The sequence below is a fragment of the Bradyrhizobium cedriense genome (assembly GCF_054602315.1).
In genome coordinates, this window is record NZ_JBTSWB010000006.1 from 1 (window position 1) to 57,671 (window position 57,671).

50 protein-coding genes and 4 pseudogenes (1 of these 54 running past the window's edge) are annotated in these 57,671 nt (G+C 63.0%); 17 read left to right on the forward strand and 37 right to left on the reverse strand.

Annotated features, from left to right (window positions below; translation table 11 throughout):
• The 5 genes from ACYCVF_RS25285 to mdeB form a co-directional block, all read right to left on the reverse strand.
• A partial coding sequence (locus tag ACYCVF_RS25285; protein WP_459605019.1) for a biotin carboxylase N-terminal domain-containing protein occupies positions 1 to 370 on the reverse strand: 370 nt, incomplete at its 3' end.
• An 8-nt stretch (positions 371 to 378) separates the two neighbouring features.
• On the reverse strand, positions 379 to 1,908 hold the full coding sequence (locus tag ACYCVF_RS25290) for an acyl-CoA carboxylase subunit beta (RefSeq protein WP_459605018.1): 1,530 nt from the start codon (positions 1,906 to 1,908) through the stop codon (positions 379 to 381).
• A gap of 17 nt (positions 1,909 to 1,925) precedes the next feature.
• Entirely contained in the window at positions 1,926 to 3,638 is a 1,713-nt protein-coding gene (lpdA, locus tag ACYCVF_RS25295; protein WP_459605017.1) for a dihydrolipoyl dehydrogenase, read from the reverse strand.
• Positions 3,639 to 3,646: 8 nt separating this feature from the next.
• On the reverse strand, positions 3,647 to 4,927 hold the full coding sequence (locus ACYCVF_RS25300; protein ID WP_459605015.1) for a 2-oxo acid dehydrogenase subunit E2: 1,281 nt from the start codon (positions 4,925 to 4,927) through the stop codon (positions 3,647 to 3,649).
• A gap of 17 nt (positions 4,928 to 4,944) precedes the next feature.
• Positions 4,945 to 7,623, reverse strand: coding sequence for an alpha-ketoglutarate dehydrogenase (gene mdeB / locus ACYCVF_RS25305; protein WP_459605014.1), 2,679 nt, complete (start codon positions 7,621 to 7,623; stop codon positions 4,945 to 4,947).
• Between the two features lie 369 nt (positions 7,624 to 7,992).
• Here mdeB and ACYCVF_RS25310 point away from each other — a divergent pair, with 369 nt between their 5' ends.
• On the forward strand, positions 7,993 to 8,853 hold the full coding sequence (locus tag ACYCVF_RS25310; RefSeq protein WP_459605013.1) for an AraC family transcriptional regulator: 861 nt from the start codon (positions 7,993 to 7,995) through the stop codon (positions 8,851 to 8,853).
• A gap of 72 nt (positions 8,854 to 8,925) precedes the next feature.
• Here the strand turns inward: ACYCVF_RS25310 and ACYCVF_RS25315 are convergent, their stop codons facing one another.
• The 12 genes from ACYCVF_RS25315 to ACYCVF_RS25370 form a co-directional block, all read right to left on the reverse strand.
• Positions 8,926 to 10,149: an ABC transporter substrate-binding protein gene (locus ACYCVF_RS25315; RefSeq protein ID WP_459605012.1), complete on the reverse strand. Its 1,224-nt coding sequence runs from the start codon at positions 10,147 to 10,149 to the stop codon at positions 8,926 to 8,928.
• A 76-nt stretch (positions 10,150 to 10,225) separates the two neighbouring features.
• Complete coding sequence (locus ACYCVF_RS25320; protein WP_459606668.1) at positions 10,226 to 12,091, reverse strand: AMP-dependent synthetase/ligase; 1,866 nt, start codon at positions 12,089 to 12,091, stop codon at positions 10,226 to 10,228.
• 1 nt (position 12,092) lies between these two features.
• Complete coding sequence (locus ACYCVF_RS25325) at positions 12,093 to 12,872, reverse strand: enoyl-CoA hydratase/isomerase family protein (protein ID WP_007594449.1); 780 nt, start codon at positions 12,870 to 12,872, stop codon at positions 12,093 to 12,095.
• 16 nt (positions 12,873 to 12,888) lie between these two features.
• A complete protein-coding gene (locus ACYCVF_RS25330) occupies positions 12,889 to 14,022 on the reverse strand; it encodes an LLM class flavin-dependent oxidoreductase (protein WP_459605010.1) in 1,134 nt (377 codons plus the stop codon).
• A 167-nt stretch (positions 14,023 to 14,189) separates the two neighbouring features.
• Positions 14,190 to 14,984 (reverse strand): creatininase family protein, encoded by a 795-nt coding sequence (locus ACYCVF_RS25335; protein ID WP_459605009.1) that lies wholly within the window; start codon positions 14,982 to 14,984, stop codon positions 14,190 to 14,192.
• Complete coding sequence (locus ACYCVF_RS25340; RefSeq protein ID WP_459606669.1) at positions 14,985 to 15,749, reverse strand: enoyl-CoA hydratase/isomerase family protein; 765 nt, start codon at positions 15,747 to 15,749, stop codon at positions 14,985 to 14,987.
• Positions 15,750 to 15,851: 102 nt separating this feature from the next.
• Positions 15,852 to 16,571 (reverse strand): ABC transporter ATP-binding protein, encoded by a 720-nt coding sequence (locus ACYCVF_RS25345; RefSeq protein WP_061881451.1) that lies wholly within the window; start codon positions 16,569 to 16,571, stop codon positions 15,852 to 15,854.
• Positions 16,564 to 17,289 (reverse strand): ABC transporter ATP-binding protein, encoded by a 726-nt coding sequence (locus tag ACYCVF_RS25350; protein WP_448030311.1) that lies wholly within the window; start codon positions 17,287 to 17,289, stop codon positions 16,564 to 16,566. Before ACYCVF_RS25350 ends, ACYCVF_RS25345 begins: the two co-directional genes overlap by 8 nt.
• Positions 17,286 to 18,317, reverse strand: a complete 1,032-nt coding sequence (locus ACYCVF_RS25355) for a branched-chain amino acid ABC transporter permease (RefSeq protein ID WP_459605006.1) — start codon at positions 18,315 to 18,317, stop codon at positions 17,286 to 17,288. Before ACYCVF_RS25355 ends, ACYCVF_RS25350 begins: the two co-directional genes overlap by 4 nt.
• The gene (locus ACYCVF_RS25360) at positions 18,301 to 19,170 is read right to left on the reverse strand and encodes a branched-chain amino acid ABC transporter permease (RefSeq protein WP_459605005.1); all 870 of its coding nucleotides are present in this window, start codon (positions 19,168 to 19,170) and stop codon (positions 18,301 to 18,303) included. The genes ACYCVF_RS25355 and ACYCVF_RS25360 overlap by 17 nt, the downstream gene beginning before the upstream one ends.
• Positions 19,171 to 19,284: 114 nt before the next feature.
• Positions 19,285 to 19,872, reverse strand: coding sequence for a flavin reductase family protein (locus ACYCVF_RS25365; RefSeq protein ID WP_459605004.1), 588 nt, complete (start codon positions 19,870 to 19,872; stop codon positions 19,285 to 19,287).
• Between the two features lie 27 nt (positions 19,873 to 19,899).
• Positions 19,900 to 20,244, reverse strand: a complete 345-nt coding sequence (locus tag ACYCVF_RS25370) for a VOC family protein (RefSeq protein ID WP_459605003.1) — start codon at positions 20,242 to 20,244, stop codon at positions 19,900 to 19,902.
• A gap of 632 nt (positions 20,245 to 20,876) precedes the next feature.
• Here ACYCVF_RS25370 and ACYCVF_RS25375 point away from each other — a divergent pair.
• Both ACYCVF_RS25375 and ribB read left to right on the forward strand, forming a co-directional pair.
• Positions 20,877 to 21,500: an Lrp/AsnC family transcriptional regulator gene (locus tag ACYCVF_RS25375; RefSeq protein WP_246918249.1), complete on the forward strand. Its 624-nt coding sequence runs from the start codon at positions 20,877 to 20,879 to the stop codon at positions 21,498 to 21,500.
• Between the two features lie 142 nt (positions 21,501 to 21,642).
• Positions 21,643 to 22,438 (forward strand): annotated as a pseudogene (gene ribB, locus ACYCVF_RS25380) (3,4-dihydroxy-2-butanone-4-phosphate synthase); the annotation flags it as partial.
• A 31-nt stretch (positions 22,439 to 22,469) separates the two neighbouring features.
• On the opposite strand, the pseudogene ACYCVF_RS25385 reads toward ribB, so the two are convergent.
• The 8 genes and pseudogenes from ACYCVF_RS25385 to ACYCVF_RS25420 all read right to left on the reverse strand — a co-directional run.
• Positions 22,470 to 23,083 (reverse strand): annotated as a pseudogene (locus ACYCVF_RS25385) (IS3 family transposase); the annotation flags it as partial.
• Between the two features lie 96 nt (positions 23,084 to 23,179).
• Positions 23,180 to 24,235 (reverse strand): tagatose 1,6-diphosphate aldolase, encoded by a 1,056-nt coding sequence (locus tag ACYCVF_RS25390; RefSeq protein WP_459606670.1) that lies wholly within the window; start codon positions 24,233 to 24,235, stop codon positions 23,180 to 23,182.
• Complete coding sequence (locus tag ACYCVF_RS25395; protein ID WP_459604974.1) at positions 24,232 to 25,191, reverse strand: sugar kinase; 960 nt, start codon at positions 25,189 to 25,191, stop codon at positions 24,232 to 24,234. Before ACYCVF_RS25395 ends, ACYCVF_RS25390 begins: the two co-directional genes overlap by 4 nt.
• Positions 25,188 to 26,261 (reverse strand): ABC transporter ATP-binding protein, encoded by a 1,074-nt coding sequence (locus ACYCVF_RS25400; RefSeq protein WP_459604972.1) that lies wholly within the window; start codon positions 26,259 to 26,261, stop codon positions 25,188 to 25,190. The genes ACYCVF_RS25395 and ACYCVF_RS25400 overlap by 4 nt, the downstream gene beginning before the upstream one ends.
• Before the next feature lie 6 nt (positions 26,262 to 26,267).
• Entirely contained in the window at positions 26,268 to 27,272 is a 1,005-nt protein-coding gene (locus tag ACYCVF_RS25405) for a zinc-dependent alcohol dehydrogenase family protein (RefSeq protein WP_459604970.1), read from the reverse strand.
• A 7-nt stretch (positions 27,273 to 27,279) separates the two neighbouring features.
• Complete coding sequence (locus ACYCVF_RS25410) at positions 27,280 to 28,107, reverse strand: carbohydrate ABC transporter permease (RefSeq protein ID WP_459604969.1); 828 nt, start codon at positions 28,105 to 28,107, stop codon at positions 27,280 to 27,282.
• A 4-nt stretch (positions 28,108 to 28,111) separates the two neighbouring features.
• A complete protein-coding gene (locus ACYCVF_RS25415) occupies positions 28,112 to 28,999 on the reverse strand; it encodes a carbohydrate ABC transporter permease (RefSeq protein ID WP_459604968.1) in 888 nt (295 codons plus the stop codon).
• A gap of 59 nt (positions 29,000 to 29,058) precedes the next feature.
• Positions 29,059 to 30,360, reverse strand: coding sequence for an ABC transporter substrate-binding protein (locus ACYCVF_RS25420; RefSeq protein WP_459604966.1), 1,302 nt, complete (start codon positions 30,358 to 30,360; stop codon positions 29,059 to 29,061).
• A 188-nt stretch (positions 30,361 to 30,548) separates the two neighbouring features.
• Here ACYCVF_RS25420 and ACYCVF_RS25425 point away from each other — a divergent pair, with 188 nt between their 5' ends.
• The 10 genes from ACYCVF_RS25425 to ACYCVF_RS25470 all read left to right on the forward strand — a co-directional run bounded on the left by ACYCVF_RS25425 (position 30,549) and on the right by ACYCVF_RS25470 (position 42,000).
• A complete protein-coding gene (locus tag ACYCVF_RS25425) occupies positions 30,549 to 31,589 on the forward strand; it encodes a LacI family DNA-binding transcriptional regulator (protein ID WP_459604964.1) in 1,041 nt (346 codons plus the stop codon).
• 9 nt (positions 31,590 to 31,598) lie between these two features.
• The gene (locus ACYCVF_RS25430) at positions 31,599 to 32,333 is read left to right on the forward strand and encodes an SDR family NAD(P)-dependent oxidoreductase (protein ID WP_459604963.1); all 735 of its coding nucleotides are present in this window, start codon (positions 31,599 to 31,601) and stop codon (positions 32,331 to 32,333) included.
• Between the two features lie 224 nt (positions 32,334 to 32,557).
• The gene (locus ACYCVF_RS25435; protein ID WP_459604962.1) at positions 32,558 to 33,952 is read left to right on the forward strand and encodes an ABC transporter substrate-binding protein; all 1,395 of its coding nucleotides are present in this window, start codon (positions 32,558 to 32,560) and stop codon (positions 33,950 to 33,952) included.
• A gap of 3 nt (positions 33,953 to 33,955) precedes the next feature.
• A complete protein-coding gene (locus ACYCVF_RS25440) occupies positions 33,956 to 34,891 on the forward strand; it encodes a carbohydrate ABC transporter permease (protein WP_459604961.1) in 936 nt (311 codons plus the stop codon).
• The gene (locus ACYCVF_RS25445) at positions 34,888 to 35,727 is read left to right on the forward strand and encodes a carbohydrate ABC transporter permease (RefSeq protein ID WP_459604960.1); all 840 of its coding nucleotides are present in this window, start codon (positions 34,888 to 34,890) and stop codon (positions 35,725 to 35,727) included. The genes ACYCVF_RS25440 and ACYCVF_RS25445 overlap by 4 nt, the downstream gene beginning before the upstream one ends.
• Entirely contained in the window at positions 35,724 to 36,776 is a 1,053-nt protein-coding gene (locus ACYCVF_RS25450; RefSeq protein ID WP_459604959.1) for an ABC transporter ATP-binding protein, read from the forward strand. The genes ACYCVF_RS25445 and ACYCVF_RS25450 overlap by 4 nt, the downstream gene beginning before the upstream one ends.
• Before the next feature lie 4 nt (positions 36,777 to 36,780).
• The gene (locus tag ACYCVF_RS25455) at positions 36,781 to 37,554 is read left to right on the forward strand and encodes a GntR family transcriptional regulator (protein WP_459604958.1); all 774 of its coding nucleotides are present in this window, start codon (positions 36,781 to 36,783) and stop codon (positions 37,552 to 37,554) included.
• Between the two features lie 32 nt (positions 37,555 to 37,586).
• Positions 37,587 to 39,230, forward strand: a complete 1,644-nt coding sequence (locus tag ACYCVF_RS25460) for an arylsulfatase (RefSeq protein WP_459604957.1) — start codon at positions 37,587 to 37,589, stop codon at positions 39,228 to 39,230.
• A gap of 3 nt (positions 39,231 to 39,233) precedes the next feature.
• Entirely contained in the window at positions 39,234 to 40,208 is a 975-nt protein-coding gene (locus ACYCVF_RS25465) for a formylglycine-generating enzyme family protein (protein ID WP_459606671.1), read from the forward strand.
• A gap of 1 nt (position 40,209) precedes the next feature.
• Positions 40,210 to 42,000: a chloride channel protein gene (locus ACYCVF_RS25470; protein WP_459604954.1), complete on the forward strand. Its 1,791-nt coding sequence runs from the start codon at positions 40,210 to 40,212 to the stop codon at positions 41,998 to 42,000.
• Positions 42,001 to 42,005: 5 nt separating this feature from the next.
• On the opposite strand, the gene ACYCVF_RS25475 is transcribed toward ACYCVF_RS25470, so the two are convergent.
• Genes ACYCVF_RS25475 through ACYCVF_RS25485 form a run of 3 tightly spaced genes read right to left on the reverse strand, consistent with a single transcriptional unit; the run spans position 42,006 to position 45,479 of the window.
• Complete coding sequence (locus ACYCVF_RS25475) at positions 42,006 to 42,728, reverse strand: GntR family transcriptional regulator (RefSeq protein ID WP_459604953.1); 723 nt, start codon at positions 42,726 to 42,728, stop codon at positions 42,006 to 42,008.
• 28 nt (positions 42,729 to 42,756) lie between these two features.
• A complete protein-coding gene (locus ACYCVF_RS25480; protein ID WP_459604952.1) occupies positions 42,757 to 44,352 on the reverse strand; it encodes a GMC family oxidoreductase in 1,596 nt (531 codons plus the stop codon).
• Entirely contained in the window at positions 44,352 to 45,479 is a 1,128-nt protein-coding gene (locus ACYCVF_RS25485) for a mandelate racemase/muconate lactonizing enzyme family protein (protein WP_459604951.1), read from the reverse strand. Before ACYCVF_RS25485 ends, ACYCVF_RS25480 begins: the two co-directional genes overlap by 1 nt.
• A 106-nt stretch (positions 45,480 to 45,585) precedes the next feature.
• On the opposite strand from ACYCVF_RS25485, the gene ACYCVF_RS25490 reads away from it, so the two are divergent.
• The 4 genes and pseudogenes from ACYCVF_RS25490 to ACYCVF_RS25505 all read left to right on the forward strand — a co-directional run bounded on the left by ACYCVF_RS25490 (position 45,586) and on the right by ACYCVF_RS25505 (position 49,658).
• Complete coding sequence (locus tag ACYCVF_RS25490; protein WP_459604950.1) at positions 45,586 to 46,356, forward strand: ABC transporter permease; 771 nt, start codon at positions 45,586 to 45,588, stop codon at positions 46,354 to 46,356.
• Entirely contained in the window at positions 46,353 to 47,162 is an 810-nt protein-coding gene (locus tag ACYCVF_RS25495; RefSeq protein WP_459604949.1) for an ABC transporter ATP-binding protein, read from the forward strand. The genes ACYCVF_RS25490 and ACYCVF_RS25495 overlap by 4 nt, the downstream gene beginning before the upstream one ends.
• A 22-nt stretch (positions 47,163 to 47,184) precedes the next feature.
• Complete coding sequence (locus ACYCVF_RS25500; protein ID WP_459604948.1) at positions 47,185 to 48,180, forward strand: ABC transporter substrate-binding protein; 996 nt, start codon at positions 47,185 to 47,187, stop codon at positions 48,178 to 48,180.
• 254 nt (positions 48,181 to 48,434) lie between these two features.
• Positions 48,435 to 49,658, forward strand: a pseudogene (locus ACYCVF_RS25505) (transposase).
• A gap of 315 nt (positions 49,659 to 49,973) precedes the next feature.
• On the opposite strand, the pseudogene ACYCVF_RS25510 reads toward ACYCVF_RS25505, so the two are convergent.
• From ACYCVF_RS25510 to ACYCVF_RS25550, 9 genes and pseudogenes are all read right to left on the reverse strand, one after another.
• A pseudogene (locus ACYCVF_RS25510) lies at positions 49,974 to 50,564 on the reverse strand (IS5 family transposase); the annotation flags it as partial.
• Positions 50,565 to 51,213: 649 nt separating this feature from the next.
• On the reverse strand, positions 51,214 to 52,125 hold the full coding sequence (locus ACYCVF_RS25515) for an urease accessory protein UreD (protein ID WP_459600910.1): 912 nt from the start codon (positions 52,123 to 52,125) through the stop codon (positions 51,214 to 51,216).
• Positions 52,122 to 52,772, reverse strand: coding sequence for an urease accessory protein UreG (gene ureG / locus ACYCVF_RS25520; protein ID WP_459600912.1), 651 nt, complete (start codon positions 52,770 to 52,772; stop codon positions 52,122 to 52,124). Before ureG ends, ACYCVF_RS25515 begins: the two co-directional genes overlap by 4 nt.
• Positions 52,769 to 54,475, reverse strand: a complete 1,707-nt coding sequence (gene ureC, locus ACYCVF_RS25525; RefSeq protein ID WP_459600914.1) for an urease subunit alpha — start codon at positions 54,473 to 54,475, stop codon at positions 52,769 to 52,771. Before ureC ends, ureG begins: the two co-directional genes overlap by 4 nt.
• A gap of 2 nt (positions 54,476 to 54,477) precedes the next feature.
• Positions 54,478 to 55,176, reverse strand: coding sequence for an urease subunit beta (gene ureB, locus ACYCVF_RS25530; RefSeq protein ID WP_459600916.1), 699 nt, complete (start codon positions 55,174 to 55,176; stop codon positions 54,478 to 54,480).
• A 16-nt stretch (positions 55,177 to 55,192) separates the two neighbouring features.
• Entirely contained in the window at positions 55,193 to 55,873 is a 681-nt protein-coding gene (locus ACYCVF_RS25535) for an urease accessory protein UreF (protein ID WP_459600918.1), read from the reverse strand.
• Positions 55,863 to 56,315, reverse strand: coding sequence for an urease accessory protein UreE (ureE, locus tag ACYCVF_RS25540; RefSeq protein ID WP_459600920.1), 453 nt, complete (start codon positions 56,313 to 56,315; stop codon positions 55,863 to 55,865). Before ureE ends, ACYCVF_RS25535 begins: the two co-directional genes overlap by 11 nt.
• A 34-nt stretch (positions 56,316 to 56,349) precedes the next feature.
• Positions 56,350 to 56,652, reverse strand: a complete 303-nt coding sequence (locus ACYCVF_RS25545) for a putative quinol monooxygenase (RefSeq protein ID WP_459600922.1) — start codon at positions 56,650 to 56,652, stop codon at positions 56,350 to 56,352.
• On the reverse strand, positions 56,652 to 57,671 hold the 3' portion of the coding sequence (locus ACYCVF_RS25550) for an amidase (RefSeq protein WP_459600924.1). It continues 495 nt past the right edge of the window; the window shows 1,020 of its 1,515 coding nt (coding positions 496-1,515); its start codon lies beyond the right edge, outside the window; it ends in the stop codon at positions 56,652 to 56,654. Before ACYCVF_RS25550 ends, ACYCVF_RS25545 begins: the two co-directional genes overlap by 1 nt.

Genomic DNA, 57,671 nt, shown 5'->3' on the forward strand with positions numbered 1-57,671 from the left:
CGGCCGCCTTCTTCGATTCGATCTTGTCGCCCATCGCCGCGATCGCGCCCGGGTTCGGGCCGATGAAGACGATGCCGGCGGCTTCCAGCGCGCGCGGGAACGCCTCGCGTTCGGACAGGAAGCCGTACCCGGGATGCACCGCCTGTGCGCCGGTCTTGCGGCAGGCTTCGACGATCTTCTCGATCACCAGATAGCTCTCGGCCGCTGCCGGCGGGCCGATCAGCACCGCCTGATCGGCCATTTCGACGTGCAGCGCTTCGCGGTCGGCCTCGGAATAGACGGTCACCGTCTCGATACCCATCATGCGTGCGGTCTTGATGACCCGGCAGGAGATCTCGCCACGGTTGGCGATCAGAATCTTCTTGAACACAGCTCTTCCTACAACGGCATGTTGTCGTGCTTCTTGGCCGGAATCTCCATCTTCTTGTCACCCAGCATGGCCAGCGCCCGCGCGATTCGGAGCCTTGTTGCATGCGGCATGATGACGTCGTCGATGTAGCCGCGCTCGGCGGCGATGAAGGGCGACAGGAAGCGGTCTTCGTATTCCTTGGTGCGGGCCGCGATCTTGTCGGGGTCGCCGATGTCGCTGCGGAAGATGATCTCGACCGCCCCCTTGGCGCCCATGACCGCGATCTGCGCGGTCGGCCACGCATAGTTCATGTCGGCGCCGATCTCCTTGGAGGCCATGACGTCGAAGGCGCCGCCATAGGCCTTCCGGGTGATGATGGTCACCAGCGGCACGGTGCACTGCGAATAGGCGAACAGCAGCTTCGCGCCGTGCTTGATCAGGCCGCCATATTCCTGCGCGGTGCCCGGCAGGAAGCCCGGCACATCGACGAAGGTGACGATCGGGATGTTGAAGGCATCGCAGAAGCGGACGAAGCGCGCCGCTTTGCGCGAGGCATCAGAGTCGAGCACGCCGGCCAGCACCATCGGCTGGTTGGCGACGAAGCCGACGGTGCGGCCCGCGATGCGGCCGAAGCCGGTGACGATGTTCTTGGCGAACGCATCTGCGATCTCGAAGAAATCGCCCTCGTCCACGACCTTGAGGATCAGCTCCTTCATGTCGTAGGGCTTGTTCGGATTGTCGGGGATCAACGTGTCCAGGGACATGTCGACCCGCCCGATGTCGTCGAAGCTCGGCCATTCCGGCACGCCGTCGGTGTTGTTGGATGGCAGGAAGTCGATCAGGCGCCGCATCTGCAGCAGCGTCTCGACGTCGTTCTCGAAGGCGCCGTCGGCGATTGAGGAGCGCGTGGCGTGCACCGAGGCACCGCCCAGCTCTTCGGCGGTGACGACCTCGTTGGTGACGGTCTTCACCACGTCGGGACCGGTGACGAACATGTAGCTGGTGTTCCTCACCATGAAGATGAAGTCGGTCATGGCGGGCGAATAGACGTCGCCGCCGGCACAGGGGCCCATGATGACGGAGATCTGCGGGATCACGCCCGAGGCGAGCACGTTGCGGCGGAACACGTAGGAATAGCCCGCCAGCGCCGCGACGCCCTCCTGGATGCGCGCGCCGCCGGCATCATAGAGGCCGATGATGGGCGCCCGCGCCTTCATCGCCATGTCCTGGAGCTTTGTGATCTTCAGCGCGTGGGTCTCGGACAGCGAGCCGCCGAACACCGTAAAATCCTTGGCGAAGACAAACGTTTTGCGGCCGTTGACGGTACCCCAGCCGGTGACCACGCCGTCTCCCGGAATCTTGGTCTTCTCCATCCCGAATTCGGTCGAGCGGTGCTGGACGAACATGTCCATCTCCTCGAACGAATGCTTGTCGAGCAGCAGGTCGATCCGCTCCCGCGCGGTGAGGCGGCCGCGCGCATGCTGCGCGTCGATGCGCTTCTCGCCGCCGCCGAGTTTGGCACCGGCGCGACGTTGTTCAAGGGCTTCGATAACGGACATCGATTGGGCCAACTGATCTACCGCTTTCTGGCGATTGGAGGCAGGTCGGTGCAACTGCCCTCATGGACTTCGGCAGCCATGCCGATCATCTCGCCGAGGGTCGGATGCGGGTGAATGGTCTTTCCGATATCGATCGCGTCAGCCCCCATTTCGATAGCGAGACAGATTTCCCCGATCATATCGCCGGCATGCGGTCCGACGATCACGCCCCCGACGATGCGACCGGTTTCGGCGTCGAACAGCAGCTTCGTCATGCCATAGGACGCGCCCGACGCGATGGCCCGGCCGGACGCGGCCCATGGGACTTTTGCCGAACGGATCTTCCGTCCGGATTCGGCGACATCACGCTCGGACTTGCCGACCCAGGCGATCTCAGGATCGGTGTAGGCGACATTGGGGACGATCTTCGCGGTAAAGGCCGCCGGCTTCCCGGCAGCTACTTCCGCGGCGACGTGCCCCTCGTGAACGGCCTTGTGCGCCAGCATCGAACCGCCGACGACGTCGCCGATGGCGAAGACGTTGCGCGCCGTCGTTCTCATCTGCTCGTCGACCTGAATGAAGCCGTTCGAATCGATGGCAACGTCGATCCGTTCGAGGCCGAGCTCGCTACTGTTGGGAACACGGCCGGCCGATTGCAACACCAAATCGTACGATCGTGTCCGTACCGATGCGCCTGTGGTACCGACCCTCACGCCGTCCGGCGTGATTTCGGCGGTTGATACGCTGCTTGCGACGTCGATATGCTCGAAGCGATGCGCGTTGCGCGAACGCCAGATCTTCACCGCGTCGGCATCCACGCCCGCCAGGATATCGGGAAGCCTTTCGACAAGATCGATCTTGGTGCCGAGCGAGCTGTAGACGGTCGCCATCTCCAGCCCGATGATCCCCGCTCCGATCACGAGCATGCGGCCCGGAATGCTTCGCAGCGCGAGCGCGCCGGTCGAGGTCACGACCCGCTCGTCCTTGGGAAGCACCGCCAGCTGCACCGCGCGCGAGCCCGTGGCGATGATGCATTGACCAAATTCAATTTGCTGCGAGCCTGCCCCCTCACCGACAATCTCGAGCCGCGTGGCGGAGGCGAATTTCCCGATGCCGCGGATCACCGTGACGCGGCGCGCTGCCGCCATCTGGCTCAGCCCATCCGTCAACTTCTTGACAGTGCCGTGCTTGAAGGCGCGCAGCTCCTGCAGATCGATCTGCGGCGCGGCGAAGCGAATGCCCTTGTCCGCGATCCGTTCGGCTTCCTCCTTGACGGCCGCAACATGAAGCAGCGCCTTCGACGGGATACATCCAACGTTCAGGCAAACTCCGCCCAAGGTGCCGTGGCGTTCGACGATCGCGGTCCTCAGTCCAAGATCTGCGGCCCGAAACGCTGCTGAATAGCCGCCCGGCCCGCCTCCGATCACGACAAGATCGTAGCGCGTATAATCTGCTGCGCGCTGGCCAACATCCTGATCCACTGAGATCGTCTCGCATTGCGCGCCCGCTTCGTCCGACGCCGACGCCGTGCCAATCATGGAGCCTTGAGACACCTTCTCTCCAACACGCAGCGACATGCTCGTGATCACCCCTGCGATCGGCGACGGAATCTCCAGCGTGGCCTTGTCGGATTCCACTGTGATCAACGCCTGCTCTCGCACGACGACGTCGCCCGCCCTGACGTGGACCTCGACGACTTCGACGTCTCGGAAATCCCCGATGTCGGGGACCCGGATTTCCTCTGTCCGCATCTGCGTCCTCACAATGCGAAGCGCCGCAGATCGGTCAGCACCGACGCGACGAATCCCAGGAACCGGGCCCCGGCCACGCCGTCGACGACCCGGTGATCCCACGACAGACTCATCGGAAGGATGAGTCGCGGTTCAAACTCGCGGCCGTTCCAGACTGCCTCGGTGGCGGCACGACCAGCTCCGAGGATTGCCACCTCGGGCGCATTGATGATGGGCGTAAATCCCTGACCGCCGACGCCTCCCAGAGACGACACCGAGAAACAGCCGCCCTGCATGTCGCCCGACGCGAGCTGCCCCGAGAGCGCCTTGTCGGCGAGCGAGCGCATCTCCGCGGCGATCTGCCGAAGGCCCTTCTTATCGCAGTCCCGGATCACCGGCACGACCAGACCTTTCGGCGTGTCGACGGCGAAGCCGATGTGGACGTAGTGCTTGACGATCAACTCATCGCCATCGAGCGACGAATTGAAGCGCGGGTATTTCTGCAGCGCCAAGGCCGCGGCCTTGATCAGCAGCGACACCATGGTGAGCTTCGCCGTGTCCTTCGCGGCCTCGGCATTGGCCAGCTGACGAAAGGCTTCGGCGTCGGTCACATCCGCTTTGTCGAAATTCGTCACATGGGGAATGACGTTCCAGTTGCGCGAGAGGTTCGCGCCGGTCAGCTTCTGGATCCGCGTCAGCGGCAGGCGCTCGACCGCGCCGTACCTCCCGAAATCCACCTTGGGCCAATCGACCGGCGCGTCGGACGCAGGCGCCATCGCCGGTCCCGATCGCACCAGTCCGTTGACGAAGGCCGCCACATCCTCGCGCAGAATCCGGCCCTTGGGGCCGGTGGGCACGACAGAGTCCAGCGCCACGCCGAGCTCACGCGCCAAAGCGCGGACCGACGGCGACGCATGCGCAGCCCCGCTGGGCTGCGGCTGCTGTGCACGTGCTCGCGAGCCATCGACTCGAGCGGCGGGCGCCGGCTGTGACAGCGCCTCCTGCTGCGAGAACCGTCGCTCCACCTGTGGCGCCGACGCAGCCGCCGGCGGAGGCGCGGTGGATTCACCGCGACCTTCGAGGATCATCAGAACCGAACCTTGGGAAACCCGCGCCCCGACGTCGATCATCAGTTTGGCCACCGTGCCTGCGGCCGGGGACGGCACCTCCATCGTCGCCTTGTCGGACTCGATCGACAGCAACGGCATGTCGATCGTGACCTCGTCGCCGACCGACACAATGATTTCGACGACCGGAACATCCTTGTAGTCCCCAATATCTGGCAGAACGACTTCAATTGAACGAGGCATGCGCGCTCCGCCCTCTGTCAGCGAGACCAAGGCGATGCAACGCCGGTCGGCAATTCGTAGCTGGCGATGGCTTCGGCGACCTGCTCACGCGCCACTTCACCCAATTTTGCCAGCGCCGACAGCGCCGCAACGACAATCTGCTTGCGATCTACCTCGAAGAAAGATCTCAGCGCGGCGCGTGTATCGCTGCGCCCGAAGCCGTCGGTGCCCAGCACCGTATAGGGCGCCTCCATGTAAGAACCGATCAGTTGCGGATACGCCCGGACATAATCCGATGCCGCAACGATCGGCACCTTGCCGCCGAGGCATTGTGCGACGTGGCTCTCGACCGGGGGCGACAGCGGCGAGAGCCGATTCGTTCGCTCCACCTCACGCGCCTCCCGCGCCAGCTCGGAAAAGCTCGTTGCCGACCAGACTTCACTGGGCACCTTCCATTCGCTTTGCAGCATCGCCGCGGCGGCGAGCGCCTCCGGAAGAATGGCGCCCGAGCCGACCAGCCTGATCTTCGCCGGCCCGTCAGCGCTCGGCAGAACCCGATAGAGACCCTTGATGATGCCGTCGCGCGCATCGTCGGGTATCGAGGGCTGCGCATAATTCTCGTTCATTGCGGTGAGATAATAGAACTCGTCCTTGCCCTGCTCGAGCATCGACCGCATGCCGTGATCGACGATGACGGCCACCTCGTAGGAGAATGCCGGATCGTAGGCCCGGCAGTTCGGAACGGTTGCCGCCATCAGATGGCTGGACCCGTCCTGATGCTGCAAGCCTTCGCCGCCGAGCGTCGTGCGGCCGGCCGTCGCCCCGATCAGAAAGCCACGCGCGCGCTGGTCCGCCGCCGCCCAGATCAGATCGCCGACTCGCTGAAAGCCGAACATCGAATAGTAGATATAGAACGGCAGCAACGGGAAGTTATGGATGCTGTAGGAGGTCGCCGCTGCGGTCCAGGACGAGATCGCTCCCGCCTCGGTGATCCCTTCCTCCAGCAATTGACCGTCGATCGCTTCCTTGTAGTACAGCATCGAGCCGGCATCTTCCGGCTCGTAGAGCTGCCCCGCCGGCGAGTAGATGCCGACCTGCCTGAACAGGTTCGCCATTCCGAAGGTGCGGGCTTCGTCGGCGACGATCGGAACGATGCGCGGGCCCAGCGTCTTGTCCTTGAGCAAATTGGTGAACAGCCGCACGATCGCCATCGTGGTCGACGTCGCCTTGCCGTCGCCGCGCAACGCGAACTCCGCGTAGGATTGCAGCGGCGGCACCGGCAGCGCCGCCGAAGCGCGTCGCCTCACCGGCATGTAGCCGCCGAGCGCCGCGCGACGGGCGCGCAGATACTGAATTTCCGCGCTGTCTTCCGCAGGCCTGAAGAACTCCAGATTCTCGACCTGCTCGTTGCTGAGCGGCAGAGCGAACCGGTCGCGGAACGCATACAGCGCGTCGACGTCGAGCTTCTTGGCCTGGTGCGACGTCATGCGCGACTCGCCGGCGCCGCCCATGCCGTAGCCCTTCTTGGTCTTCGCCAGAATGACGGTCGGCCGTCCCTTCATGTCCTTAGCGGCAGCAAAGGCCGCGAACAGCTTCTTGAAGTCGTGGCCACCGCGCTTCAGGCCGTCGATATCCGCGTCCGACATGTGCGCAACCAGCGCCCGGACCTCGGGGTCCTCGCTGAAGAAGTTGGTGAGGTTGTAGGCCCCATCCTTGGCGCCGAGCGTCTGATATTTGCCATCGACGGTGTCGGCGAATTTGCGCAGCAACGCATGCTTGCTGTCGCGCGCGAAGATATCGTCCCAGTCGGATCCCCACAGCACCTTGATGACGTTCCAGCCCGCGCCTTGGAAGAGAGATTCGAGTTCCTGAATCACCTGCCCGTTGCCGCGGACCGGCCCATCCAGGCGCTGCAGGTTGCAATTGACGACGAAGGTGAGGTTGTCGAGATTTTCCCGCGCCGCCAGGGCGAGCCCGGCGATCGATTCCGGCTCGTCCATCTCGCCGTCGCCGAACACACCCCAGACGTGGCGACCAGCCGTCTGCACCAGGCCGCGATGCTGCAGATACTTCATGAACCGCGCCTGGTAGATCGCGCTGATCGGGCCGAGGCCCATCGACGCCGACGGCACCTGCCAGAACTCCGGCATCAGCCAGGGATGCGGATAGGACGACAGACCGGGACCGCTCAGTTCCTGGCGATACAGCTTGAGATTTTCGTCCGACAGTCGGCCTTCGAGATACGCTCGTGCATAGACTCCGGGGGACGAATGCGGCTGGAAATACACCAAGTCCCCCTCCGACTCGGAGCTTGACGCGCGAAAGAAATGATTGAATCCGACTTCGAAAATCTCTGCGGCCGAGGCATAGCTGGCGACGTGCCCGCCGAGTTCCCCATAGGCCTTGTTGGCACGGACCACCATCGCGAGCGCGTTCCAGCGAATGATCGCCGTCAGGCGCGTCTCGATCGCGATGTCGCCGGGGTAGGGCTTCTGCTGCTCGAGCGGAAGCGAATTGCGATAGGGCGAAAACGGCGGAGAGTCCGGCAGAACTCCAAGCTCCTTCGCACGCCGATCAAGCGCAGCCAGGATGTATCGCACGCGCTCGGCACCGGCGCTGCGGTGGAGCGATCCAAGCGATGCGAGCCAATCGGCGGTTTCGACCGTGTCCTGATCGGCGTTGACCGCCTTGCGTGGCGGATTGATGTGTGCAGTCATGCGTCGGGCTCCAGAAAGCCCGCACTTGGTAGCATCGGGTGCTATGGCACGTGCTGCTGAATACGGCCGCGTTCCGACGGATTGCCCGACTCCGGAGGGACGCCGAGGCTCGCGTCGCAGCATTCTCTGCTGTTGGTTTAATCAGCAAGTGATCGACCCGTGGGCCGCCTGACAGGTGCTTCCGCTTGGTCACGGCGCAACATGACGCATCACTAAGCGCTCACGCCGCAGGAGCGGGCATCTTGTCGCAGATCAGCGAACTCGACGGCTCGCCGCGACTAGTGACCTGACCCTTCAAAACAGCTAACCTCGGTTAACAGCAGGATCTGCATCAAGGCTTGACTGACTTGACGAATTGGCAGGATTGAAATGCCGCCCGAGACCGAGTTCGATCCGGATTTTGCGCGAATGGATCTGCCCGATCTTCGGATCAACTATGATCCGGTCGATCCGGATCAGTTCGATCGTCCCGTCACTTCATTCTGTCTCGAAACCAGCAAAGACAACGACGACCTGCCGCTGCACTCACACCGCAAAGGCCAATTGGTTGTCGCGTCTCATGGCTCGGTGATGTGCCGGGCGCCTGGCGGCTTGTGGATCGTGCCTCCCCAAGGCGCGGTATGGATCCCGGCCGGCGTGCAGCACAGCAATTGCGTGGCCGATTTCGGCAAACTCTACACCGTGTTCATCGATCCACAGGTCAGCATGCTGCCGCGGACCTGCTGCACGCTGATGATCACGTCGCTGGTGCGCGAATTGATCCACCGCCTCTCGTTGTTCCCACCGCTCTATCCGCTGGAAGGACCGACCAGCCGTCTCGGCCGGGTCTTGCTCGACGAACTCGTGCAGATGCCGACGACGGATGAAATGTATCTGCCGATCTCCCCCGACGCCCGTCTTCAACACCTCGCGACCTCCTTGTTGAATAATCCAGGCGACCGCAGCACGATGGACGAAGTCGCCTCGCGCTACGCAATGAGCGAGAGCACGTTCGCACGCTTCATCGCCAAGGAAACAGGGATGACCTTCGGGCGCTGGCGCCAGCGTCTCCACATTCTGATCGCCATGCAACGCCTCACGGCGGGCAGCTCGGTCCAGGCCGTGTCGCTGGAACTGGGCTACGAAACGCCCAGCGCGTTCATCACGATGTTCAAGAAGACGATGGGACAGAGCCCGCGCCGCTTCCTTGCCGAGCGGTCGCGCCTGATCAATTCGGACAGTTTGCCCTAGCTCGCACGTCCTTGCCTCGGCATTTGACGACCGCGGCCCCACGACGCTTTCGCGGGGCCGCACGGAACGACGTCAGCGTTTGCTGTAAGGCGCAAGCGGATACTCGAGCGACGCTTCCGCGATTGCCTTTGGAGCCACCACTCGCGGCCTGCCTTTCAGACCCTGCAGCATCACCATCGAACAGTGGATGTTCTGGCCGGTCTCGTCGAACTTGGTGTTGTCGCCGTACATCAGGAAGGGCTTCATGTCGGTCGTCTTGAGCGCGCCGTGAATCGCCGGCGACTCCGGCGACGCCGCCCGCGTCACGGCGTCTGCGACGATCTGCACCGCCTCGAACGCGCAGCCCGCATTGGCATCGAACCAGTCGTTCGGGTAGTCCGCCGCGAACATCTTCATGATCTTGTCGGTCTCGGCGCCCTTGGGATTGAGCCACAACGCCGACAGAACCGGACCGTCACCGTACTTTCCGAGCGCGTCGTGATACGCCTTGTCCGACACGCCGTTGGAGTTGGGCGAAAACACCATCTTGGGATCCCAACCCTGCTTGATGCATTCGCGCGCGATCATGATCGCGTCGTTGACGCGCGTGACCGAGATCAAGGAATCGGCACCCGACGCTTTCGCCTTGGCGACCTCCACCGACAGGTCCTTGGCCTTCTCGTCATAGGCAACGTACTGCGCGATCTTGAGCGGCACACCCACTTCCTTCCACGCCTGATCGATGCTGGCCGCCGTCGACTGCCCCATCGTGTTGTTGAGATGGAGAACGACGGCGCTACTCGGCGGATCCTTCAGCGTGCCAAGCGCGGACTTCAGCTCGGCCAGCGATTGCCGCACGATGGTCAGCGACGTGGGGTAATAGCGGAACACCTGGGTGAAGCCCTGCGAAGTCACCTGGGTGGCGCTCGCGATGTGGACCACCATCGGCACCTTGGCGGCCTCGCAGGCCTGCAGCGCCGAAATGGTGGCACCGGAATCCCACGCGCCGATCAGCACGGTGCAGCCCTGCCGGATCAGGCTCTCTGCGGCGATCCGGCCGTTCTCCGGACGGCTTTGCGTATCGGCGTGAACGATCTCGATGTCGAGGCCGAACTTCTCACGCGCAAATTTGGCGCCGAGATCGATGCCGCGCACGCAGGCCTGACCGGGAAACGCCAGAACGCCGCTGCTGGGCATGATCGCTCCGACCTTCACCTTCGTGGTCGCCGCAAACGATGGCCTTGATACCAGCCCTGCCGCAATTCCCAATCCGCTTCCGACAATCGTCCGCCGCGTGATTCCGCTTCGCTTGGTCATCTCGATGTCCTGCTGCTGAAGGAGTGAACTGTATTTTGACTAGTAGCTTCGTAGGTTTGGAGAGCGACCGCCGACGTCAAAGGCCCATCTCGGCCTTGATCAGCCTTTCCTCGGTTTGGTCGTAGAGAGACGCGATCAGTGACTGATAGCGCTCATTGATCTGCTTGCGACGCTTCTTCCGCGTCGGCGTCATCACGCCGTTCTCGAGCGACAGCTCCTCCGGCAGAATGCGGAATGCCTTGATCTGCTCGGCTCGCGCCAGCCTTCCGTTGGCCTTGCCGATCTCCGCCTCGATCAGCCGGTTGACGATCTCGGAGGCTGCCAGGTCGGCGTAACCTGAGATCTTGTCGTCGCGCGACTTCGCCCAGTCCATTGTGGCGGTGGCATCCACTTCGATCAGGGCGGTGAGATATTTTCGCCCCTCGCCGATGACCGCCGCCTCGGAGATGAAGGGGCTGTGCCTCAGCTCGTTTTCGATCTGAGTCGGGCTGATCGATTTGCCGTTCGACGTGTTGATGATCTCCTTCTTCCGGTCGACAAGCTTGAAGGTTCCTTCCGGCGACACTTCGACGATGTCGCCGGTGTAGAGCCAGCCGTCGCGAAGCGCCGCTTTCGTCTCGTCCGGCTTGTTCCAATAGCCCGCGAACAATCCCGGTCCACGGACGATCATCTCGCCGTCCTGGAGCACGGCGGTTTCCCAGGCCGGATCCGGCAGCGGGACCCCGACGTTGCCAGCCTTCGGCCACTCCGCCATCTGCACCAGATTGGCACCGACCAGTTCGGTCTGGCCGTAGCACTCCTTGAGCTGCAAGCCCCACAACTGCCACAGCGACATCAGCTCGGACGGCATCGCCGCCGACGAGGTGAACGCGACCTTCAGCTCGTCGAAACCGACCTCCGCGAGCAGCGGCAGGAACACTTGCTCGCGGCAGGCCGCGAACAGTTTCGAGACGAAGGCATCCTCGTGGCCGCGCTGACGGTCTTCGAGCGCCCTGAGCGCGATCGTCATGGCGAGCGTGTAGTTCTGATCTCCCGCTTCCCCGGCGGGATGCACCTTGCTGAGGATCTGTGTCGCAAAGCGCTGGTAGAACCGCGGCGGCGCCATATAGTAGGTCGGCTTCACCTCTTTGATCGTCTGGGCGAAGTCCGCAGTCGTCTCGCCGAAATATGGAACTGCGTCGGCGATCAGCGGCAACGTGGTCGCCTGCCCGCGCGCCACGGTGTGCGACATCGGCAAATGCACGACCACCCGGTGTTCCTCTTCGCGCATGCTGGGGCCGAACAGGGTGATGCAATGAACGCCGGCGAGAATGGAAAGGTGCGTCAGCATGGCGCCTTTGGGGCTTCCGGTCGTCCCGGACGTATACCCGATGCTGACGACATCGGACGCCTTTGCTGTCGCGCTCTCCTTCTGCAGATAGTCATGCGCATCGACATCGTGTGCTCCAACAAAGTCGGCCAGCGACTTGATCGACGCCGAGGCCTCGCCGGTCCAATCCGGGTCGAGCACGATGATGCCGCGGAGCTGCTCGGCCCGACCGGAGGCGAGCACGATGCGAAGCTGCGGCTCCCCGCCGACGAACGCGAACTTCGCGCCTGAATCCGTGAGGCAGTAAGCCACTTCTTCGGGTGACGAGGTGAAGTAAACGCCCACCATGACGCCGCCGGCGCACATCGTGGCCATGTCGGCGATCAGCCATTCCTCGGACGAATCGCCCATGATCGCGACCCGATCGCCGCGCTCGAGACCAGCACGCCGCAGCGCGCTGGCCAGGTTCACGACACGCTGCGCATAGGCGCCCCACGTCATGGCGGTCCAGGCGCCGTGACGCTTTTGTTGCACGGCGATCTTGTCGGGCCGCTCCGCAAGTCGCGCAGCCAAAAGTTGCGCGACGGTCGTATCGGCCAACTGGGCGCCGGATGTCATCGCAGCGACTTTCATCTCAGCGCTCCGCGAAACGCTTGCGCTTGGCCGCGAAGGCGGCTACCGCCTCGGCCCGCTCGGGCGACTTGAAGGTCAACATCTCCAGCGCCGCAGAGGTGTCGAGCAGCAGGTGGGCGTACTGCTTGATGATCTTGTTGACGCTGTACTTGGTCCACACGATCGATTCCTTCGGCCCGCTTGCCAGCAGTTCGGCGTATTCGATCGCGGCATCGAGAACGTTGCCGTCTGCGACCACCTCGTTGATCATGCCGATAGCAGCCGCCTTCTCGGCGGAGATGAATTCGCCGGTCATCAGATAGTGCTTCGCGCGTACCGGCCCCATCAGCAGCGGCCAGATCACCGCGCCGCCATCGCCCGCGACGACGCCGGCATTGACGTGCGTGTCGGCGAAACGAGCTGTCGAGCTCGCATAGATAACGTCGCAGAACAACGCGAGCGTGGCACCCAGGCCGACCGCGACACCGTTGACGGCCGCGACGATCGGCACTTCGACTTCCAGCATGTTGCGGATGAGGTGGCGACCGCTGCGCGTCGGAGACGGCAGCGTCCCCTTATCCAGCGACTTCTGATCGCCACCAGAGCAAAATCCGCGGCCCGCACCGGTGAGAACGATCGCGTTGACAGAACTGTCGTGATCCAGCTTGACGAAGACGTCTTCGAGCTCCTCGTGCATCTCCCAGTTGATCGCGTTGAGGATCTCCGGGCGGTTCATCGTGACGATCGCGACGCCAGTGGCGCGCTGCTCGACGATCAGGTACTTGTAGCCGTATTGCGACATTGATTTCACCGTTCGATTACTGCTTCTGGGTCCGCATCAGCCGGATCCGCCCGAGGATCTCCTCGGTCGGCCGCACGACGTTATTTCCGTCGTTGAAATGCGGGATGACGTAGCGACCGACCATGTCGATTGCCTCCATGATCTTTTCGTGCGGGACGGAGTCCATGTGCAGCAGCACCTCGTCGATACCCATGGCCTCGAACTTCTCGATCTGACGAATGACCGTATCGGGGCTGCCGCACACCGTCGTAGCCGACTCGTTGACCAGATAGTCCCAGTCGTTGGCGGCGCGCTCCATCGACGGCACGCTCTCCCCCATGTATTTGTAGTCGTCGGCAATCGCCGCGAGACGCGGATAGGCATCGGTCGAGATCTTGGCATAGTGCATTAGCGGGCCGGCATAATCCGCCTTGGCCTGCTCGTCCGTTTTCCCGATGCCGATGAACAGCGGAATGCCGATACGCGGACGCTGCAGCGGTCCCTCCGCGTCGCACTTCCAGTTTTTTTGATAGGCGTCGATCAGCTTCTGCTGAGCTTCCCAGCCCTGATAGATGTTGCTGCTCATCACGGCGAAGCCCTGCGAGGCCGCCCAGAGATGACTGCGCTCGCTGGTCGCCGCGATCCCGATCACCGGATGCGGCTTCTGCAGCGGCTTCGGAACCAGCTGGCGCGGAGGGATCTGGTAGTACTTGCCGTCAAACGTGAAAATGTCCTGGCGCATCGCCGTTTTCAGCAGCGCCAGCCCTTCTTCCATCTGCGCCAGCGTTTCGTTCGGATCGACGTTGAACGCCCGCATCGCGATGGTGGTGTTGGCGCGGCCGCCGTAGAATTCCATGCGGCCGTTGGACAGGATGTCGGTCACGGCAAGCCGCTCGGCCGAACGCAAGGCGTGGTTGATGCGCTGCGGCATCAGCGTCACCGCCGCGCGCAGCTTGACGCGCGACGTCACCGCGGCCAGATAGCCGAACACCACTTCGGGCGCTGAGCTCGAGATCCCGCCCAGTGCCACGTGCTGCTCGGAGAGCGCGACGCAGTCGAAGCCGACCTTCTCGGCCAGACGGACTTCGTCGACCAGTTCGTGAAGCCTGCGCGAGTAACTGTGGCCGACCTGGGTTTCCTGTTCAGACCAGAACCCAAACGTAAGTGCCATGTCTCAATCCTTTTAGCTTGCGAGATGGCACAGGGTTTCATAGGCGTGGCGATATTTTCGCCCGAAAGCCGCGTTGCGTAGTAACGCTTTCCGAATTTTATGCTGTCAGCATTCGCAACATGGCAGACGCCCCGGGAAGCTTCGCCACGCAGCGGACGGGCTGACCGTCAACGGCGGGCGCTGGCGGCTCCGGCCTCGCTATCGAAGGTCTTGATCAGCAACTCGGCGACCGCCGCGAGGCACGCTTCGCCGATGTTGTGGCTCGAGCCGAACGGACTTCCGATCACGCCGTTATGCGAAACCGATCGGATGCCGTTCTTCCACATCAGTTCGAGATCAGCCTCCGACAAGCCGCCAAGATGGCCCACCTCGAAGCGGTCCGGTCTGACGCTGTCGGGCCTAATGACCATCATCAGCGACGTCTCGGCGATGTCGGCGTGGCCGCCGACGGCCGACACGTCTCCTCCGGCTTCGCGCACCGCATCGCGCCACGTGTCGATCCATTTCGTCGAGTCGAAGAACGCCAGGATCGCAACATCCGAGGGGACGACCCCGCGCAGGCGATCGAGCATGTCCTTCAGGACCGGAAAATTGCCGATGTGGCCCGAGTGAATCAGGATGCGCTTGAAGCCGTGACGCGCCAGGCTCGTGCAATAATCGACACAAATCGCTTCCAGCGTCTCCGGCCGTAGCGAGATCGTGCCCGGGAATGGCAGATGATGAGACGAGCAGCCGACCTTGATGGTCGGCGCCACCAGCGTGTTGCCGTGGCTGCGCGCGATCCGCTCGGCCAGAGCATCGGCATGATCCGCATCCATGCCCAAAGACAAATGCGGTCCATGCTGCTCGACGGCCCCCAGCGGGATCACCACCGTCGTGCACCCATCGGCCAGCGCCGCGGCGACTTCCTCGTGGCTCATCTGCTCCAGATAGATCTGATCGGGATATCCGCGCGCCATCATTCAGCCCTTACTGTTCCTTGACAAAAACCTCGCACGCACATTAATCGAGCTCTCGTCTGTGACATAGGCGTCGAGGTCGGCCACGGTCATTTCTTCGAGCGCCTGATCGCTCATTTGGCTGGTGAGGTTGAGCGATCGTTTGATGGCGTGGAACAGCTTGCGGTCTTTCTGCCGCAACGCGCCGCACACGTTTCGCGCTCGGGACGCGACCTCCTCGGTCGCGACGATCTCGTTCACGGCGCCAATCGCTACGGCGCGCTCCGCGCCGACAAGCTTGCCCCAATACAGCAGCTCTTGTGCCGCCCGCAGGCCGAGCTTCTCGACGGCCCGGCGCATGCCTTTGGTCACCGGCAGCAGGCCGTGGTTGATTTCCGGGAACCCGATCTTGCACGCCGCATCGGCCACGACGTGGTCCGCATGCAACAGAAATTCCAGGGCGCCTCCGACCGCATAGCCGCGGACGGCGCAGACGATCGGACCCGGATAGTTCTCCATCGCCACGAGAAGTTCGTGGAAGAACCGGATGCGCGGCCTCGCGACATCGATCCCGACGACTTCCTTGATGTCGCCGCCTGCGCTGAAAAAGCGGTCGCCGCCTCCGGTGAGCACGATGCCGGGCGGATTCTCGTCGTCGGCAAAGCGCCGGATCGCCTCCAGCAACTCGACGATGAGTTGAGCATTCAGCGCATTGGCCGGCGGCCGGTTCATCGTGATCGTGACCAGGTCTTGATCACGCTCGATCAGGAGAGAAGTGGCAGTGTTCATAAGTGAGACCCAAGCGAGAGCGGCTGCAACAGCCGGGGAGCGGTGGACCAAGCAGCGGAGACGAGAGCGGCACTGTCCGACGCCTCGCCGAGACGGCGCGCCTCACAATCCCAAATAGGCACGCTGGACATCGGGGTTCTCGAGCAGATCGCGGCTCGATCCGTGCAACACCACGGAGCCGTTCTCAAGCACATAGCCGCGGCTACTCAGCGCGAGCGACTTGGCGACATTCTGCTCGACGAGAAGGACCGTGATGCCCTGCTCGTTGAGGGATTTGACGACGCCGAACATCACATCGGTCAGCGCCGGCGACAGTCCGATCGACGGCTCGTCGAACATCACGATTTCTGGCTTCGACATGATCGCCCGACCGATCGCCAGCATCTGTTGCTCGCCGCCGGACAGCGTGCCGGCGAGTTGGTCGCGGCGCTCGCGAAGTCGCCCGAACAGCTGATAGACGGAATCAAGCGTATTTGCCAGGTCGTGCCTGGCCCGCTTCAGCGAGCCGCCGATCAGCAGATTGTCCTCGACGGAGAGCGCACTGAAGATCTGGCGGCCCTCGGCGACCTGAGCGATGCCCATTTCGCAGATGTCCCACGGCGGTCGCCGCGAGATTTCGACTCCGTTGATCCTGACGGAACCGCGCGACGACGGCACGATCCCCGCGATTGATCGGATCAGAGAGGTCTTGCCGGCGCCGTTGGCGCCGACCACGCAGATCAGTTCACCCTTGCCGATGCGGAGCGACACGCCGTTCAGCGCATTGGAGCCGTCATAGGCCACGCACAGGTCGTCGATTTCGAGAAGCGCGTCGTCAGGCATGGAAACCGGCTCCCAGATAACTTTCCAGCACCGCAGGATCCGCTACCACCTCTGACGGCTTGCCCTCGGCGATCTTGGCGCCGTGGTGAAGCACCACCACGGTCGACGCCACTTCCATCACGATCCGCATCACGTGCTCGACCAGTAGGATCGTCAGTCCACCCTCGGCGAGCCGGTGCAGCACGCCGACGACGCCGGCCGCTTCGGTCGGACGCAGCCCCGCCATCACTTCGTCGAGCAGCAGCAACTTGGGGCGGGTCGAGAGCGCCTTCGCCATCTCCAGCATCTTGCGATCGGGCAACGTCAACTGATCCGTCCGGGCATTCGCCTTGCCGGCGAGCCCGACATTTTCGAGCGACTCATACGCCTTGTCCCGCGCCTCCTTGACGTTCGTCGTCCAGCTGAAGGCGCCCACCATGGCATTCTCGAGCACCGACATATCTTTCATCGGCCGGACGATCTGGAAGGTGCGCGCAATGCCCATGCGGCACACCACTTCGGGCGGCTCGCGCTCGAGCGAACGCCCCTCGAACAGCACCTGCCCGGCGGTCGGTCTCAGCGCCCCGGCGACGAGATTGAAGCAGGTGGTCTTGCCGGCGCCGTTCGGCCCGATCAGGGCGGTGATGCGCCCTGCCTGCAGTGAGAAGCTGACGTCATTGACCGCGACCAATCCAACGAACGCTCTGGTCAGGTTCTTCACTTCGAGCAGCGCGGTCATTCCTCGACCTTCCGCAGTTGTGGGATCCGGCCGCGCGCTGGCAGCTGGATCGCCCCGTAGAGCCGAACGATCGACGGCCAGATGCCGTCGGGCAGAAACCACACGACCAGGATCAGCACCGCCCCGTAGGCGACGCTGTTCAGTCCGGGGAGCCCCAGGGCGTCGCCGAGAGCTCCCATGGCGTGATGCAGCGGGATTGCGGCCATCGAGCCGACCAGGGGGCCGAACGCAGTGCCCAATCCGCCGACCACGGGGCCGATCAGGACGTCGACCGAGATCGCCATGCCCATGATCGAATCCGGAAAGATCGCGCCCTGCACCAGGCCCAGCACGCCGCCGCCGATCGCGGCCGTCGCGGCCGATATCGAGACCACCAGCACCTTGTGGCGAAACGTCCGCACCCCCAGCGCGCGGGCGGCCTCGTCGTCATCCCGCATCGCTCGCCAGACATAGCCCCAATAGGACCGCGAGATCAGCTCCGTTCCCGCGACGCCGATGGCCGCAAGCGCGAGCGCGACGAAGTAGTAGAACCGCGCGTCACCGCGCAGCATCCCGAGGTCCATCGCGCCGCTCGGCGCCTGATAGAACAGGCCCTGCATGCCGCCGACATAGTCCCACCCGCCGAACATGATCCGGGCGAATTCGGCGGCTGCGATCGTGAGCAACGCGAAATAGATGCCACGGACCTCGAAGCGGAAGCTCAGCCACGCCAGCACCGCGCCGACGAACCCCGCAATCACGGCGCCCAGCAGCAGACCGACCCACGGGGTGACGCCGTATTTGATGTTGAGGATCGCCACCGCATACGCCCCGATTCCAACGAACAGCGCGTGACCGATGGATAGCTGCCCGCCGATCCCGAGCATCAGGTTCCACGATTGTCCCATGAAGGTGAACAACAGGACGATCGTCAGAAGCGAGATGACGTAGGCGTTGGACATGCCACCCACCACCGCCAGGGCGGCGAAGACCAGAGCGCCGGCGCCCCAACGCTTGGCGTCGCTGGCTTGATCAGATGTCCTTTGCACCGAAAAACCCCCTCGGACGGAAAATCAGGATGATGATCAGGAGCGCGTAAGGGAGTGCTGTTTTCATCGACGGCGTGAACATCAAGGCCGCGATCGCTTCGGCGACCCCGATCGTCAGGCCGCCCAGAAGAGCGCCGCCGAAGCTGCCGAGACCGCCGACGATGACCGTCACGAAGGCCAGCAGCGTGAAGTCGACGGCGAGATAGGGCTGCGCATCGAACAACGGCGAGATCAATGCGCCGGCGACGCCAGCGCAGGCGGTTCCGATGCCGAAGGTCACCGCATAGACCCGAGGGATGTTCAGCCCGACCACCAGTCCGCCCAGTCGATTATTGGCGGCGCCCCGCAGCGATCGGCCGAATGCGGAGTACTTCAGATAGGCTCCCAGTGCGGCGATCAGCAGTCCGGCCGTAGCGGCCGCCTGGATGCGGGCCCAATCCAAGGTGAGCGGTCCCACGCTCACGGTCTGGAAGGACAGCTGAGACGCCGTCGGCCGCGGATCCGGACCGAACGACATCAGCAATACGCCGCTGAAAAGCAGTGCGAGGCCGATGAAGACGATGAACTGATAGTGATGCGGCCGATCGACGAACCGCTTCACGACGAGCGTCTCCAGAAGATAGCCGAACACGAACATGACGACGGCGGCGATCGCGGCGGCTAAGACGATCGGGACGTCCCAGATTCGAACGGTCCAGTATCCGATGTAGATCCCGAACACGACCATCTCGCCATGAGCGAAATTGACCACGCGCATGACGCCGAAGATGATCGTGAGGCCGAGCGCGACGAGTCCGTAAACCAGCCCGATGAGCACCCCGCCGGCGATGACATTGACCCAAAGCGACAGCATCAGCGTCCGACCACTGATGGATGCGCGATGGAAAGTCGTCGTCTTCCTTGCATGCTGATCGGTTCCATCTTGGCTGTGGCGGAAACGTAGCGGCGTCGGACGCCGTCCTGTGTTTCAGACCGCCTTTGGCGCGGCGAAACTTCCGTCGATATAGACGAGCGACTCACATCCGGCTCTCATCGTCTGAGCCACCACCTCTCCGGTGAAGATGGTGTGACTAGTGTCGCTGTAAGCATTCACCACGCGGCAATCGAAGCTGCAGACCGCGCCGGCCAGACTTGGTGCTCCGGTTTTGAGATCGCACCACAAACCGTCGGCGAAGCGGATATCGCCCTTGCTGCCGTCCTGCCCGGAAAACTTGAGCGCTAGATCGCGATGCTCGACCCCCAGAATATTCCAGCAGAACGACCCACTGCTGAGAATGGTGTCGTGCGCACCGGCGGATCGATTGACGCAAACCAGCACGCTGGGCGGAGCCGCCGACAGCGAGCAGCCTGCCGTCAGTGTCAGACCATGGCGGTTCGGCGCCCGGCCTGTCGTGACGATCGACACGGTGCCCGGCACGTTGCGCATCGCAGCGCGGAATGCTGCGGCATCGAGCGGACTCGGTTCGGGCAGCGGCGGTGTTGCGGACGACATGGCTACGGCTCTTGGATTCATGGGATGGATGCGCCCTTTTCGTCTGTTTGTGAGTCCGGGCATGCAGCGCTGCCCCGGTGAACGTCTGCGCTATCCGGCCGCTTGATAGAACTGGATGACGTTGCCACCGGGATCCCGCACCTTCACCGTACGGCCATGACTGGCCATGTCCCGAACCGCGCCGACATGCGCACCCATGGCTGCGGCACGCTCCATGGCAGCCTCGAGGTTGTCGACATCGAAGACGAGAACGGCATCCTTGAGTTGTTCCGACGCGGATTCCTTCGGGTCGGCGACGCAGAACGCTGCCGCATCGCTCACGAACTGGATCCACTTGCCGGGATCAGCAAAGCGCACCTTCAGACCCAAGCCTTCGTAGAACGCTGCCAGGCGTCCAGGATCGTTCGCTGTCAGATAGACCTGCTTCAGTTTCACGCTCGACAATCCAACCATCCGCCGCCCTAGTGCGATCGTGGATGAATAGTCGCTCGAGCCTGTCAGCATTACTGCTTGAACAACGCGTGTCGTAGAAGCTTCATCAGCATTTTATGCTGCAGAGACTTGTCTGGTCGCTTGATCCGGCTCTGCGTCCGGCCGATCTTTGCCATTTTCCGGTCGTCGAAAGTGGTGGGCTGTGGCGCCCAACCACTTGTCTCGCGCAACGCCGGCGCTGTGGTCAGCGACGTGGGACCACGGTCGCACGCGGCTAAAGGCGGTCGCACGAAACAGGGCCGCAGAGTTGCGACGCTCGACACCGAAGCTCTCTGCTGCACATCCCGTCAAGTGCCAGGGGGGAGCCACTCGATGAAGCGCCGGTCGTTACATCGTGATCGATCCGTTGGATCAACATCGGCCTGCATATCGCATGTGCAAAAGTGTATCGAAATTAGGCAACTAACACTCTGATCGCAATGCACAATCCGAAGGTTGACGGTTTTTCGATACAAGTCGGCGATTTGTCGAAATCCCACAAGCGCAATTGCGGTTAGCGTTAACGCGATTGTCATCGCCCCGCAAACGATGGTGATAAGCGCCGCAAGAAGATTGCCAGATTTGGGAGACACGCGATGTCGACAACCTCTCTCGACAGAATAGATATCAAGATCCTCAACGAGCTCCAGCAGAATGCGAGCTTGACCAATGTCGAACTCGCATCACGCGTCAATCTCTCGCCGTCGCCGTGTCTGGCTCGCGTCAGAACACTCGAAAAACTCGGCGTGATCGATCGACGGATCGCCCTTCTCGATCCCGCCGTGCTCGGCATTGGTGTAACGGCTTTCATCCAGATCAAGCTGGAAAAGCAGGTCCAGACGTCACTCGAGAGTTTCACCCGATCCATCGACCGGCTGGCCCAGGTGATGGAATGCTATCTGATGACCGGTGAGAGCGACTATATGCTCCGCGTCATGGCGGCCGACATCGAAGATCTCGAAGACCTCATCGTCAACAAACTATCCCGCATCCCCGGTGTCAGCAGCATTCGATCAAATCTGGCCCTCAAGCGCATTTCGTACAAGACGGTGCTGCCGATCGACACCAATCGGCCGGTCACCGTGAAGGCTTGCGCCAACCCCTCGCGCCCTCTGGAGCGCTCCCCAAGACCCCGATACGACGCAGCTGGTCCTTTGCTGTCCGACGCGCCGATCGGGCTCGACACCAATTGTCCCAGCTACAGCGTGGAGAGACTATGAGGCGCCCCGCCATGGGCTCCGGCCGGTTAGCAATAATGGTGAAGTCAAGATCGGCAGAGTGCTCGAGCGGCGCTCCGAGCCTGACAATCCGCACACGACCCAACGCGAGCACACGTCGGCTCCAGCGAGCAGAGCGACCGAGATGACGGCGTCGATCGAAGCGGCCCTGCAGGCGTTCGCCGACGGCCAAATCGTCGTGGTCACCGACGACGACGATCGCGAGGGCGAAGGCGACCTCGTCGCCGCCGCCTCGCGGTGCACGGCTGAGAAGATGGCCTTCATCATCCGCCATACATCCGGAATCGTCTGCGCTCCGATTACCCTCGAAGACGCGAGACGCCTGCGGCTTGACCCGATGGTTCTCAACAACGACTCGGCTCACACCACGGCGTTCACCGTGTCGGTGGACTACCGGCCGGATAACGGAACGGGGATCTCAGCCGAAGAGCGGGCCTCGTGCTGCCGTGCACTCGCCAACCCCAACGCTGGCGCCGGCGATTTTTGCCGGCCGGGACACGTCTTCCCTCTGATCGCAAAGAAGGGGGACGCACTCATGCGCTCGGGTCACACCGAGGCCGCCGTCGACCTGTGCAGACTGGCAGGTCTCGAGCCGGTCGGTGTCATCAGCGACTGATGAACGACGATGGCTCAGTGATAAGGGGCCGCAAGTCGCGGCGTTCGCCGACAAGCACAAGCTGAAACAGGTCACCATCGCTGACCTCATCAGCTTCCGGCAGGCCCTCGAGACGCTGATCGAGCGCGTCTCGAGCGTCACGGCGGAGAGCCCGATCGGCCCGTTCCAGGGCTATTCGTATCGCTCGCCGTTCGACCCCATTCATCACGTCGCCTATATCTACGGAGAACTAGGCGACGGCATCAACGTCCTCACGCGCTTCTACAAACCAAACATCCTGCGCGATTTGTTCTCGGGTCAGGAACTGAGCTGCTGCCGGTTTGCTGGACACCCGGTTAAGCTAATCCCACCTTGCGCTCGAACTCAACCGGGCTGAGATAGCCGATGGTCGAGTGCTTGCGGATCGTGTTGTAGAATTTTTCGATGTAGTCGAACACATCGGCTCATGCCTCGTCTGGTTCGGTAGATCTTGTCGGCGGCGTTCGGTCTTGAGGGACGAGAAGAGGCTCTCCATCGCTGCGTTGTCCCAGACGTTGCCTGAACGGCTCATGCTGCAGAGAATGCCGTGGTCGGCCATCAAACGCTGGAACTCCTCGCTGGTTAGTGACTGCCCTGGTCGGGAGTAGTGCAACAGGGCATCCGGCTTGCCGCGTCGCCAGACGGCCATCAGCAGGGCATCGATTACCAACTCAGCTGTCATGGCGGCGCTCATCGACCAACCTACCACTCGACGTGAGAACAGGTCGATCACCGCTGCGACGTAGAGCCAGCCCTCCGCCGTCCAGAGATACGTAAAGTCGGCGATCCACTTCTGGTTCGGCCGCTCGGCGGCGAACTGCCGGCCAAGGAGGTTCGCCGGCACGGTCTCGAGCTGTCGATCGCCGCGGTCCTTCGGCAAGCACCGGCGTCGCGGCCGCGCGCGCAAGCCTTGCAGGCGCATCAGACTCTCACCATCGGCGTGTCCAACGAAAGCGATAGCAGAACGCCTCGATCGAGCGGATGCTGAAGCCGCCAACCATGCCGCGGATCCTGCGATAGTGATGAATCACACAGAGCCACTATCACAATAGGCGCGCGCAAAGTCACCTTCTTCCTTGATCTCAGTAAACACCGGAAAGCGCGGCTTCCAAGGCGTGCCGTTGGCGGTGGTGAGCTTGTTGAGCCGCTCCAGCACGCCGAGGCCATCCTTGCGAAGGCTGGCCGAGACCGCCGCGCGGTCCGGAAAATTCTTCAGGACGGCGTCGAGCCAGATGGTGCGGCCCGCCAGGAACCCGCTTGCACCCGCGGCATAGGAATAGTCGAGGACGCGCTCGAATTTTTCGGGCGCCGCGCCGCCCGACAGCAGCACCCATGGGATGCTGCGTTCGCCGCAGATCTCGCCGATCGCGTCGAACTCCCTTTGCGCGGCCTTGGCTTCCGCGCTGCCGTCACGAACCGGCAGGCCGTTGGCCGCAAGCGGGCTCTCCAGCTTGAGAAGATCGACGTTGTATTCGGGTTTTACGAACTCGCGCACACTGTCGATGACGAGCTGGGGAAGCTTGCCCGGCGATTCCACGTAATCGGCTGTGTGATTGGCACTGCCGAGGAACGGATAGACCAGCAACTCGAGCACGTAGGGAATATCGTGGCTGGCGCAGTCCTCGCCGATCTCGCGCACGAACTTCTTCTGGTGCTCGTTCACCGCGGCATCGGCATCCGGCCGGTACCAGGCCAGCACCTTGACGGCATCACCGCCCATGGCGCGGATCTTTTCCACGCTCCAATTGGTGATCGCACGCGACTTGCGGCCGCCGGCGGTCTCCTCGACACGGTGCTCTTCCAGCGTCATGATCAGGCCGCAGCGGGGCGGCAACAGATCGATCGCGGCGGGCACGGCGAAGTTCGGGTCGAACAGCATCGAGCTGCAATGCGGCGCGAGGTTCTCGACGAGAAGGCGTTTCGCCGCCGTGACGTCGGAATATTCGACCTGATCCCGCGTGATGCCCTTCGCCCTGGCGATGGCGTCGAACAATGGCGGCCGCTGATCCAGCGCGACCATGCGAAAGTGGCCGTCCGCGTCAGCAAGTCTGGCCAGGCCGCGATTCTTTCCGATCGTTCTCATGGTTTCGTCCTCATGAATGCAAGACACTCGTTGATATCGGGGATTCCGTTGCGCCCGCCGGCGTGGCGGCATTTCATGGCGGCCGTGGCTGCCGAGAACGCCATGGCGGCACGCACATCGAGGCCGGCGCCGATTGCGAGCGCGTAGGCGCCATGGAAGACGTCGCCCGCGCCGGTGGTGTCAACGACGTCGACGGCATAGGCGGCCTGCCGGTGCAACTGTCCCTGCTCGTACCAGCTCACGCCACCCTCGCCGCGCGTGACGGCGACGACGCGGCAGCCGAAGCGCGCGAGTCCCCCGAGGGATCTGTCATCAGCGGAGCCGGCATAAGCCGTCAGCGAGGGCTCGGAGAAGATCGCGTGGTCGGTCAGCGGCAGCAGCCGCTCGAACACCTCGGCGTCGGCCATGTCGCCGTCGAGCACCGTCGGAATGCCCCGTGCGCGCGCTTCCCCGAACAGTGTTGCGGCGCCCTCGACCCAGCGCGGGTCGGCCAGCACGGAAAACGCCTGCGCCACGGCGTCAAGCGGGAGCCAGTCCGCGGCTTCCGGATAAAGGCCGCGAAAGTTGACAATCTGCCGCTCACCGAGGCTGTCGACGATGATTCCGGAGACGGACGAACGGCCGTCGGGAAACAGCCGGAAATTCTCGACATCGACGCCTTCTGCGGCGAAGGCCGATTTCATCTCGTGGCCGGCGGCATCGTTCCCTGCCCGTCCCCAGAACGCGACGGACGCGCCGAGCTTTGCCACCGCAACCGACGCGTTGGCCGCCATGCCGCCACCGAGCGTGCCGTACGCAAGCGCCCTGATCTTCTCGCTTCCACCCACAAACGACCGATCGACACGCCAGACCTGGTCGAGCGCGGACAGGCCGAGGCAGATCACATGCACGGACTTCGCTTTGGACGCCACGTCCGCCAGCGCCGAGAGGTCGCCGATGTCGACCGATGCACTCACCGCAGGACCCGTCCATTGGCCGCATCGAACAGATGCGTCTTGCCCGGCTGCGGGCGCAGATTGATGCGGTCGCCGATCTTCGGCCGCAGCGCCGGATCGACCCGCGCAATCGCCGATCCGCCGGCGAGGTCGAAATGGATCAGCGTGTCCGAGCCAAGCGGCTCGACCAGCTTGACAGTGATGCCGACGCCATCCGCATCATCGGCCGCGACGGCAAAATGTTCGGGGCGAATGCCGAGCACGGCACTCCCGGCCCTGCCCAGGCGGGCTGCGGTCTCGCCATCGAGTGGCACCCTCGTTCCGCCTTGAGAGAGCACCGCGCCCTCCTGCCGCCACTCGACCGGGAAGAAGTTCATTGCGGGCGAGCCGATGAAGCCAGCGACGAACTGGTTGGCCGGCCGCTCATAGACCGTCTCCGGCGTATCGTATTGCTGAATCGTGCCGCTCTGCAGCACCACGATCCGGTCAGCCATGGTCATGGCCTCGATCTGATCATGGGTGACGAAGACCATGGTGGTCTTCAGCTCCTGCGAGAGCGCCTTGATCTCGGCCCGCACCTGCCCGCGCAGCTTGGCGTCGAGATTGGACAGCGGCTCGTCGAACAGGAACGCCTTGGGATTGCGCACGATGGCGCGGCCCATGGCGACGCGCTGGCGCTGGCCGCCGGAGAGCTCCTTTGGCTTGCGGTCGAGATAGGGCTCGATGTGCAGCAGCGCGGCGGCGCGCCTCACGCGCGTGTCGATCTCGGCCTTCGGCACGCCCCGTAGCTCCAGCGCAAACGACATGTTGTCGTAGACCTTCATGTGCGGATAGAGCGCGTAATCCTGGAACACCATGGCGATGTCGCGTTGCGCGGCCTGCACGCCGTTGACGCGCCTGTCGCCGATATAGAGGTCGCCCGACGAGATCGGCTCGAGGCCGGCGATGATCCGCAGCAAGGTCGACTTGCCGCAGCCGGACGGGCCGACGAAGACGACGAACTCGTGGTCCGCGATCTCCAGGTTGAGATCGGGGATCACGGTGAAATTGCCGTAGCGTTTGGTGAGGTTGCGGATCGAGATCGAGGCCATGATCGCTCAGTCCAGAGCCAGCACGGGCTTGATCAGTTCGCCCTTGGCGAAGCGGGCGAAATTCTCAGGGAGAGCCGACAGGCCGAACTCGCCGTCCACCAGCACGCGGTACTTATCCTTGTACTTGCGCAGCAGCTCGACGTTCGGCTCGAAATCTGACACCGGGAAATAAAAGGTCCGGATCATGTAAAAGTCCTTGCGGCGGAAGACCTTGCCTTCCTCGATGGTCCAGGGCGCGGCGTTCTCGCCGACCAGCACCAGCGCGCCGCGCGGCAGGACCAGCTCGATGCCGAGGTTGCGCGCTGCGTGGGCACCCGAGCATTCCAAAATGAGAGCAAAGCGCTTGGAGGTCTCGCCGACGGGGTGCGCCCTCGCGCCGAAGAATTGCGCGACCTTCAAACGCGCCTCGTTGGGATCAGCCACATGGATGTCGTTATAGCCGAGCGCGCGGAGCGCCAGCACGACGCCGAGGCCGACAGGTCCCGCCCCCATGACAAGGATCGGGCCAGCCTCACTCGGCGGCACCACGCGGCTGACGAAGCGCACGGCATGGCCTGATGTGCCGATGGTGTCGAGCAGCAGCGGCGCGAGGTTATCCTCGATATCATCAGGGACCGGCAGCAGGCAGTTTTCCGGCACCGGCACGTATTCGGCATAGCCGCCCGGCCTGTTCCAGCCAATCAGGCTGGAGACCTCCAGGCACATCTGGGTGTCGCCGCGCTGACACGCGGCGCAGCGGTCGCAGTGCAAGGGGATATAGACGGCGCAGCGCCGGCCATGCAGGCGATGACCGGGCTGCTCGACCACGCCGAAGATCTCGTGGCCCGCGGTGAACTCGGCACCCTTGTGCCAGAGCTTGAAGTCCGAACCACACAGCGCGGTGCGCGAGACGCGCACCAGCACCTCGCCCTTGCCGACGTCGGGCATCGACACGCGTTCGATGGTGATGTGATCGTTGCCGTGGAAGACCGCGGCCTGCATGATCGAATTCGGGCGGGGTGAAACATTCATCAGATACCTAGCCTTTCACCGCGCCGAGCGTCAGGCCGGACACCAGCCAGCGCTGAACCAGGGCGGCCAGCACCAGTGGTGGCAATGCGATCAGCGTTGCCGCCGCCATGAGGGCGCCCCATTGCGTCGAGCCTTCGCCGATGAAGTTGAAGGCCGCCGCGATCAGCGTCTTGGTGTCGCCATTGGAAAGCACCAGCGCAAACAGGAAGTAGTTCCAAGAGAACACGAAGGCGAGGATCGCCGAGACCGCGACGCCCGACGCCACCAGCGGCAGCGCGATGCGCCAGAGGATGCGCGTGACGCTGCATCCGTCCACCTGCGCCGCTTCAAAGACGCTGCGCGGGATGCCGTCGAAGGATGGCAGCAGGACCCAGATCACGATCGGCAGCGTGATCACGGCGTGGCTGAGAATCAATGCGGTGTAGGAACCGATCATGCCGACCTGCCGGAACATGACGTACCATGGCAGCAGGAACAGCGTGCCCGGCGCCATGCGTGCCGCCAGCGTCAGGATCGCGGGCCAGGAAATCCGCGTCCAGGAGACGGCGAACGCGGAGGGAATGCCGAACAGCAGTCCGAGCGCGGTCGAGCCCACGGTGACGATGAGGCTGTTGAGCGCATAGCTCAAGAACGGCGTGGTTCTCGTCAGCTCGACATAGTTCTCCAATGTCGGCGCGAAGACCAGCGTCGGCGGATAGGCGGTGACCTCGAAGGACGGCTTGAACGAGGATAGCACCATCCAGACCGTCGGCGCCATGATGAGCACGCCGGCCAGCACGAGTTGCACCAGGTTGAGCCGGCGGATCCAGCGGTCGGTGTTGGCGGCATCGGTCATGACATCACCACGCCACTGCGCCGCGCAGGCGGTTGAAGGCGAGCACGGCGCCGAACACGATCGCCGTCAACGTCAGCATCAGGGCACTGGCATAGCCGATGTTGAAGAACTCGAAGCCGACCCGGAAGCCGTAGATGTTGAGCGTGTTCGAGGCGTTGCCCGGCCCGCCCTGGGTGGTGATGTAGATGATGTCGAAGAAGCGCAAGAGATCGACGCTGCGCAGGATCGCCGCGGTAACGATGGTCGGCAGCAGCAGCGGCAACGTGATGCGGTGGAAGGTCTTGAACGGGGATGCGCCGTCGATCTGCGCGGCCTCGTAGACGCTCTGCGGCAGCGACTGCAGGCCGCCCAGCACGATCAGGGCGACGTAGGGCGTCCACTGCCAGCTGTCGATCAGGGCCACAGTCGGAATCACCCATGTCGGCGACGCCAGCCAATCCGACGGCGGCAGGCCGAAGGATTGCAGGATGTAGTTGGCCGCCCCCAGTGAGGGATCGAGGATCACCAGCCACATCATGCCCGCGACCACCGGCGGCATCATGAAGGGCGAGATGAACAGCGAGCGCACGATGCCCGGCAGGCGCTTGGCATGGAACAGCACCAGCGCCAGCCAGACGCCGAACACGAGCTGCAGCACCAGCGATAGCACGAACAGAGCGATGGTGATCCACAGCCCGTGCCAGAATTCGACATCGGAGATCAGCTTCGAATAATTGGCGAGGCCTGCAAAGGATTGCTTGCCGGTCGAGGAGAACGTCTGGAAGCCGAGCCAAATCGTATAGACGACCGGAAACGCGATCATTGCGACCGTAAAGATCACGGCCGGCGCGGAAAGCGCCGCCATCTCCAGCTTCTGCCGGTCCTGCGTGAGTGTCGCAGCCGTGTCAGACATCCGCCCGTTTCCTTGAGAATGAGGTGCCGGCAGGCAGCGAGCCTGCCGGCATGAAACCGTTACTTCCGGGCGATCAGCGCATCGAGCGCCTTGTCGGCATCGGCGCAGGCCTGCTCGACCGGCTTCTGCTTCAGGATCAGATCCTGCACCGCCTGGCCGATGAATTCGCGCGATTCCGGGTTGGCAACGATGGGATAGCCGACCTCGGAGGAGCCCTTGGTGGCAAGCACGTCGAGCGCGGCCTGCCATTCCTTGCGGACCGGCTCCTCGTCGATCCATTTGCGATATTCAGCGTCCTTGGCAACCGACGGACGCGGCGGCGCAATACCCTGTAGCGCCATCTTCTTCTGCACCTCGGGGCTGGTTGCCCATTGCACGAAGTACCAGGCCGCCTCGGGCTGTTTGCTGTGCGAGGACACCGCCATGCCCCAGCCGATCGTGGTCGGCACCTGACCGGCCTCGCCCGCCGGGAACGGCAGCAGGCCGGTGTCCTTCAGGCGCGCGCCGCCTTCCATCACCGTGCGCAGTTCGTTCGAGGATTCGAACGCCATCGCCGCGCGGCCGCTGCGGTAGAGCGCGGAAATCTGCTGGAAGCTGTAATTGACGACGCCCGGCGGACCGAAATCACGCAGCAGCCGGCTATAGGTGTCGAGCGCTTCCTTGCCCTTGGCCGAGCAGAGGTTCGACTTGCCGTTCGCGATGTAGGTGCCGCCGATATTGTGCAGCATGTTGCTGAAGGTGTAGGCGACCGCGGGCTTGAGGCCACGCGAGACGAACGGCGTCACTGCGCTGTCGCAGGTCTTGATCTTCTCGGCGGCTGCCTCGACGTCCTTGATGGTCTTCGGCGCCTCGAGGCCGCACTTCTTGAAGATGTCGGTGCGGTAATAGAAGATCGGACCTTCGATGTTCATCGGCATGCTGGTGAGCTTGCCGTTGAAGGTCGCGGCCTTGAGCAAAGCCTGGCTCAGCCCGTTCGGGTCATATTCCTTGGCCACCTCGTTCTTGGCCATCGCGGTGAGATCGCCATACCAGCCGGCGGCGGCGAACTGCTCGCCCTCGCGCGAGGGCAGCGTCATGAACACGTCGATCTCGTCGCTATTCGCGTTCATGACGGTGACCAGACGCTGGCGCATCTGCTGTTCCTGATAACCATCGACCTTCAGGGTCATGCCGGTCAGCTTCTCGAAATCGGCCTTGTAGGTCAGCAGCGCCTGCGCGACCGGATTGTTGTTGGCGAGAAAGGTGACGGTCTTGCCCTTGAATCTCATCCAGTCGAAATCGGCCGCATGTGCTGGCGCGCTGGCGGCGGCAATCGCGAAAATGGGCAACGCGACATGGGTCGCGAGGATCCTGGCCTTCATCGAACTCTCCTCCCGGCTGGCCGCCTTCAACTGGCGGACCATTTTGAGTACGTTTGATCACTATCTGAAAACGGTTACAAAATAGACCTCGCATCCGCCGTGTCAAGCGATGGACAAGCCGCACAATCTGCAGCATATTTGAGAAATTCCCGCCAACGCTCGGGTTGCGCCGCATAATGTAACGTTACATGAGACTGACCAACGCCAAGTCTGCGAAACAGGGTATACGCGCCGTGGCGGCGCGCGCCGGCGTCTCGACGGCATCGGTGTCGCGCGCGCTCAACAATCCCGATGCGGTGAGCCCGTCCTTGCGCGCGCGCATCGAAAAGGCCATTGACGCGCTCGGTTACATCCCGCATGCGCCGGCGCGGATCCTGTCGTCGCGGCGTTCGCGCACACTGGGCGCGATCGTGCCGACGATCGACAACACGATGTTCGCGCGCGGCATCGCCTCGCTGCAGCAATATCTCTCCTCGGTCGGATACATGCTGTTTCTCACCACGAGCGGCTACGACCTCGACGTCGAATTGCAGCAGGCGCGCAATCTGATCAGCCGCGGCGTCGACGGCCTGGTGCTGCGCGGCGACTGCCATCACGACGGCTTGCGGAAACTGCTCGCGGACAATGCGGTGCCGTTCATCAATGTCGGCATCTACCAGCCTGACAGGCCCTACCCCTGCGTCGGCACCGACAACGAAGCCGCCGCCCATCGCGCGGCCACGCATGTCATCGAGCTCGGCCACCGCCGCGTCGGGATCGTCTCGGCACTTCAGCGCAACAACGACCGCGCCAGCGCCCGCGTCGCCGGCTTTCGGCGCGCGCTCGCCGAGAGCGGCATCGAGCTTCCCGCGCCATGGCATGTCGAGGTACCCTATACGCTGGATGACGCTCGCGAGGCGGCGCGCTATCTCCTCAATCTCAAGGACCGCCCCACGGCGGTTGTGTGCGGCAACGACGTCATCGCCTATGGTGTACTGCTCGAGGCTGAGCGCGACGGATTTTCCGTGCCACGCGATCTCTCGGTGGTCGGCTTCGACGACCTCGACTGGAGCCGCCATTTGCGGCCGAGCTTGACCACGATCCACGTTCCGACCGGTGAGACCTGGCAGCGCGCCGGAGAATATCTGGTGCGGCGCCTCGCCGGCGAGCAGACCATCATGCATCGCGAGATCGACTTCTCGCTGGTGGTTCGTGAATCGACCGCCCCGCCTCCGAAATTCCTGAAGTGAGATCCTCCGATGAGTTCGAATTTTTCTCTTGTACCCGGCTTTCATGCCGTCGTGATCGGCGGCGCCGGCGATATTGGCGCGGCAATCAGTAACCAGTTTTGTAATCTCGGCGCGACCGTGACTGCAACTGGCGCGAACGACGCTGATCTTGCGCGCACGCTGCTCAAGCCGCGCGAGGGCCTGGCGCTCGCGACGCTGGACGTCACCGATGACGCGGCTGTCACGTCGTTCGTCCGGCAACACCAGCGCGTCGACGCGCTGGTCAATTGCGCCGGTATTCTCGCGCGCGACAAGGAGTTCGAGATCGAGACCTTCATGAAAGTGCTGGACGTCAACCTCACCGGCACGTTCCGAACCTGCATGGCGTTCTACCCGCTGCTGGCGGAGACGAAAGGGTCGATCGTCAACATCGCCTCGATGAATGCCACGCTGGCGCTGCCACGGATTCCCGCCTATTGCGCCAGCAAGGGCGGGGTGGTGATGCTGACCAAGGCACTGGCCTTGAAATGGGCCGAGAACGGCATCCGCGTCAATGCCGTTGCGCCCGGTTATGTCGAAACCGCGATCAACGCTGCCGGCCGGACCGACCTTGCGCACTATCAGCGCATCGTCGACCGCACCGCGTTCAAGCGCTGGGGACAGCCGGAGGATATCGCCGGCGCGGTTGCGTTTCTCTGCATGCCGGCGTCGCAATATGCGACCGGCACTGTGGTTGCTGTCGATGGCGGCTTTCTCGCAGGCTGACGTCGCGCGAGCATCCGCGGCCGTAAGTCGGCTCACGTCAGGCGACGCATCGTCACCTTCGAACCATCTCTCGTCGGGAACGCGCGCCCCGAGTTCCAGGCCTGCGCGATGACGTGTCCCAATGGCACGACGCGCGGCGACTTTGCCGCGATTGACTTATTATAACATTTCAGCAAATGTCCTAACTAACCGGAGCGCAAAATCCGGATTTTCGGGAGGACAGCATGACGTCATTCAAGCCGACACGACGAACGCTACTCAAAACCGGAACCGCGGCCGCGGCTCTGGCGACGTTTGGGCCTGGCATCCTGCGGCACGCATCCGCGCAGGATTCCGACCTCGCGCCCTATAAATCCGCGCACATCGACTGGCAGCAGGTCGCCGGCGAGACCATCACCGTCGCGGTGATCCCGGCGAGCTATTTCGAAAACCTGATCGCGCTGGCGCCGCAGTTCAAGGCACTCACCGGCATCGACGTCCGCTTCGAGAAGATTCCGCCGGCGCAGATCCGGCAGAAGAGCGTCATCGACCTGACCTCGAAGACCGGCACCTACGCGACCCACGCCGCGGATCCCATGTATTACGCGCTCTACGCCGCGAACAAATGGGTCGAGCCGCTCGACACCTACCTTAACGACAAGGCGCTGACCGATCAGGCCTGGTTCAAGCTCGACGACATCATTCCGGCCTGGCGCAGCGCCAACGGCATCGACGGCAAGCTTTATGGCATGCCCTACGATGGCGAAGTCACCATTCAGGTCTATCGCAAGGACCTCTATGACGCGAAGGGCCTGAAGCCGGCCGACACGCTCGAAGCCTATATGTCGAACGCCGCGGCGTTGAACACGCCGAACGACCGCGTCTGGGGCGCAGCGCTGCGCGGCGTCGCCGGTGCCGGCCAGAACATGTACATCTATCCGTCGATCTTCCGCGAGTTCGGCGGCGACTGGATGAAGGGCGGCAAGCTCACCGTCAACGGCCCCGAGGCCGAGGCGGCGCTCGCCTGGTACGTCGAGATCATGAAGAAGTACGCGCCGACGGCGGCTGCGAACTGGAACTGGCCGGATATCGCCGATGCCTTCTCGCAAGGCACCGTCGCCAGCTACATCGACGCGCATTCCTCGGCCTCGGTCATCAACAATCCAGAGAAGTCCAAGGTGATCGGCAAGGTTGCCTATGCACGTTGGCCGAAGGGCCCGTCGGGCAAGCGCACCACCTCGATCTGGAATTGGGGTTTCCCGATCAATTCCGCGCTGCCGGAGAAGAAGCGCAAGGCGACATGGCTGTTCATCCAGTGGGCCGCAAGCGCCGAGACCCAGGCGCGCACCGCGCACAAGTTCGCCGGTCCGACCAAACGCTCGGGCGTCAACCGCACCTCGGTCTGGAAGGATCCCGACTACATCAGACTGATGAACGGTTTTGGCGAGAATTTCGTCGAGGCCACGATGGGCGCTCTGCAGGAGGACACTGACGTCGACTGGCGTCCGCGCGTGCCGCAATGGCCGGCAGTCGGTGACACCATGGCGACCGCGATCCAGTCGGCCCTCTCCGGCCAGGCCACGGTCAAGGCGGCCCTCGACGATGCGCAGCGCCGCATCGAGCCGATGATGCGCGGCTGAGCCATGGCGACGACAGCGGTGACATCGGCCGGGATCGCGAGCGAGGCTCCTCGCAGCGATTTCGGCCGCGTCCTGGCGCAGCGCGAGCGCCGGTTCGCAGCAGCCCTGCTCGCACCGGCGTTTCTCGCCCTGCTCGCCACGACGACGTTTCCGCTGCTCTTCCTGGTCTATACCAGCGCGTTCCGGATGGATCTGGCGATGCCGTTCACCAACGGCTTCGTCGGCTTCGAGAACTATCAGGCGCTGCTCTCCGACGAGCGCTTCTGGACCTCGCTGCTGGTGAGCCTCGTCTACACCGGCTCGACCGTCGCGCTTCAGGTCGTCATTGGCCTCGCGCTTGCCTTGCTAGTCATGGACATGAAGCGCGGACAGGGCTGGTTCCGCGTCATCGCCATCCTGCCGGTGGTGCTGTCGCCGGCCGTGGTCGGTATGATCTGGCGCACCTTCATGCTGGCGCCGGAATTCGGCATCGTGGACTTCCTCGCGATCAATGCGGGGCTGGGCAGCAAGAACTGGCTCGGCGATCCCACGCTCGCGATGGTCTCGGTGATCGCGATCCACACCTGGCAGTGGACGCCGTTCGCGTTCATGGTGCTGCTGGCATCGCTGGCGTCGCTGCCCGAGGATATCTACGAGGCCGCGCGGCTCGACCGTGCCTCCGCCTGGCAACGCTTTCGCCGCATCACCTTGCCGCTGCTGCGCCCCGCAATCGTGATGGTCATCATCATGAGGACCATGGTGGCACTGACCGCATTCGCGGCGATCTTCACCGTCACGGCCGGCGGGCCCGGCACCGCGACCGAGATCCTCAATCTCTATGCCTACCGGAAATCCTTCACCGAATTGTCGATCGGCTACGGCTCGGCGCTCGCGGTCGCCCTCCTAATCGTGACCATCATCATTTCCGGCATCCTGTTCGCGATGCGGAGGGCGAAATGACCGCAAAGCGCCTTCGCATCTTCGCCCTGCTGGCGATCTCCATGGTGTTCCTGCTGGCCTGGGCGTTCCCGATCATCTGGAGCGTTTTGAACTCGCTCAAGACCGATTCCGACGTGCTGGCCTATCCGCCCAAGCTGGTGTTCGCGCCGACCCTGGAAGCCTATCGCGACGTGCTGTTCGGCTCCGGATCGATCCTGCCGAACCTTCTTTCCAGCGCCATCATTTCCGTCGGCACCACCATCGTCACGATGCTGATGGCGGTGCCCGCGGCCTACGCGCTGGCGCGCCTGCGCTTTCGCGGCAAGAAGTTCGCGGGCTTCTACGTTCTTGCAACGCAGATGTTGCCGCCGGTCGGCATCATCATCCCTTACTTCCTGGTGCTGCGGAACATCGGCTGGATCGACACCTATCAGGGCATCATCCTGATCTATCTGTCGTTCTCCCTTCCCTTCGCGATCTGGCTGCTGGTCTCCTATTTCGAGGACATTCCCTTCGAGATGGAAGAAGCCGCCTATCTCGACGGCGCCAGCCGGCTCAAAACCCTTTGGCGCATCATCATTCCGCAGGTTCGCGGCGGCATTGCCGTGACCGTGGTGTTCGTTTTCCTCAACGCGTGGAACGAATTCCTGTTCGCGGTCGTGCTCAGCGGCAACACAGTGCGTCCGGTCACGGTCGCCATGTTCAATTTCGTCTCCGTCGAGCAGACGCTGTGGGCCAAGCTCGCTGCGGTCTCGGTTCTCGCCATGCTCCCTGTCGTCGTCCTCGGCGTGGTCGCGCAGAAGCATATCGTAAAGGGCCTGACGGTCGGCGCAGTCAAAGGCGGAGGGCGCCGATGAGCGGCCAGGGTCAGGTCAGTTTTCGCAACATCGTCAAGATGCACGGGGAGTTCGCCGCGCTCAAGGGCGTCAATTTCGACATCAAGCCGGGCGAGTTCTTTGCCCTGCTCGGGCCCTCGGGTTCGGGCAAGAGCACGACGCTACGCATTCTCGCCGGTTTGGATGCGCCGACCGCCGGCCGCGTGCTGATCGACGACAAGGATGTCACTTCAACCGACGCACGCGACCGCGACATCGCCATGGTGTTCCAGAGCTACGCGCTCTATCCGCACATGACGGTGGCCGAGAACATCGCCTTCCCCTTGGAAATGGCGAAGCTGCCGAAGGCCGAGATCGCGCCTGCGGTAAAGGACGCCGCGCGCAAGGTGAAGATCGACCATTTGCTCGACCGCAAGCCCGGCCAGCTCTCGGGCGGTCAGCAGCAGCGTTGCGCGCTGGCCCGCGCCATCGTGCGCAAGGCGCGTCTGTTCCTGCTCGACGAGCCCCTGTCCAACCTCGACGCCAAGCTGCGGCTGGAAACCCGCGCCGAGTTGAAGAAGCTGCAGCGATCGCTTGGCGTGACGGCGGTTTATGTCACGCACGATCAGGAAGAGGCGATGACGCTCGCCGACCGGATGGCCGTGTTCATGTCAGGCGAGATCCAGCAGGTCGGCACGCCCGCGGAGGTGTTCGCGTGCCCGAACTCGATCGACATTGCCGGTTTCATCGGCAATCCCCCGATGAACCTCATCCCCGCCCGCTACGTGGACGGCGACGTCATTGTCGCAGGCCATCGTCTCAAGACGACGACCACGACCGCAGGCGAGCGCGATGTGGTGGTCGGACTTCGCCCCGGCGCCCTGCGCATGATGGAGGGCGGCCTCGGCGCACGCGTCGATTTGATCGAGGACCTCGGCGATACCGCCGTGCTCGACCTCGACTGCGCCGGCACCATGATCCGCATGCGCGTCTCCGATGGCAACATTCCCGGCGAAGGTGACATGATCTCGATCACCGCCCGCCCGCAGGATATTCACCTGTTCGACCCAACGACACGGATACGGCTCTGACACCATGGCTGTTCAAACGCGCAAGAAGAAGCCCGCACCGCTGGGCAGTGATGTGGCCGGGGAAAGCTCGACGCCCCTGCACATCCAGATCCGGGAATCCATCCGCAACCAGGTGCGTGACGGCAAGCTGATCGACGAGACCGGCCGCCTCATGACCGAAGCCGAACTCGGCCGTCATTTCGGCGTCAGCCGGATCACCATCCGCAACGCCATCGCGCCCCTCGTGAACGAAGGCATGTTCGACCGCTCGCGCGGCCGCGGCACCTTCCTGCGCTCGAACCAGCCCGAGAACTGGGTCGGCCATCTCATGGGGTTCTCGGAAACCATCCGCGACGCCGGCTACCAGGCCGGCGCGAAAATCCTGCAGCAGGGCATGACCAACCGGCACGACGCCGCCGTCCGCGAGCAGCTTCACGAACGTGCCGTCTGGCAGCTTCGACGCCTCCGGCTCGCGGACGACACGCCGATCGCGATCGAGCACGCCTTCTATCCGCCGGACATCGGTCTCGAACTGGAGAAGCGCGATCTGGTCTCGATCATCATGTATCGCGTCTTCGAAGACGAGCTTGGCCTCGCCATCAAGAACGCGCAGCAGACCATCAGCGCCGATCTCGCTGATGCCGGCAGCGGCAAGCTGCTCGGCGTGAAAGTCGGTTCGCCCCTGCTCGCCATCGAACGCGTCACCTTCGGCAAGGACGGACGGGCGCTCGAGCTGCTGCGCGCCGTTTACTTACCGAAATATTTCCGCCTCAGCATCAGCCTGACGCGCCGCCACTAACAACGCCACACGTCAATAACGAGGACACCAGCATGCCGAATGGCGCAAAGACTTCCGACAGCCCCAACATCCTGATCATCCTCAACGACGACATGGGCTTTTCGGACATCGGCTGCTACGGCGGCGAGATCCAGACGCCGAACCTGGATCGCCTCGCGGCCAACGGGCTGCGCTATTCGCAGTTCTACAACACCGCACGCTGCAGCCCCTCGCGCGCCTCGCTGCTGACCGGCCTGCATCCGCACCAGACCGGCATCGGCATCCTCACCTACAGCAACGGCCCCGAGGGCTATGCCGGCAACCTGAACAAGAGCTGCGTGACGATCGCCGAGGCCCTGAAGAGCAAGAACTACACGTCTTACCTCAGCGGCAAATGGCACATCGCCAGCAGCCTCACGGAGCCGACCGACGCATGGCCGATGCAGCGTGGCTTCGACCATTTCTACGGCACCATCATCGGCGCCGGCAGCTTTTACCATCCCAACACGCTCACCCGTGGCAACGACAATATCGAGCACGAGGCGGAGAAGGATCCCTCGTTCTTTTACACCGACGCGATCAGCGACCATGCCGCGGCCTTCATCCGCCAGCACAAGGCGCAGAAGCCCGACGCCCCGTTCTTCCAGTATGTCGCCTACACGGCGCCGCACTGGCCGCTCCATGCCCATGACGAGGATATCGCGAAATACAAGGGCCGCTTCGACGCGGGCTGGGACCGGCTGCGCGAAGAGCGCCTCAAGCGCCTCGTCGATGACGGCATCATCCATCCGAACTGGCGCCTGACCGATCGCGATCCGACCCAGCCGCCGTGGAGCGACGCGGAGCAACGCGAATGGACGCTGCGCTGCATGGAGGTCTACGCGGCCCAGATCGATCGCATGGACCAGGGCATCGGCCGGATCCTGAAGGCGCTGGAAGAAACCGGCCAGATGGACAACACGCTGATCATCTTCCTGTCCGACAACGGCGCCTGTGCCGAGGACATTCCGGAGGGCGTCACCGCGAAGGAACTGGTGGACCAGCTCATGATCGCCAAGACCGTGACGCGCGACGGCCGGCCGGTGCGCTTCGGCAATGACCCGACGCTGATGCCCGGAGCCGAGGATACCTATCAAAGCTACGGCACCGCCTGGGCCAATCTCTCCAACACGCCGTTTCGGCTCTACAAGCACTGGATCCACGAGGGCGGCATCGCGACGCCGTTTATCGTGCACTGGCCGCGCGGCATCTCCGAAAAAGGCGGCCTGCGGCACAATCCAAGCCAGCTCACCGACGTGATGGCGACCATCCTCGACGTCACCGGCGCCACCTATCCCAAGGAGTATAACGGCAACGCGATCCTGCCCTGCGAAGGCGAGAGCCTCGTGCCATCATTCGCCTCAGCCTATGGCAACCGTGGCCCGCTGTTCTGGGAGCACGAGGGTAACGCGGCCGTGCGCGTCGGCAAGTGGAAGCTGGTCCGAAAGTATCCCGGCCCCTGGGAGCTCTACGATATGGAGATGGATCGTACCGAGATGAACGATCTGGCCGCGCAACATCCAGATCGCGTCCGCGAGATGACGGCTCAATATCAGCAATGGGCGAACCGTTGCGGCGTGATCCCGCGCGAGAAGATTCTCGAGCTGATGGAGGCCGAAGGCGGCACCGCCTTCTGGGAGGAAGAGAAGCAGAAATAGGGCATGACGGAGGATCGCTCACATTGTTGCACCCCGCGCTCCGCCGGCAATGAACCGGCGGCCGGCATTGACGCGCAAGCAGCGGTCCTTCCCAGTCCAACCCCGATCCCGCGCCGCTGGAGCTCACTGATCGGCGGAACCTTCCGCATGGGATCTGCCGACGGGGGCTTTGTCGAGGACGGCGAAGGTCCGGTGCGGCTCGTCACGCTGTCGCCGTTTGCCATTGCCTGCCACACCGTGAGCAATCTGCAATTCGGCGATTTCGTCCGAGCAACGGGCTACACGACGGATGCCGAACGCTACGGCTGGAGTTTTGTCTTCGACGGGCTCCTGCCCGAAGCGACGCGCACCGCGCACACGATGCGCGTTCAGGAAACGCCATGGTGGATCCCGGTGACGCGCGCTTATTGGGCGCAGCCGGAAGGACCGACCAGCAGCATCCTCGACCGGCTCGATCATCCCGTCGTCCACGTCTCGTGGAACGACGCACAGGCTTACTGCGAATGGTCCGGCACGCGCCTTCCGACCGAAGCCGAATGGGAGATGGCCGCGCGCGGCGGGTTGGACCAGGCCACCTATCCCTGGGGCAACGAGCTGCAGCCCGACGGCGAGCACCGCTGCAACATCTGGCAGGGCAACTTTCCCGACCGCACTACCGTGGATGACGGCTATTTCGGTACGGCGCCCGTTCACGCTTTCGCGCCCAACGGATATGGCCTGCACAATGTCGCCGGAAATGTCTGGGAATGGTGCGAGGACTACTTTTCACCGAGCTATCACCGCCTCACGCCATCACGAGACCCCTTGAACCGCGAGCCAGCTCCCAACCGATCGATGCGCGGCGGATCCTTCCTCTGCCACGAATCCTATTGCAATCGCTACCGCGTCGCGGCGCGAAGCTCCAATACGCCCGACTCCTCGTCGAGCAATATCGGCTTCCGCGTGGTGCGCACCGAGCCGCTGCGGGATACTGCATAGGATGGAGCCGGCACCACATCCAGCGAAGCCGGCGGCCGCTCCCGGCATCCGGCTGCTGCCGCTGTTCCTGCGCAATTTCGTGCGCAATCGCGAGACCGGCCTCGTGCTGGTCGCCATCGTCGTCGGATTGCTCAGCGGCTTGCTCGTGGCCGCGATCTCGAGCCTCAGCCAGGTCTCTCACGCACTGCTGTTCGACATTCCTTTCGACGCACACCTCAGCGCCACCGGCGTGATCTCCTGGCAGCGCACGCTGTTCATCCCGATGCTCGGCGGCCTCGTGCTTGCGCTGATCGGACTGTACTTCGCCCGGCGCGTCAAGGGACAGCAGCTCGCCGACGCGATCGAGGCCAATGCGCTCTATGGCGGCCGGGTCTCCTTTCGCGGCAGCTTGCTGATCTCGATCCAGACACTGCTGTCCAACGGATTCGGTGGATCCGTCGGACTGGAGGCCGGCTACACCCAGATCTGCTCGATGTTCGGCTCGCATGTCGGCCAGCGCCTGGCCGCCCGACGGAACGACATGCGGCTCCTGGTGGCTTGCGGCGCCGCGGGTGCGATCAGCGCAGCGTTTTCTGCACCGCTCGCCGGCGCCTTCTATGCCTTCGAGGTCGTGCTCGGCGCCTATACGTCGGCCGGTCTCGTGCCGGTCATCGCCAGCGCCGTCACCGCGTGGCTCGTCGCAAGGCAATTGACGCACCAGTCCTTCCTGATGGTGCCCGGCTTTCCCTCACCGGTTTCCGTCGAGATGATCGGGCAGACGGTGCTGATCGGCATCATCTGCGCCTTTGTCAGCATCCTCGTCATGCTCGCCGTCGCATTCTCCGAGCGCTGCTTTCAGCGCATCACGGTGTTCAAGGGCTTCCTGCGTCCGATTCTCGGCGGCTTCCTGCTCGGCGGCCTTGCCCTGCTGACGCCAACCGTGCTCGGCGCCGGTCACGGCGCCATGCAGATCCTGCTGGTCAGCAATCCGACTTGGCTCCTGCTCACGACCACGATCGTGTTCAAGATCCTGGCGTCGGCAGTCTCGCTCGGTTCCGGCTTTCGCGGCGGCCTGTTTTTCGCCTCGCTCCTGCTCGGCGCGCTGATCGGGCAACTCTACAGCGTCGTGCTGACGGGTCCTCTTCCCACGCTAGCGCTTCAGCCCGGCACGGCAGCCATCGCGGCGCTCGCCGCGCTCGGAACCGGCGTACTCGGAGCGCCGTTCAGCATGGTCTGTCTCGCGCTCGAGATCACCGGTGATTTTTCCGTCACCGTCGGAGCGGTGGTCGCATCATCAGTCTGCGCACTGATCGTTCGAGAGCTGTTCGGCTACAGCTTCGCGACATGGCGCTTTCATCTGCGCGGCGAGGTGATCCGCGGCCCGCAGGACATCGGCTGGGTCCGGCAGATGAGCGCGGCATCCCTGATGCGCACCGATTTCGAGAATGCGCTGACGACGATGCCGATCGGCGAGGCGCAAAAGCTGTTCTCGCCGGCCCAGGTCCGCCAAATCGTGCTGCGCGATCCCAACGGCATCTATGCCGGCATCGTGCCCGCCGCCACGCTGCATTCCGTCGCCAATCAGGACGACGAGCTACTCGGGTCGCTGGCGCAGCAAAAGGATGAATGCCTGCTCCCGACCACCCCGGTTCGCGAGATCCTGAAGGCCTTTGAACGCAGCGAAGCCGATGTGCTCGCGGTTGTCGACCGCGCCGACCATCGCGCCACGATCGGCACCTTGAGTGAAGCCCATGTCCTGCGCACCTATGGGGAGGAACTCGAGCGTCGGAACCAGGAACTGTTCTCGCGTTGATGCTGCTAGGGCCGCAGATCCATATCAATCCTCACGAAATCGCCGCGATAGGTGACTTCGCCGAGATATATCACGGTCCGGTCCGCGGTCGTAAAGATGCGGCGGACTTCCGCCACCGGCGAATTCAGCGGCACGCGCAGCAGCCGCGCCGCCTCGATATCCGCGGCGCCGATCGTCAGGGTCTGGCGCGCGCTGGCGATGGCGGGATCCCTGAGATCGTTGAGGATCGGGATCACGGTCTCGTTGCGAAAGCGCTTCGGCGACCTGCGGAAGATCTTCTCGTCGAGATAGATGGAAATGACGCAGTATGGCTGTTTCTCCCGCGAATGCAGCCGACGCATGAAGACGTATTTTTCGGCGGGATTGCCGTCCCCGGGAAGCAGCGGTGCATCGCTGCGGCTTTCCGAAATATTGATGATCTCGGGCGAGGTGTCGCGGTACATGTCGGCGAGATCGGATAGGGTCGTCTCGACCTTGAGCCAGCGATCCTGCCGCACGGTCCCGGTGACGAAGGTGCCACGGCCCTGCTGCGCCCCGATCACGCCGTCGCGGGCGAGCAGCTCCACCGCCTGTCTGATCGTAACGCGCGACACACCGAACTCAGCCGCCAGCTCCTCGTTGGCCGGCAGGCGAAAACCCTGGGTCCAGACGCCGCGTGCGATCCGCTGCCGGAAGATGTCGGCAATCTGCGCGTATTTGGGGACGTGACTATCGGAACTCAATTCCATCTCGCCCTCCGGAATTCAAACCATGCGATCACGCCATGACGAGCGCGGCACCGCGTTCGCCGATCATTAGGCTGGTCGCATTCGTGTTGGCCGAGGTGATCTGCGGCATCACAGAGGCGTCGATCACACGCAGCCGCTCGACGCCGCGCACACGCAGCTGCGGATCGAGCACGGCTTGCGTGTCCCGCCCCATGCGACAGGTCCCGACACAGTGAAACACCGTGCCACCCGTGTTGCGCGCAAAGTCCCATAGCCCGGCATCATCCCTTGCTGCCTCGCCCGGCACCATCTCGACATCCCAGAGCGGACGAAACGCCTTCTGCAGATAGATCTCGCGCAGAATCTTCAAACCCGCAACAATGGTCTTGCGGTCAATCTCCTCGGCGAAATAGTTCGGTACGATACGCGGCTGCTCGAACGGATCGATCGAGCTGATCGCAAGCTGTCCGCGCGACCTTCCGTGGCACTGCCAGACCGAAGCGGTGAAGCCGGAATAGCTGTGCAGGGGCTCGCCAGGCTTGTCGACCGAGAGCGGCATCACGTTGAACTGCACGTCCGGCCGGCCGCCGACGGCGTATTCCGTGCAGGCTGCGCCGCCCACCTGCCCCGCGCCGACCGTCAACGGACCGCTGCCTGCCAGCATCCACTGCAAGCCCATCTTCGCAAGGGCGACGGGATTGCGAACCTGATCGTTGAGCGAAATTCGCTCCTTCAGGCGGACGATCAGTCGGGCCTGATAATGGTCCTGAAGATTGGCGCCGACTTCAGGAGAATCGGCAACGACGGGAATGCCGAGCTTGCGCAGCAGGTCGGCCGGACCGACGCCGGAAAGCTGAAGGATCTGCGGCGACTGCAGCGCGCCGCCGGACAAGATGACCTCGCGATCAGCCGTCGCCCTGTGGACCTGTCCCTTGCTGATCCACTCGACGCCGGTCGCGACGCGACCGTTGAAGACAACTCTGCTGACCTGCGCATGGGTGATGATCGTGAGGTTGGGACGGCCGGCGATGGGGCGCAGAAACGCCGAGGCCGAACTGGTCCGCCAGTGCCGCCCGATGCCCAGCTGGTAGGTGCCGACACCCAGCGTCGTTGTGCCATTGAAGTCGGAATTGCGCGGAAGGCCGAACTGCACACCCGCCTCGACCCAGGCCTTCGATGCCGGATTGTCGTTGCGCAGATCGGAGACCTCGAACTCCCCGAGCCCACCATGAAACTGGCTCTCGCCGCCGCGGTAGCGTTCGTAGTGCCGAAAATAGGGCAGGAGCTCGCGATAGCTCCAGCCATCGGCGCCAAGGCGCTCCCAATCGTCAAAGTCCTCATGCTGTCCCCGGATGAAGATCAAACCGTTGATCGAAGAGGAGCCGCCGAGCACGCGGCCACGCGGCCAGACGATGGCGCGACCGCCGCTCCCTTCCGAGGGCTCGGTCCTGAACAGGCGCGAGAATCGCTCGTTGTAGATGGTCCGGTAGTAGCCGACGGGAAGCTTCAGCCAGAAATTCCGATCCGATCCGCCGGCCTCGAGCAACAGCACGCGGCAGGACGGATCGGCCGACAACCGGTTGGCAACGACGCAGCCGGCCGAGCCCGCGCCGACGATGATGTAGTCGTAACCGCGTGCTGACATCAGATCGTCCGGTACTGTTCGATGGAGGCAAGGTCGGGCGTGATGCCGAGGCCCGCCTCGTCGCCGAGCTCGATCATGCCGTCGCGGACATCGAGCACCGGACCGCAGAAACGATCGCGCAGCGGGTTTTCATTGCAGTCGACTTCGAGCAGCCCGTCGCCGCCGACGCCGGCGAGAAGATGCGCGGATGCCAGAAGACCGATGCCGGCACCGAGATAGTGCGGGCAGAACATCTTTCCCGACGCCAGGATGTCGCGTGCAATGCCCGCGCACGCCGACAGCCCGCCCCATTTGGCAATGTCGGGCTGGACAACACCAAGAACCGGCTCGCGCAGCACCTCAGCGAATCCGGCGCGGCTTGCGATGTTCTCGCCGGCTGCGAGCGGAATGTCGATGGCCTCACGCAATTGCCTCCATTCCCCCCGCGGCCGGTCCGCGCGGATCGGCTCTTCGAGCCAGGCGAGATCGAAGCGCTCGATCTGCGGTGCAAGTTCCAACGCCTCCGCAATGGTCCACCCTTGATTGACGTCGGCAGCAAGCAGGCCTTCGCTCACAAGACGACGCAGCGCGGCGAGATTGGCGCGGTCGCCCACAGGATCGAAGCCGATCTTCAGCTTCAACGCGCGATATCCGCGGCCCAGCGCAGCTTCAGCGGTCCGCTCAGACCCGAGCGGATTGATGCCGCTAGCGTAGGCCTTGATCGTGCGCTTGGCCCCGCCGAGCAGCTTCCACAGCGCAACGTTCTGGCGACGCGCGTGGAGATCCCAGACGGCGAGATCGATCCCGGCGATCGCCTGCGCAAACGGGCCGGCTTCGCCCGATTGCAGCGCCAGCACCGAAGTTCCCTGCGTCAAATGCTCGAACGCAGCGGACGGCTCGGTCGCATGAAATCCAACCAGAGCCGGCGCGAGCACGTCGTTGACGAGCCGGACACGATGCTCGGCGCCAGGTGCCGGAAAATTGCACCACACCTCGCCCCAGCCCACATATCCATCGGTGTCCTCGACGCGTACGAACACCGCGGGCCGGTCCTTCATCCGTCCGAAAGACGTGATGACCGGCGTCGTCAGCGGATAGCGATAGCCAAAGGCCTGAACGCTTCGGATGGTGAAAGGCGACAGTGTCATGCGGAAAAGCCTGCGACGCCTACGACCAAAGGCGCCACTTGTATGGTCATCCTATTTATAATATGACCTCTGAAAACATCAACCGCAATCTGGGTGGACGCGTCGAATGAACGGAGCCGGCCTGAGACGCCTTGGTCTCGGATTGATACCATGGATCGGTGCAATCCTGCTCTGGTACGCCGTGCGCTGGAGCGGCTTCGTCAACGTATCGCTGATCCCGGCGCCACACCATGTCGCCGCCAAGTTCTTCGAGCTTCTCACCAGGGAAGGCCTGCTAATCGACATCTTCGCCTCGACCCGGCGCGTCTTTCTCGGCGTCGCGCTCGGCATCCTCGCGGCGGTACCGGTCGGATTTCTGCTGGGGTGGTATCGCCCCGCCCGCACCTTTGCCGACCCCATGATCAACTTCTTTCGTGCGCTGCCGCCGATTGCGCTGATTCCGCTGGTGATCGTCTATTTCGGCGTCGACGAGCTCGCAAAGCTCGTCATCCTGTTCTACGCCTCGTTCTTCTCCGGCGTGATCGTGATGTATGAGGGCGTATCGCAGATCACGCCGCTCTATATCCGCGTGGCGCAGACGCTCGGCGCCAACCAGGCCGAGATCTTCCGCAAGGTCATTATTCCCCTCACCGTCCCGCACATTCTCACGGCGCTACGCGTGGCGTTGGGCGTGGCCTGGGCGACGCTGGTCGCATCCGAACTGATTGCGGCGCAGCGCGGGCTCGGCGCCATGATTCAGAACGCCTCGACCTACTTCCTGCTCGACGTGATCTATGTCGGCATCATCTGCATCGGCCTGATCGCGCTGATCATGGATTTGATCCTGCGCAAGATCACGGCCCGGCTATTGGTCTGGCAGGATCGGGCCATCGCATGAGCAAGCGCGCACAGTTCGACAAGGTTTCGCTGTCCTTCGAAACGCCGAAGGGCCGCCTCAACGTCGTCGAGGACGTCAGCTACGACATCAACGACGGCGACTTCATTGCGGTGATCGGCCCGTCCGGCTGCGGCAAGACCACAATGATGAGCATGCTCGCCGGCTTCCAGAAGCCGACGACAGGCAAGGTTCTGTTCGATGGACGTCCCGTCGCCGGCCCCGGCCCCGAACGCGGCGTCATCTTCCAGGAGTATGGCGTATTCCCCTGGTTGACGGTGAAACAGAACATCGCCTTCGGCCTGACGCTCAACGCCAACTATGTCCCGACTGCCGAGAGCGACGCGATCTGCGATCACTATCTCGGCCTCATGGGCCTGTCCGACTTCGCCAATTCCTATCCGAAGCATCTGTCCGGCGGCATGCGGCAACGGCTCGCGATCGCACGAGCCTATGCGGTGAAGCCGCAATTCCTCCTGATGGACGAGCCGTTCGGCGCGCTCGACGCTCAGACCCGCTCCAACATGCAAAACCTGCTGCTCAAGGTGCTGGAGACCGAAGGCAAGACCGTCATGCTGATCACCCATTCCGTTGAGGAGGCGATCTACCTCGCCTCCCGCATCGTGGTGGTGACCGCGCGGCCGGCACGGATCAAAGAGATCATCGACGTGCCGTTCGCCTACCCGCGCGACGAGTCGATCCAGGAGCGTCCGGAATTCGCCGAACTGCGAAGCCATATCAGGCAGCTCGTGATGGACGAATATCGCGCCCAGCAGGCGCAGATGCGTCCGGTCTCATTCTCGGAATAACAAGCAAAACGGAGGACACATCATGGATCGGCGGCAATTTCTGACGACGACGGCAGGCCTTGCACTCGGCACCTTCACGGCCTCGGCACCGGCGATCGCGCAAGCGAAAACAAAAGTCCGTGTCGGCTATCTTCACACCGTCGCCGTCGACGGCCAGATCTGGACCGGCATGGATCGCGGTTCCTTCGAAAAGCAGGGCCTCGATCTCGAGCTGCGGCAGTTCAACACCGGCTTGGAGATCTTTCAAGCGCTGATCGGCGGCAGCCTTGATGTACTCGCAACCGGCGCGGTCCTCTCGAACTTCCCAGCCCGCGGCCAGGGCAAGGTGTTCCTCATCAACGACATCGAGGTGGCGACCGCTCAGCTCTGGGTGCGTGGCGATCAGGGCATCAAGTCATTCGCGGACCTCAAGGGCAAGCGCATCGCGACGGCTACGGGCACGACGGCGCACGTATTTCTCGACACGGCGCTTCGTGCCAACAAGGTCGATCCCAAGGAGGTAGAGCTCGTCAACCAAACCATGCCGGCTGCCGTCACCGCCTTCATTTCCGGCGCGGTGCCTGCCGTCGCACTCTGGGTTCCCTTCAATGTCACGGTACGCGATAAGGTACCGGGCGCCGTTAAGCTCGCAGACGCTTCTGCATTTTATCCCAAAGCCGCGATCATCGGCGGTTGGGCGGCGGCTAACTACTATTACGAGCCTAACAAGGAGACTCTGGCCAAACTGATCCGAGGCTGGGCCGATGCCAACGACTATATCGTCGCGAACAGCGCTGAAGCGATGGAGAAGCTGCAGAAGGGTCATTATAGCCAGACGCCCCTTGCGGACATCAACGAGTCGTTCAAGGCTCAGAAGATGTTCACGTCCAAAGACTGGAAGCGGATGTACTCGGACGGAACTGTCACCAACTGGCTACAGCAGTCGACGGAGTTCTTCATGGCCAACGCTGGCATCAAGGACTTCACGCCGGCAAGCAAATACTTTGACCCGAGCCTCTATCTAAGCACCATTGCGTAGTCGGTTCGGCGCGCCAGCACGGTACCGACAAGCACACCTCGGCGCGCGCCGCAGATGCGGCGTGCGCTCGGTTCCGGACTGATTAGATTTCGTATGAAAGCCTATCAGTTGAGCATTCGAAGATGGGGTGTCTGCTTTGTGCAGGATTTTGTTGAAGAAGGCTGTAGTTGCGACTCAGAGACAGCAGTGATTCAGTCTGTCGAATTGGCAGGACTGAAGATCATGATGGACATCGGCAAGTCGAACAGGCTGCTTTGTTTTAAGAGTTCTCGCTCGAGAGGCACGTCCCTTCCGACCACTTGCTTCGCTCGATCGATAGATTTGTCGATCTTGAACAGATTAGACAGGACCTGGCGCCCTTCTACAGTAAGATCGGCCGGGCCTTCGATCGATCCCGAGCTGATAATACGGATGCTCCTTCCGATCGGAGCGGCGTCTGTGCGATGAGGTTCACCTCAACTTGGCCTACCGGTGGTTCTGCCGGCTCGGCCTGGAAGGTGCGGTGCCGGATCACTCGACGTTTTCCAAGAACAGACATGGTCGCTTCAGAGAAATCGATCTCTTCCGTCGCGTGTTCGAAAACGTCTTGCAATGTTGCATCGAGAAGCGGCTGGTCGGCGGTGAAGGATTTGCCGCCGACGCGAGCCTGATCAAGGTCGACGCTAAGTATCTAGCTGTCCTCGATGATACCGCTTTCGGTGCATCGACGGAGGTCACGCCGAAATTGGTATCGCCTGCCGATCCAGCGGCGCGCTGGACGGGCGCGCACGGCAGCCAAACCTTCTTCGCTTACTCGACAAACTACCTAGTATGCGATCATCGTCGATGTCGAGGCAACCACCGCAATCCGGCAGGTGGAGGTGTTGGCTGCCAAACGCATGATTGACGCTCGCTCGAACGGTTCGACCTTTATCCCGCCCGGCTCCTCGGTGACAGCGGCTATGGCTCGGCCGAGATGCTCGGCTGGCTGGTTTACGAGCACGGGATCGAGCCGCACGTGACGGTGTTCGACAAGTCGGCCCGCGCGGACGGGACCTTTTCGCGCGAGGACTTCACCTATGACCACATCAGCGACGTCTATACCCGCCCCGGTGGCAAGATGCTGATTACAACCGGAACACTGGTGAACGATGGCGCAACGATGCTCTACCGCGCAATCAAGCACGATTGCACCGGCTGCGCCTTGAAGGCTCGCTGCTGCCCCAAGGACCTAGTCCGCAAAGTGTCTCGTTCGATCTACGAGGGCGCTCGCGACGTGGCGCGCGAGATAGCACGATCATGGGAGGGCCGTACTTCACGCCGGTTGCGCAAGAAGATCGAGATGCCGTTTGCGCACCTCAAGCGCATTCTCAAGCTCAACCGGTTACGATTACGAGGCCCAAAACGGCGCACGAGACGAATTCACTCTCGCAGCCACCGCACAGAACCTTCGGAAGATGGCCAAGCTGATCGCGATGCCTATCGCAAGGCCCGCATAGGGACCACCTCGATCATTCCGCCCAGCTTTTCAACAGAATCGGTCAAAAGCACCATTCGGAAGATTCGTTCGGCGCCTTCCCGAGAAGCAGACAATTGCAGAGCCAGATCGGGCTTCGCTTTCGGCGCCACAACCGGACTCAGGTGACGGGTCAACCTGCTGGCAAACCATTCCGAAAGTGCACGCGAGCATTTCCATGACGACAAGCATAGATTGCCAGCTCGTCTCGCGCTAGGTTTGCCTTGTTTTGGGGAAGCGCAACCATGTTACCCGCAGATTACGTTTTCGGTCTGGGCTCTCGCGCTAGGGTCCGGACTCAATTGATCCACCGGGTGATCGCGGCGGCGAGGAGGATTGCAGACAGAAAGATGTCTGCGCGCTTGTCGTATCGGGTTGCGATCCGGCGGAAGTCTTTGAAACGGCAGAACATCCGCTCGATGACGATGCGGCCTTTGTAAGCGATCTTATCGTAGCGATGCGGGTGTTTGCGGGTCGGATTTGGCGGGATCACGGCCTTGATGCGGCGTGCGGCCAGCTCGTCGCGCAAGCTTCTGGCGTCGTAAGCTCGATCAGCCAACAGGCGACGCGGGCTGCGGACCATGCTGATCAAACCTCGTGCACCGACCACGTCGTGGGTGTTGCCAGGAGTAATCAGGAAAGCAAGCGGACGGCCGATATCGTCGGTCAGCGCATGGATCTTGGTGGTTTGCCCCGCCGCGCGAGCGGCCGATCGCATTGTTGAAGGCCCCCCTTTTGCGCCGGCCGCGGAGCGATGGGCTTTGATGTAGCTGGAATCCACCGACATCGAGACATACATACCGGTCGATCCGGTCGGAGCGTAAAAAATGTCCGTCCAAATTCCCTGTCGGGTCCAGCGGTTGAAGCGGTTGAAGACCGTCGTGTAGGGACCGTAGACTTCCTTGGCGCAGCCATCAGAAGCCCAATCGCTCGGCGATCTTTAATGCACCGAGCTGAGCGCAACAGGCGCTGGACCAGATGTATGCGTCTTCGTTCAACTTCTCACATCAATGCGGGGAAGAGCCACTAGAACCACTCACATCAGCTTTTTGCCTTCACTGTTCCTTGGCGATCATGGCAGCATGTGGCTCTGGTAACAGGATTCCAGATTTCAGGTGAAGATCCATACCCTCTGCTCCGTCGCGACTCTCAGGGGCCTCAACGCTTTTCGGGACAGTAATCCACTTCCGGGTCGACAGCAGACGCTGGCTTTGATGGATTTTTCTTGATCTCCCGGTGCACACGTCGTGCACACGCGGCCTTCCAACCGATTGAAAAGCTGAAGCTCTCGCTCCCATCCATCATGGGCGCCACGGAAAATGGATAGCTCTTCACTTCAAAGGCTTACCAGTCGTCCTCGATAGGATGAAACACGAATATGTACACCCCAAACTAGCCGTAATTGCGAGCGTCGGTACCAGTCTTGACCTGCACAATTAGCGCACGCCAGGTGGGAGTGAACACAGGTCGTGGCCAGCTCGCCCCTGGAACTGGCGTCTAGGTCCGCCGCCAGATCCGCTACCAAGCCATGGGCAGGTTTAATCCAGATGAGCCGCCTTTTGTCCAGCGCCACCTTGCACCGCCTCGGTTCGCGAGAAAGACGCCATGGAAGACGGGGTTCTCAGGGGGAAGTTTATCAACGGACTCGGCAACGCCTGGTGGTAGATCTCCCTTATGGCCTCGAAAGCTTGACGAACGTATCTCAGCTCCAGGCCGGCGAGACGGATCCCGATTCCCGCCTGCGCCGGCGAGGCGCTCGCTGCCCCATAGAGCCCGCGGGTTCGCTCCAGAGCCGCGGTCAGCTTGCCCTGGAGAACCGGCAGATCGTGGCCAGGCGGGAGCACCATGAATGCCGATCCGAAGGCCCCGTAGCCACGAAAGAGGCTGCGGTCTGGACGGCATATACGTGTGCGCTCCACGAGCAGAGGCTCGCCCCCCGACCTCCTCAGACAGAAGGTCGATTCCAACCGCCGGAAATAGCGGCCCTCGCCCGAGGCGTCATGCATCGTGAACGCATCGAAGACCAATGCATAAGCGTCGGTCGCGCAGTCAAGTTCGACGGTCTGTGACAACGCCGCATCGGGAAACATGATGCGCGGCTCGGGCAGATATTCGAGACTGGCGTTGCTCGCGACATCAAGCTTCACCGTCTCGACCGCGCACGCCGTGGGGTCGGCGCGATGAACCGACGTCGCGCCCTGGTTGGTCAGGCAAACGGCCGTCCCGGGGCCGAGCACGAGACGTTGCACGAGGTTGTCCTCTCCGTGAACCGCCCCGCTTGCCGTCTGCACAATCACGCTGAGGCAATCCGGCCGATCTGGATCGACATGAAAGCTGCGCGTGAGCACGAATGGCCAGGCGAACATCCGTCGGTCGATCACGGTACGGCCGGCACGCCGAACGAAGCTGAGGTCGAGCCGCGCTGCGTCGCTCGCCGTTGCGTCATTCATGTCTTGAACAACACTTCGCGTTCGATGAGATCGACGATCGATTCGATGCCCTCGCCGCGGCGACAATTGGTGAGCAGTACCGGACGATCCCCGCGGACGTTCAATGCGTCACGATGCATGCCCTCCAAATCCACGCCAACGTAAGGCGCCAGATCAATCTTGTTGATGACAAGCAGGTCGGCACGAATGACACCCGGGCCGCGTTTGCGCGGAATATCGTCGCCTCCGGCCACATCGATCACAAACATCCAAAAGTCCGTGAGATCGCGCGAGAACGTCGAGGCGAGGTTGTCACCACCACTCTCGAGCAGGATCAACTCGACTCCCGGGAAACGACGTTCGAGCTCATCTGCGGCTTCAATGTTGAGCGTGGGATCCTCGCGAATTACGGTGTGCGGACACGCACCCGCCTCGACCGCCGACACCCGCGCCGGATCGATCAGCCCGGAACGCCTGATCCGCTCGGCGTCCTCGGCCGTGACGAGATCGTTGGTGATGACGGCGATATCGATGCCCCGCGCCGTGAGTGCTGGAATCAAGCACTCCACCAATGCAGTCTTGCCTGAACCGACCGGTCCTCCGATCCCGACCCGTGCGGCCGCAATCCGTGGCTGCGCCAATCCACTGTTGAGCGAGAGCTGGCTCATCGGAGCATGTACCGCCTTGCCAACGGCACCTTCGTCGCTGGCGGGCACATCAGAAGCTTCCCATCGGCCCGAACCTCGAACGTCTGTGGGTCGACCTCGACATGCGGTGTCGCGGTGTTGCGCAGCATGTCTGCCTTCCGCAACTTCCGTACATTCCTGATCTGGACGGGGGCACGTTCGAGACCGAGCTTGCGCGTCACGTCGGCGTCCATAGCGAGCTTCGACATGAAGTTGACGCCCAGTCTTTGCGGTGCGGCCCCGAGCGCCCCCCACATCCGCTTCTGGATCATCGGTTCCGACAGACCGAGGCTGCCGTTGCCATCGCCCATGGCTGCCCAGACGACAAAGCCGTTCTTGATCACCATATAGGGCTTGATGCCAAAGGAAGCGCGCGGCCAGAGAACGAGATCGGCCATCTTGCCGGGCTCGATTGAACCGACGAGGTGATCGATGCCCACGGCAATGGCCGGATTGATGGTCAGCTTGGCAATGTAGCGCTTGATGCGCTCATTGTCCGCACGTGCCGTCTTTTCCTCGGGCAGGCGGCCGATCCGATCCTTCATCACGCTCGCCAGCTGCCAGCACTTCGCGACGTTCTCGGCGAGGCGTCCCATGCCTTGCGTATCGGTGCCGAATATCGATATCGCCCCCATGTCGTGCAGAAAGTCTTCCGCCGCCATCGACTGGGCGCGCACCCGTGCCTCGCCGAACAGCACGTCTTCGGGCGCATTGTAGTTGAGCTGATGACAGATCATTGTCATCGGCACGCCCTCTTCCATACCGTAAGACGTGTACGGATTGGTCGGATTGGTCGAGGAGGGAATAACGTTGTCCCACGATACAACCTTGAGCAGGTCCGGGGCGTGACCGCCGCCGGCGCCCTCCACGTGATACATATGGATGGTGCGGCCCTCGACGGCCGCCATCGTATCCTCGCAAAACCCGTATTCGTTGATCGAGTCGGTGTGGAGGTGAACCGCGAAATCATTGCGGTCTGCCGCAATGAGGCTCTGATCAATCACCGCGGGGGCGGCGCCGAAATCCTCGTGAATCTTCACGGACATGCCGCCGGCCGCAACCGCCTCTTCAATCGCCTCGGGGTTGGACCCCGCACGTCCGAACAAGGCGAAATTGAGCGGCGAAAATTCGATCGCCTGCAAAAAGCGCGCGAAAGTCGAAGCGGCCCCGCTGCCGACGTCAAAAACCGGCCCCGAACCGTTCCCGACCAGCGTGGTCGTCCCGCCGGAAAGCGCATGGTCGGATTGCTCGGGCGAGATCAGGTGCGCGTGCGACTCGATGGCGCCGGCGGTGACGATGAAAGGGCCGCCAGCAATCGGAGCCGTCGTGTGACCTACCACCATGTCGGGATGCACATCGGGCATCACGTCGGGATTGCCGGCCTTGCCGATGCCGACAATGCGCCCATCACGGATGCCGATGTCGGCCTTCACGATGCCGGCGACTGCGTCGACGATGGTGGCGTTCTTGATGACAACATCAAGAGCCTTGTGCGAGGCAGTCCTGTAGGCATTGACGCCTTCGCCATCGCGCAGGTTCTTTCCCGCACCAACCAGCAATTCGTGCCCGTAGGTGGTGTAGTCGTGCTCGATCTCGGCGAGCAGACTGGTGTCGGCCAGTCGCACGAGGTCGCCCTTGGTCGGGCCGTAGAGCTCACCGTAGGCTTTGCGTGACAATATCGCCATGGTCAGACTCCCAGATAGCCGCGGGCGCGAGCCTGCTTCAGCGCATCATCCCTCGCCGACGGCGCATCCAGCGAGCCGTTAACGAGGCCCGCCTGCCCGTGCACAACGCGGTCACCTGAGATCGGAACGAGCCGCACGGACTTGGTGACCCCCGGCTCGAAGCGGATACCGGCGCCCGCGGGACGGTCGACCTTCATGCCCCAGGCTGCCGCGCGATCGAAGAGCAAGGCGCGATTGACCTCGAAGAAATGGGTGTGGCTGCGGACCTGGACGTCACGGTCGCCGGTATTCGTGACATCGATCGTGATCGCGGCAAGGCTTGCGAAACTCTCGATGTCTCCGCCACCCGCGATGATCTCACCGGGCACGATATCGTCTGCGACGGATGTGTCACTGGGACCGACGGGTTCGAAAAGCGCCATCACCTTGGTCCCTTCAGCGAACATGCATTCGATATAGAGCATCGGAATCATCTGCCCGACGCCGGGCTCGACATCGTCCGATGTCAGCAACCGGCCTGCCATGTCGCGGATCTCCGCATAAGGCATGTTGCGGCGCGCCGCGGTCATGACCTCGTCTGTGATGTAGGCGACCGCCTCCGGATGGCTCAGCCGAATTCCAAGCGAACGATTGCGGCGCGCCATCTGCGCGGCATTGAAGATGACGAGGCGATCCATCTCGGTTGGTGAAAGATTCATCATGGGAAAGCATCCTCTTTCATGTCGTGAACATGCGGACATGTCGCAGTGGTCCGCGTGAAACCGCGATGTCGATGAACGGCGTGAAGCTCGTTGGCAACGTATCGGGCGGCGGCGTTTCCTCAAGTAAGCCCGCCAGCAACATGCGCGCGGCGTCCTGGCTGCGCTGCGCCTCGATGTGGCCGACAATCCCGAGACGCACGGCTGCGCTGACGAGGCCGGTCACGAGTGTCCAGCCCGAGACCAGTTCTGCTGCCTCCAGGCTGAGCCCCGCGTCCCGGCCGACGACGGCCTGCACAATGGCCAGATGGCCGAGCCTGGTGTCCGACGACACCAAGCCACGGTAGGCCGCCGATAGGGGTCCATCGAGCTTGACCCATACCCCGAGCAGCGCCCTGCCCGCCCGCCGCGATCCTTCCCGCATTTCGGCCGAAGGTGTTGCCGCCTCGGCCAGGTGATCCACGCGCGCGATGGCCGCACAATCCTCTGCCCGAAAGGCCTGGCGCAGCAGAGCACGGTCCATGCTTGCCCAGCGTCGCTCGAGCTGGTCCACAATAATGCGATCGAGTTCGCTGCGATTGGCAAGCATGCCGTCCGCGGCAAGTCCTTCCAGCCCCCAGGAGAATGCAAAGCCGCCAGCCGGGTAGGCACTGTCCCCGAGCTGCAACAAAGCCAGCGTCTGCAATCTGTCAAACAGCATCGCTCTCCACGATCTCGCCCGCCTCGAGCAGGGGTCTGATCCGTGCCCGGTAAGTGTCGAGCGGTGCGTCCAGCAGGACAACAAGGAGATCGCCCTCGAAACGAACCCGCCAATGCAGATTCCCGGCATTCCAGCCGAGCTTCAGCGCGGCAGCTTGGTTGACTGGCTTCAATCGCCAGCATTCTTGCTCGCCGAAGCGGACGATGATGGCCCGATCATGTGCGAGAAATAGCAGCGCCCCGTCGACCAGGTCCTCATCCCGGTCCAGGCTGACGGCACAATCGGTTCCGCGATCTGTCGTCAAGCGAAAGCGCTTGCGGCCGACGTCGGAGGGCGGCACGAACAGGAGCTCGATTCCGCCATGATGCTCGACGTGGTGGAGACGGCCTGCATAGGCCGCGTCGTCGGATCGTCCGATGATGCCGTGAAGCCGTAACGTCACGATACCCTCCCGCAAAAGGACAAATGGAACCGGTTCACCGCATTGTTGCCGACACCTCCTTCGAGGTCACCAAGGTGACCTCGCCATCCAGGATGGGCTTGGCAATTCCGAAGAAGGTCGCGACGACCGCCGAACTGTTGTGGCGATCCATCGCGGCCTTGTCGACAAATCGCTCGTACGTCGTGAATACACACGGATCCTCCTCGCTCTGCGAGATGAAGAATCCGATCGTGTCCGGCTCGTTGGCCGCGACATTTTCGGCCACGGCCATCAACGCGTCGCGCATCGTCACCTCTTGGCCGGACTTCGCCTTGATGACGGCGGTGATGGTGATCATCAGAATTTCTTCCAATCGCCATCGGCTTCGAAGGCGCTGGCAGCCTGATAGATGGTCGCCTCGTCATAGTCCTTCGCGATCAGCATCAGGCCGACCGGAAGGCCGTCCGACAGGCCGCAGGGAATGGTCATCGCGGGATGGCCGGTTACGTCGAACGGACTGGTCGTGGCCGTCATTTCGAAGGCGCGCTGGACGATCTCGGCGAGCGGCGCGTCCTTGGCCGGGATCGGCGTGGCGACACAGGGCAAGGTTGGCATCAGCAGCAGATCGTAAGAGCCGAATACCGCATCATAGGCCGCCTTGGCAGCGATCGCGATATTGCGTGACTTGGCATAGTAACGACCGCGATAGTGGCTAACCCCCCACTGCCCGACCAGCATGGTGAGCTTCAGCGTCTCCGACAGGTCGTCGGCACGTGCACGCCAGCCGGAATGGGCGTCGAGCAGGCCCACGTCATAGAGGCCCTTCCAGTTGAAGCCCATGCCGTTGCCGATCATCATCTGGACCAGGAATCCTTCCAGCGTGATCGGGTTCCAGGCCGCGAGTGCATGTAGGTGCTCGGGAATCGAAACCTCCGACACGCTCGCACCGAGCTTTGCGAACCGCTCCGCGCCGGCCTTCACTTTGGAGGCTACCCCTTCCTGCATGTTCGTAACGGCAAATCCCTCCTTGAGGATGCCGATCTTCATGCCCTTGACGCCCTTGCGGAGCATCTCGGTGTAGCTCGTGACCTTCGGCGCATATTGGCGCGGATCGAGGCCGTCGGGGCCGGCCAGCACCTCCAGCAACAGCGCGTTGTCGGCGACGTTGGCCGTCATCGGGCCGGTATGGTCGATGGTCGATTCGATCGGCATCACGCCCGTATACGGCACGAGACCGTGCGTCGCCTTCATGCCGTAGATGCCGCAATAGGATGCCGGGATACGGATCGAGCCGCCTTGATCGCCGCCGATCGCCATCTCGACCTCGCCGGCTGCGACCAGCGCAGCGCTTCCCGACGAGGAGCCGCCCGCCGAATA

Coding starts and splice junctions, on each gene's coding strand:
- ACYCVF_RS25290 (WP_459605018.1), bottom strand. CDS start 1,908: ATGTCCGTTATCGAAGCCCTTGAACAACGTCGCGCCGGTGCCAAACTC.
- lpdA (WP_459605017.1), bottom strand. CDS start 3,638: ATGCGGACAGAGGAAATCCGGGTCCCCGACATCGGGGATTTCCGAGAC.
- ACYCVF_RS25300 (WP_459605015.1), bottom strand. CDS start 4,927: ATGCCTCGTTCAATTGAAGTCGTTCTGCCAGATATTGGGGACTACAAG.
- mdeB (WP_459605014.1), bottom strand. CDS start 7,623: ATGACTGCACACATCAATCCGCCACGCAAGGCGGTCAACGCCGATCAG.
- ACYCVF_RS25310 (WP_459605013.1), top strand. CDS start 7,993: ATGCCGCCCGAGACCGAGTTCGATCCGGATTTTGCGCGAATGGATCTG.
- ACYCVF_RS25315 (WP_459605012.1), bottom strand. CDS start 10,149: ATGACCAAGCGAAGCGGAATCACGCGGCGGACGATTGTCGGAAGCGGA.
- ACYCVF_RS25320 (WP_459606668.1), bottom strand. CDS start 12,091: ATGAAAGTCGCTGCGATGACATCCGGCGCCCAGTTGGCCGATACGACC.
- ACYCVF_RS25325 (WP_007594449.1), bottom strand. CDS start 12,872: ATGTCGCAATACGGCTACAAGTACCTGATCGTCGAGCAGCGCGCCACT.
- ACYCVF_RS25330 (WP_459605010.1), bottom strand. CDS start 14,022: ATGGCACTTACGTTTGGGTTCTGGTCTGAACAGGAAACCCAGGTCGGC.
- ACYCVF_RS25335 (WP_459605009.1), bottom strand. CDS start 14,984: ATGATGGCGCGCGGATATCCCGATCAGATCTATCTGGAGCAGATGAGC.
- ACYCVF_RS25340 (WP_459606669.1), bottom strand. CDS start 15,749: ATGAACACTGCCACTTCTCTCCTGATCGAGCGTGATCAAGACCTGGTC.
- ACYCVF_RS25345 (WP_061881451.1), bottom strand. CDS start 16,571: ATGCCTGACGACGCGCTTCTCGAAATCGACGACCTGTGCGTGGCCTAT.
- ACYCVF_RS25350 (WP_448030311.1), bottom strand. CDS start 17,289: ATGACCGCGCTGCTCGAAGTGAAGAACCTGACCAGAGCGTTCGTTGGA.
- ACYCVF_RS25360 (WP_459605005.1), bottom strand. CDS start 19,170: ATGCTGTCGCTTTGGGTCAATGTCATCGCCGGCGGGGTGCTCATCGGG.
- ACYCVF_RS25365 (WP_459605004.1), bottom strand. CDS start 19,872: ATGCCCGGACTCACAAACAGACGAAAAGGGCGCATCCATCCCATGAAT.
- ACYCVF_RS25375 (WP_246918249.1), top strand. CDS start 20,877: ATGTCGACAACCTCTCTCGACAGAATAGATATCAAGATCCTCAACGAG.
- ACYCVF_RS25390 (WP_459606670.1), bottom strand. CDS start 24,235: ATGAGAACGATCGGAAAGAATCGCGGCCTGGCCAGACTTGCTGACGCG.
- ACYCVF_RS25400 (WP_459604972.1), bottom strand. CDS start 26,261: ATGGCCTCGATCTCGATCCGCAACCTCACCAAACGCTACGGCAATTTC.
- ACYCVF_RS25405 (WP_459604970.1), bottom strand. CDS start 27,272: ATGAATGTTTCACCCCGCCCGAATTCGATCATGCAGGCCGCGGTCTTC.
- ACYCVF_RS25410 (WP_459604969.1), bottom strand. CDS start 28,107: ATGACCGATGCCGCCAACACCGACCGCTGGATCCGCCGGCTCAACCTG.
- ACYCVF_RS25415 (WP_459604968.1), bottom strand. CDS start 28,999: ATGTCTGACACGGCTGCGACACTCACGCAGGACCGGCAGAAGCTGGAG.
- ACYCVF_RS25420 (WP_459604966.1), bottom strand. CDS start 30,360: ATGAAGGCCAGGATCCTCGCGACCCATGTCGCGTTGCCCATTTTCGCG.
- ACYCVF_RS25425 (WP_459604964.1), top strand. CDS start 30,549: ATGAGACTGACCAACGCCAAGTCTGCGAAACAGGGTATACGCGCCGTG.
- ACYCVF_RS25430 (WP_459604963.1), top strand. CDS start 31,599: ATGAGTTCGAATTTTTCTCTTGTACCCGGCTTTCATGCCGTCGTGATC.
- ACYCVF_RS25435 (WP_459604962.1), top strand. CDS start 32,558: ATGACGTCATTCAAGCCGACACGACGAACGCTACTCAAAACCGGAACC.
- ACYCVF_RS25440 (WP_459604961.1), top strand. CDS start 33,956: ATGGCGACGACAGCGGTGACATCGGCCGGGATCGCGAGCGAGGCTCCT.
- ACYCVF_RS25445 (WP_459604960.1), top strand. CDS start 34,888: ATGACCGCAAAGCGCCTTCGCATCTTCGCCCTGCTGGCGATCTCCATG.
- ACYCVF_RS25450 (WP_459604959.1), top strand. CDS start 35,724: ATGAGCGGCCAGGGTCAGGTCAGTTTTCGCAACATCGTCAAGATGCAC.
- ACYCVF_RS25455 (WP_459604958.1), top strand. CDS start 36,781: ATGGCTGTTCAAACGCGCAAGAAGAAGCCCGCACCGCTGGGCAGTGAT.
- ACYCVF_RS25460 (WP_459604957.1), top strand. CDS start 37,587: ATGCCGAATGGCGCAAAGACTTCCGACAGCCCCAACATCCTGATCATC.
- ACYCVF_RS25465 (WP_459606671.1), top strand. CDS start 39,234: ATGACGGAGGATCGCTCACATTGTTGCACCCCGCGCTCCGCCGGCAAT.
- ACYCVF_RS25470 (WP_459604954.1), top strand. CDS start 40,210: ATGGAGCCGGCACCACATCCAGCGAAGCCGGCGGCCGCTCCCGGCATC.
- ACYCVF_RS25475 (WP_459604953.1), bottom strand. CDS start 42,728: ATGGAATTGAGTTCCGATAGTCACGTCCCCAAATACGCGCAGATTGCC.
- ACYCVF_RS25480 (WP_459604952.1), bottom strand. CDS start 44,352: ATGTCAGCACGCGGTTACGACTACATCATCGTCGGCGCGGGCTCGGCC.
- ACYCVF_RS25485 (WP_459604951.1), bottom strand. CDS start 45,479: ATGACACTGTCGCCTTTCACCATCCGAAGCGTTCAGGCCTTTGGCTAT.
- ACYCVF_RS25490 (WP_459604950.1), top strand. CDS start 45,586: ATGAACGGAGCCGGCCTGAGACGCCTTGGTCTCGGATTGATACCATGG.
- ACYCVF_RS25495 (WP_459604949.1), top strand. CDS start 46,353: ATGAGCAAGCGCGCACAGTTCGACAAGGTTTCGCTGTCCTTCGAAACG.
- ACYCVF_RS25500 (WP_459604948.1), top strand. CDS start 47,185: ATGGATCGGCGGCAATTTCTGACGACGACGGCAGGCCTTGCACTCGGC.
- ACYCVF_RS25515 (WP_459600910.1), bottom strand. CDS start 52,125: ATGAATGACGCAACGGCGAGCGACGCAGCGCGGCTCGACCTCAGCTTC.
- ureG (WP_459600912.1), bottom strand. CDS start 52,772: ATGAGCCAGCTCTCGCTCAACAGTGGATTGGCGCAGCCACGGATTGCG.
- ureC (WP_459600914.1), bottom strand. CDS start 54,475: ATGGCGATATTGTCACGCAAAGCCTACGGTGAGCTCTACGGCCCGACC.
- ureB (WP_459600916.1), bottom strand. CDS start 55,176: ATGATGAATCTTTCACCAACCGAGATGGATCGCCTCGTCATCTTCAAT.
- ACYCVF_RS25535 (WP_459600918.1), bottom strand. CDS start 55,873: ATGCTGTTTGACAGATTGCAGACGCTGGCTTTGTTGCAGCTCGGGGAC.
- ACYCVF_RS25545 (WP_459600922.1), bottom strand. CDS start 56,652: ATGATCACCATCACCGCCGTCATCAAGGCGAAGTCCGGCCAAGAGGTG.